Raw genomic sequence first — 54568 nt, 5'->3', positions numbered from 1 at the left:
ACCTCGACCAGACCGCGGGCAATCACCACATTGCCGACCACACCTTCGAGGATGCGGATGCTTTCCAGAATGGCGATGCCCGAGGAGTAGGTCAGCGCGAAGTAGGCGGCAAACCGCGCCAGCATGATTTTCTGGAGCACCGGTCCGATAAAGGGGACACGCAACTTGAGCCCATCGACCTTGTACTGGTATTCGGGGTCACTTTTGCGCCACAGCAGCCAGCCGCCGATGCCGACACCAATCAGGGTAAGGATGACCCACCAGTCGTTGACGATGAAGTCAGACAGCGCGATCAGCAGCCGCGTATTCCAGGGCAGTTCCTGCTGCATGCTCTGAATGAACTTGACCAGCTGCGGCACCAGCCATGCCAGCAGGAACACGACGACTCCGAGCACGACGGACCCGACAAAGGCCGGATACATCAACACTTTTTTGGTCTGCGCGGCCAACTCGTCCTGCCACTTGAGCGTATCGACCAGACTCAGCAGCACATCTGCCAGCTTGCCGGTTTCTTCGCCGGCCTGGATCAGGTTCACGAAGACTGGCGCAAAGACATTGGGGTGATTGCCCAGCGCCTGCGATAGCTGCAAGCCGCCCTCGATATCCTCAATGATCACGGCAAGGATCTCGCGGAATGCCGGATGCTCGATGGTGTCGCGCAGATCGGCCAGTCCGTCCAGCAGGGGGACGCCGGCACGGGTCATCTGCTCCATATGGAAGCAGAAGGTGATCAGGTCCTTGCGGGTGATGGCCTTCTGGGCAAACAGGCCCTTACCCGAGGCCACTGCCTTTTCGCTGATGAGGGTCAGTTCCAGCCGCGCAAGGCGTGTCTCCAGATCCGCCGTATTGCTGGCTTCGAGCTGACCGCGGACGGTACGGCCCTGGTTGTCGATGGCGCGGTACTTGAACTGCATGGTGTCGGATCCTGAGCAGGCGCTTAGATGCGATCAGTCAGATCGACCACACGGGAGATTTCATCGATCGAGGTCAGCCCCTCTGCGACACGGCGTACGGCGTCATCGGCCAGCGGGCGGAAACCTTTCTCGATAGCCAGTTTGCGGATTTCCCGTGCGGTGCCACGGCGCGCGATCAGCTCGTCGATCTCGCCGTCGAGCTTGAGGATCTCCAGCACCGAGATCCGGCCCTTGTAACCCTGGCCGTTGCAGCGCTCACAGCCCCTTGCGCGGTAAAGGGTCAGTTCACCGGGTGGCAGGCCGAGGATATGGCGCTCGAAATCATCAGGCTGGTATGGCTCCTTGCAGGCGCCGCACAGCTTGCGCACGAGCCGCTGCGCAATGATGCCGATGATGTTGCCCGCCATGATGTCGGGCAGCACGCCAATATCCAGCAGACGCGGCACGGCACCCACGGCCGAGTTGGTATGCAGGGTTGAATACACCTGGTGGCCGGTCATGGCGGCGCGGAAGGCCATCTCGGCCGTGTCCTTGTCGCGGATTTCACCGACCAGGATGATGTCCGGGTCTTGTCGCATCATCGAGCGGATACCCGAGCCGAAGTCGATCTTGTCGCTGACATTGGTCTGGCGAATCATCGGCAGCGGGTATTCGACCGGGTCTTCCAGGGTCATGATGTTGACCCCTTCGGAATTGATGTGACTAAGGATCGAATACAGCGTCGTCGTTTTGCCCGAGCCGGTGGGCCCGGTGACCAGGATGATGCCCTCGGGCCGCGCCAGCATCAGCTTGAGCAGGTTGAGGTTATCGTCGGGCAGGCCGAGCTGGTCCAGTGGCACCAGGCCTTTGTGGCGGTCCAGGATACGCAGTACCACGTTTTCACCGTAAACCGTGGGCTGTGCTGCGACCCGGAAATCGAGCTGGCGGCCAGAGATCGAGAGCGAGATACGCCCATCCTGCGGGGCGCGGGTCTCGGCGATGTTCATTGATGACATGACCTTGAGGCGCACGACCATGGCCGGCCAGTAGGTCTTGTGCAGGCTGCGGATCTGCCGCAGCACGCCATCGATCCGGTAGCGGATACGCACGAACTGGGGTTCGGGCTCGAAGTGGACGTCGGACGCGCCGTGGTGCACGGCATCGGCCAGCAGGGCATCGATCAACCGGACGACCGGTTGGCTGTACTCGGCGTCGCCGCTGGAGAGGCTGGCGTAGTCGATCTGACCGGTTTCGATCTCGTGCAGAATGCCGTCAATCGACAGCTCGAAACCATAGTACTGATCAATCGCGCGGATGATGTCGGCTTCGGCGGCCAGCCGGGCTTCGATCTCGTAGGCATTGCGCAGTAGCGCCCGGACCTGATCCTGTGCGACCAGATTGTTCGGGTTGGCCATGGCCACCGTGAACTTGCGTGCTTCGTCATCAACCGACAAGGGCAGCATCAGATTGCGCTTGGCAATGTCCTTGGGCAGCAGGGCGATGGCGGCATTGTTGGGCAGGATCTTGGCCAGATCGACGGATTCCTGCCCCAGGTTCTCCGACAGCGCCTCGCGCAGCGTGGCATCGGAAACGAAACCGAGCCGGACCAGTTCCTTGCCCAGCGGCGTACCAGTCTTGCGCTGCTCGGTCAGCGCGATGCGCAGCTGGTCGGGGCTGATGACGCCCTTGTGGACCAGCAGTTCACCGAGCGGAAGCTTCTTGCCTGCCGCCGCCACTACTCGCCCCCCAGCTTGGCCAGCCGGCGTTGCGCGGCATCAGCATCAAAGGAAGCGGGTTTGCGGGCAGCCATGTTCAGCGCCTTGCGGTAGTAGTCGGCCGCCAGCTTGCGTTCACCCAGCGCATCCAGCGCAATTGCCAGGTTGTAGGCGTAGTCGGGATCATCAGGCGCCGCTCCGTGTGCCTGGAAGTAGAACTCCTGGGCTTCACTCCAGCGCCCCTGGCGCGCCAGTAAATTGGCGAGCGCAGTGGCGGTTTCCGGCCGTGGCGACTGCTGCATCTGCGTACGCAGCTTGCCTTCGGCGGCGTCCGGATCGTTATTGGTCGATAGGCTGATCAGTGCCGCATTGGCCAGCTCGTCACGCGGGTTGTCGGCCAGCACACGACGGTACAGATTGCGTGCTTCGTCCAGCTGTTGCCGCTGCACCGCAACGGCGGCCAGCCCCAGCAGAGCATCACGGCTCTTGCTGTCCTGACGCAGATGCTGGCGGTACAGCTCGGCCGCGCGCGGGTAGTCGCCTTGCTGGAAGGCGTCGTAAGCCAGTTGCAGATTGCGGGGTATGGCGTTGTCCTGGGCATCGCGCACAAAACGCACATCCGGCGCAGCCACGTCATGCGGCACTTCAATGACTCGGGCGCGATCGCCGTCGCGGGGTTTTACCGGAGGAGCGGGCTGCGGCGGCGCTTGCGTTGTGTCGGCCGCCGGCGCGGGCGTGCTCGCCGTTACTGGCGTGCTTGGTGCCGGGGCGACGCTGCCGGCGCTGTCTGTGGGCGCCGGAAGAGCATTGCTGACTGCCTCGGCCACGGCCGCCTCTGTGAGGGGGGCGGCATCGGAGGCACTGGTTTGGCGGGTCGGCACGAGGGCAAGCGAGCCTTGCTGCGTGCCTTGCCACAGCCACCAGAGCCAGCCGCCGCCTGCGAAGACCAGCGCGAAACACAGTCCTATCAGCAAGGCTACCCTTCGACCTCGCGAGAGCCCTTGGCTCTGCGTGCGCTTGCTGTCGAACAGCTGACGGGTGGCTTCGGGAGATAGCTGCATCGGGCTATCGCGACGGGTCTCCAGCGCAATCGTTGCCGCCGGCGATGCCGGGGGGCTGGTCGGCGTGGTGCTGGATGCTGACGGAGGTGCGGCGACGGGATCGGGCTCGCGAGCCGTCGATACTGCTGCCGGCGGAGCGGCTTTTGCGATCTCCGCAACGGGTTCCGTTGCGGGTTGAGCTTTTGGCTCGGGCTGGGCTGCAACGGTCATCTCCGCCGCGGGTTCGACGTCCATCAGCGCGGGAATTTCCTTTGCAGTCGGCGTCGGCGTGGCTTCCATTTCATCCGGCCCAGCCATCTCCAGCGCGGGCAAGGCTGCCTCTTCGGGCGCCCCGCTGGTGAGCGCCAGGTCTTCGGTATGTGGCGCAACGGGTTCCAGCGTGAAGGTCAGCCCATCGGCGGCGGGTGAAGCGGTCGGCGCGACCGGCGCCGCCGGCTCGATGGCGTCTTGCAATGACAGTTCGGGCAATGCAGCCTGGCCGGCATCGGGCTGCCCCGGCACGGCGGCACTGGCAGCGGGTGCCGTCGTGAGTCCGGCCTCACGGCGTCGTTTGGCTTCTTCGGCTTTTTTCAGGGCGTCGAGCAGCAGGCTCATGGGTAGTCCTCAGCGCGCGGGCAGTCCGCTCTTGAAGACGGAAATTTCGTCCTGTTTGCGGTTGAAAAAATCTTCGGCAGGCAGGTACTGGCGATATTCGGACAGATCCCCGTTCAGGCTGGCATCGCGGATCACCACCGGGCGCAGGAAGATGACCAGCTCGGTTTTGGTGGCCACGTCGTCGCGGTAGCTGAACAGGTCGCCCGCGCCAAAGGGCAGGCGTGACAGGCCGGGAATGCCGCTGCGCTTGTTGTCGACCTGATCCTGGATCAAGCCGCCCAGAATGGCGACCTGGCCGCTGGCCAGCCGCAAGGTGGACTCCACTTCGCGCACCTGGATTTCCGGAATCAGGTTCTGCACCTTCTGGTCATTGGCGCCGAACTGCGATTGCGCCAGCGCCAATGCAGGATCAGCCTGGTAGCCGGTAATCCGGCTGATGGTGGGACGTACATTGAGCGAGACCGTGTCGCCATCGCTGACCTGAGGCGTCACGCTCATGACCATGCCCACCGGTACGGTGTGGATCTCGCTGGTCCAGGTGCGGCGCTCGGGTGAGTTCTGCGTGGCGGCCTCGATGTCCAGCGTGATGTTGAAGTAGACCTTCTCGTCCACCACCTTGAGCAGGGCGGTCTGGTTATTTAGCGCCATGATCTTGGGGCTGGACAGGACTTTGGCCTTGCCGAACTGTTCGAGCGCCTTCACGGTGGCTGTGAAATCCGCGCCGTTGAGCAGGCTGCTGGCCTTTTTGGTGTAGGTCAGCAGGGTGTAGGGCAGCTGACTGAGACTGTCGCCCAAGGCGTTCTGGGTGATGTTGGCGCGGTTATCCTGCAAGGAGCCATCGGTATTGGCCTTGAACGAGGCCCAGTTGATGCCGGTCTGGTATTGGTCGTTCAGGGATACCTCAACGATGGTGGCCTCGATCAGCACCTGCCGGCGTGCGCTGGCGGTGATGCGATCAAGAAACTCCTGGACTTTGGCATGTTCGCGGCTGGTTGCGTTGACGCTCAGGACGCCGGTTTCCGGGTGGATGAACACATCATCGCTCTTGGCGTCCGCGGCCTGCGGATTGGCCTGCTGGGCGTTGGGGCCCAGCACCATGGACAGCAACTGAGGCGCCCCGGTGCCCGCCTGCGCCACCATCTGGGCGGCACGCATGCGCTCCTCCTGTTTGCGCCGCTCGGCTTCGGCCTTCTGCTCGGCGACTTCTGCGTTGCGCGATTGCTCATCCTTGGCTTCCATCGCCTCGCGCTCCTGCTTCTCCTGCTGGGTAACGGCGCGGGTAGACTGGAGCAGGCTGCGAATATTGGTCTCGAGCCGCTCCCAGAACTTGTTATCGGAGGTGTTGCTGACCTCGGTGACCGAGCTGTTGGAACCGGCATTGCCCGTGCTGCCACCGGTGCCGCTGACCGAACCCCCTGCACTGGAGACGCTGGTGGAAATGGTGACCGTGCTCTTGGTGCTGCGAGTGATGTTGACGTAGTCGAGCGTGTAGGTCTTGAGGAATGGGCGATCGGGCACCACGGCCAGGACGCCGTTTTCCAGCGTGTAACGCATGTCGATCTGGCGGGCGATGCGATCCAGGATCTGCGGCAGGGTCTGGTTCAGGGCATTGAGCGTCACCGTGCCCTTGACCAGCGGGTGCACATCAACGTTGAGCTTGGCGTCGCGCGCCAGTGCAAACATCAGATCGCGCACCGGGACGTTGTTGACAACCACGCTATAGGTATCGGTCTTGGTCTGGGCGCCGGGCTTGGGCAGGAAGGCATGGCGCTCGACGGGCTGGGGCAGGTCGGCCGGACGTTCGGCTGGCGGGGTCACGTGGCGCTGCGGGTCAACCTGCACGGGCTGGGTCGCGCAACCGGCGGCAAACATCAGGGCGGAGAGAATCAGCGGGCGTCGCATGTGCAGTCGCAGAGTCGAGTTTGCTTCGAGTTTACACCTTTGCATGAATAATGCCGCCGAAATCATTGATTCATAAGTCTTTCGTTGTGGTGGGTTGCTCATTCCGATGGCATATCAGCGCGAACGCCCGCCACCGTCCGGAGTAGCGGATCGCGGCGCTGGAGATCGCTGGGTAAAGCGGCGAGCACGGCGGCGGCCTCTTGCTGGCTTGTGAATAAGCCGTAGAAGAGGGCGGTATATGCCTGGCCTTGCCGCTGGATAGGATGGAAGTACAGGTTGTCCACGGGCAGGCTACGGCCGGCCTGCACCAGCATCTGCATCAGTTGCCGCTCTTCGCTGGCGGGGCGTGAGGCGAGCTGGATGGTGAAGGTGTTGTCGCTGCTGCGTGCGAATGTCGCCATGCTGCGTTGCAGTCGCGCTGCATAGAGCGACGTTTCCTTGCCGGTTTCGGGGGGCGCGGGTGGTGTGCTCGGCGGCGCCGCCTTGGGTGCCGGCAGGGGGGGGCTTGGCTGTGAGGCGATGGCTGGCGCAGGTGTCATGGGCTGGTCGGGCAGCCAGCGGCTGGCGCCCGCCCCGAGCAGCAATCCCGCCACCAGCAGGCTGCCGCCGACCAGCATCCGGGTGGGCAGCCGTTTGCTCTGCTTGCGGAATCCGCTGTCACGTATCGCAGCCTTGGTTTCTGCGGTATCCACCTGGTGCCGACCCGCAGCAAAGGAAGCAATCAGCGCTTTGTCGGCCAGAATATTGATGCGCCGGGTCAGGCCTTCGGATTCGGCGGCGATCAGTTTGATGGCTTGCGGGCTGAACAGGTCCGGTCCTTTGTAGCCTGCTGCGCGTAGCCGGAACATCAGGTAATCGCCCACGTCGGTTTGGCGCAAGGGCACCAGCTCGAAGCTGTGGGTGATGCGTTCGCGCAACTGGCGCATATGGGTAGGGGCCAGCTTGGCATCCAGTTCGGGCTGGCCGAACAGGACGATCTGCATCAGCTTGTGGTGGCCGTGCTCCAGATTGGACAGCAGGCGGATTTCTTCCAGGCTCTCTTCCGGCATGGCGTGGGCCTCATCGATCAGCACCACTACCTGCCGGCCGGCCGCGTAACGGGCGATCAGCGCTTCCTGAAGGGCGCGGATGAGTACAGTGGCGCGCTGGTGATCGATATCCAGTCTCAGGTCATCTGCGATCGCACGCAGGATTTCTTCCTTGCTGAGGCTGGGATTGGCCAGATAAACGGTATCGATACCTTCGGGCAGACGCTCCATCAGCACGCGGCACAGCATGGTCTTGCCTGCGCCGACCTCACCGGTCACCTTGACCAGCCCCTCGCCATGGAGGATGGCGTATTGCAGCGCCTCCAGCGTGGCGCCGCGGTTGGCGCCCTGGTAAAAGAACTCGGTGTGCGGGGTGATGCGGAACGGCGGTTCGCTCAGTCCGTAATGCTCAAGGTACATGGCGGTCGGTGCCCGTGTATGCGGCGGTTCGTGTGTCTCTAGACATCAGAGTTGGTGGTCCTTGCCTGATTTAGCCTCAAGCCGGCTATACAGCGTTGTCCGGTTGATGCCGAGCAGCCGTGCGGCTTGACTCATATTGCCATCGGCAAGCTTGAGTGCGGCGGCGATGCATTGCTGCTCCCAGCTGGCCAGCCAGTTGTCCAGGTTGAAGTCGGCATGGTCGCGCAGCAGGCGGATGGCCGCATCCTCATCCACGCGGCCTGTATGGGCGGCAGGCGGAAGCGCCTCGCTGTCGAACTCGTCGGTCAGCATTGCGGCGTCAATCGTCTGGCCCGGGTACTTGGCCAAAAGACGGATGGCGATATTGCGCAGCTCGCGCACATTGCCGGGGAAGCCATAGCGCAGCCAGGCCTGTATGGCCGAAGAGTCCAGGGTGAACGGCGCCTGCCCCAGCTGTTGCGCATAGTGGCCCAGGAAGTGGGTCAATAGCAGCAGGCGATCATCGCCCAGCTCGCGCAGCGGTGGCGTCTCGATACTCAGCACCGATAGGCGGTGATAAAGGTCGGTACGAAAGGCACCACTGCGGGCCAGTGCGCGCAGATCGCGATTGGTGGCGGTGACCACGCGGGCGGCACTGGTCCGGGTCTGTGTTTCGCCCAGGCGCTGGTACTCACCATTCTCCAGTACACGCAGCAGCTTGGCTTGCAAAGGCAGGGGCAGCTCGCCGATCTCATCCAGAAACAGAGTGCCGCCAGCGGCTTCCTCGAAGTAACCTGCCCGGGCCACGGTGGCGCCGGTAAAGGCGCCTTTGGCGTGGCCGAACAGCGTTGCTTCGATCAGGCTTTCCGTCAGGGCTGCGCAATTGAGGGCGAGGCATGGGCCGTCGGCGCGTGGCGAGGCAACGTGCAGCGCTTTGGCCACGGCTTCCTTGCCCGAGCCGGATTCGCCCGTGATCAGTACCGGAAAAGGCGCTGCGGCGAATTGATGCACCTGTTTGCGCAGGCGTTCCATTGGCGCGCTGGCACCGATCAGGCCGGCGATTTCAAGCCGGGGCTGCAGGGTGTGCTCGGCTACCTGCCAGTTCAACGCCCGCGCCAGTGCCGCGCGGATCACATCGGGTCCGGCCGGCTTGGCAATGAAGTCCACGGCCCCCAGTGTGCGGGCATGGCGGGCATTGTGCTCATCGGTCTGGCCGGTCAGTGCAAGGATTTTCAAGGTTGGCAGCAGGGCGGCAAGCTCAACGATCAGCCGGAAGCCCTCATCGGGCTGATGGCTGCGCGGTGGCAGGCCCAGATCCACAAGTGCCAGTGCGGGGACGAAATCGACAGATGTAGCCAGCGCGATGGCTTCGGTGCGATTGGCAGCGCAGCGCACGGTGAACTGGTCACCTAGCACGAAGCTCAGGGTGTCGCGGATCAGCGGGTCGTCGTCAACCAGCAGCAGGCCGGCTTGGGCAGGATTCATGGGTCTGGCAGGTATCCGGATAAAAATTGTCACCCGGGTCTTGTGGACCCGCGGGGAGGCCCCATTTAGGACGGTGTTGCCAATCTACCGTCGAGAACTCGACATATCCTAGCACTGTGCCGCCGGGTGGCGCAGGTCTGCTTGCTTGTTGTTGCACTGCAACGAGAACTGGCCGTCCGAATTGTTGTCGGAGGGTCCCTGAACTAAAATTTCGAGTCCACATGCCGCCGAGCGCATCTCCTGTGTCTGCCGAACCGCTTGTCGTCGTCGACAATGTCACCTTTTCTTACGACCGCCGCACCATTCTCAAGGGTATCAGTCTGGATATCCCCAAGGGCAAGGTCGTGGCCATCATGGGCGGTTCCGGCTGCGGTAAGACCACACTGTTACGGCTGATCGGTGGTCAGGTCAAGCCATCCAAGGGCGAAGTCCGGGTGGGTGGCAAGGTGGTGCACGATCTGGACTCCGACGGCCTGTATCACCTGCGCCGCAAGATGGGCATGCTGTTCCAGTTCGGTGCCTTGTTCACCGATATGTCTGTTTTTGACAACGTCGCATTCCAGATGCGCGAGCACACCGATCTGCCCGAATCGATGATTCGCGATCTGGTGCTGATGAAGCTGCATGCGGTGGGCTTGCGCGGTGCCGCCAAGCTGATGCCGTCGGAACTCTCCGGCGGCATGGCACGCCGTGTTGCGCTGGCCCGTGCGATTGCGCTGGACCCGATGCTGGTGATGTACGACGAACCCTTTGCCGGCCTGGACCCGATCTCGCTGGGGATCGTCGGCAAGCTGATCCGCGAACTCAATGATGCGCTCGGCGCCACCTCGATACTGGTCACGCACGACGTCATCGAGTCCTTGCAGATCGTTGATTACATTTACTTTGTCTCTGATGGTCGCATCGTCGCACAGGGTACGCCGGAGGAGATTCGTGCCTCCGAGGAGCCCTTTGTGCGGCAGTTCGTGGGCGGCCTGCCCGATGGTCCGGTGCCTTTCCAGTACCCGGCGAAAGACTATTCGGCCGAACTGATGGGGGTGGGCCGTGTCTGAGTGGCTCGATAAACGCTTACGTAACCTTGGCGCACCGATTGTCGATGCGCTGATCAAGCTGGGTTTCGGCTTTCGCTTCTTCATGGCCTTGCTGTGGCATTCGGCCACGGCTTGGCGCCGGCCTGCGCTGGTCGTGCGCGAGGTGTATTTCTCTGGCGTGCTCTCGCTGGTGATCATTCTGGTGTCGGGCCTGTTCGTGGGCATGGTGCTGGGTCTCCAGGGGTACGACACGCTGGTGCGCTTTGGCGCATCCGAGGCCTTGGGTGTGCTGGTTTCGCTGAGTCTGCTGCGTGAACTGGGCCCGGTCGTTGCCGGTCTGCTGTTTGCCAGCCGTGCCGGCTCGGCCATCACGGCGGAAATCGGCCTGATGCGCGCCACCGAGCAGTTGGCGGCCATGGAAATGATGGCGGTCAATCCGATCGCCCGCGTGGTTGCGCCGCGCTTCTGGGGCGGCGTGATTGCAATGCCCATTCTGGCCGCGCTGTTTTCCACCATGGGCATTCTGGGTGGTTATGTGGTTGGCGTGATGCTGATCGGCGTGGATGCCGGATCGTTCTGGGCGCAGATGCAGTCACAGGTCGATCTGTACTACGACATCGGCAATGGCCTCATCAAGAGTGTGGCATTCGGTATCGCCGTCTCGGTGATTGCCGTATTCGAGGGTTTTGATGCACCGCCGACCGCCGAAGGGGTGTCGGGTGCCACCACGCGTACCGTGGTGACGTCCTCGCTGGTTATTCTGGGTCTGGACTTTGTCCTGACCGCGTTCATGTTTAGGGGTGTTTGATGAATCGCCGGGTGTATGACTTCTGGGTAGGCGTGTTTGTGATGCTGGGTCTCGCGGCCTTGGTGTTCCTGGCGTTGCGGGTCAGCAATGTCTCGTCAAGTGGCGGTAAACCCACCTACCGTGTAACGGCTGCTTTCGACAATATCGGTGGCCTGAAGGCGCGTGCGCCGATCAAGAGCGCCGGTGTGCTGGTAGGCCGAGTGGCCAGCATCCAGCTCGATCCGACAACCTACCGTGCCGTGGTGGCCATGGATATCGAACAGGAGTTCCAGTTCAGCCGCGACTCTTCGGCCGAGATCCTGACTTCGGGCATTCTGGGCGACCAATACATCGGTATCGAAGCCGGTGCCGAGGAGGCCATGCTCAAGTCCGGCGACAAGATCGCGCTGACCTCGTCGGCCGTGGTGCTGGAAAAACTGATCAGTCAGTTCATGTTCAGCAAGGCGGCGGAGAATCCGCCTTCAGATACCCCCGCTCAATAAGCCGGACCCATAACAAGGAACCCCCATGCGCAAGCTATTCGCCTTCTTCATGCTGCTGATCGGTCTGGGCGCCATGGCCGCTGCCGATGCGCCCGCGCCCGAGCAACTGGTTCGCACAACCAGCAAGGATGTGCTCGAAGCGATCAAGAAAGACAATCTGCAGCCCACCGATAAGCGCTTCCGCGATCTGGTCGAGGCCAAGGTCATGCCGAGTTTCGACTTCAACCGCCTGACCGCATCCGCCGTGGGCAAGTCTTGGCGTCAGGCTACGCCAGAGCAGCAGGCTGCACTGGTACGCGAGTTCCGCACCTTGCTGCTGCGCACTTACTCGACGGCAGTGGGCACCAACAAGCTGCAGGATATCGACGTCAAGCCGGTACGCATGAGCCCCACCGATACGGAAGTCACGGTACGTACCGAGGTCAAGATCACCGGCGGACAGCCTTTCCCCATCGATTACCGTCTGGCCAAGGCTGGTAATGACTGGAAAGTGTTCGATGTGGCGGTCGAGGGTGTGAGCCTCGTGACCAACTACCGCACCAGCTTCAACCAGACCGTGCAGAAAGATGGCATCAACGGTTTGATCAAGGCACTGGCTGACCGCAATGCGGCTCAACCTGCCAAGACAGGCAAGTAAGCCATGGCGGAAGTCGTAAAGCTGCGCGGTGCCCTGACGCTGGACTCGGTGTGCCGGGTCAGGGCCGAGATGGCGACGGCGCTGGATCAACCGGAGCTGGTCATCGATCTGGCCGAGGTCAGCGAGATCGATTCCACCGCCATCAGCCTTCTGCTGCACTGGCAGCGCGACGCGGCGGCCGCGGGCCGCAAGCTGAGCCTGCAGGCGCCGCCCGAGAATCTGCGCACCCTGTCCTCGCTTTACGGTGTGGAGCCGCTGCTGCCACCGGTTTGCTGACGGGATCTGGTCTATGCTGCAGCGAACCCGCTCCGGAACCCCGGTATGAAAAAAGCCCTGATTTCCCTGTCCTCGCTCACCCTGCTGAGCGCTTGTGCCACCCCGGCGAACCACTACGATCCGATCGAACCGATCAACCGCAAGGTCTATGCCTTCAACAGTGCGGTCGATAAGGCTGTGCTAAAGCCCGTCGCCAAGGGCTACCAGGCGGTAACCCCGGCGCCTGTGCGCACCGGAGTGTCCAACTTCTTCAGCAATCTGGAGGACGTCTACATCGGCGCCTCGAACCTGCTGCAAGGCAAGTGGCGCGAGGCCGCGAGCGACGTTGGCCGGGTTGTGTTCAACACCACGCTGGGTATCGGAGGCCTGATCGACATTGCCACACCCGCCGGCCTGCCCAAGCATGACGAAGATTTCGGCCAGGTGCTGGGCGCATGGGGTGTGGAGTCTGGTCCCTATCTGGTGTTACCGCTGATGGGCCCAAAAACCCTGCGTGATACGGCGGATACCGTCGGTTCGATGGCGATGGACCCCGTGCAGGCCATCAACGATGACGATGCAGTGACGGGCTTGTCTCTGCTGCGCGTCGTGGATCAGCGCACCAAGCTGTTTGCGGCCGAGTCACTGGTTGCGTCGGCGGGTTTTGGTGATGAATACGCCTTCGTACGCGACGCCTACCTGCAGCGTCGCTACAACCTGGTCTGGGATGGGAGTCCGCCCAAGCCACTGCCTTTGGGTGAGGACGAGGAGTATGACCCGGCCGATTCGGCAGCTGCGCCTTCCGCCGCCGAGCCGGCCGCTGCTGACGCATCATCCGTGCCCGCCCAGTAGCACCGTGCGCACTCGGTGCTACGGGCTTCTCGGGTAGAATGCGGCTTTTGCTGCATAGCCGTCGCTCATGTCCATTGCCATCCGCTTTTCAGCCGTCAGGAAGCGCTTCGGGGAAGTCGAGGCGCTTAAGGGCGTTGATCTCGATATCCATGAAGGTGAATTCTTCGCCCTGCTCGGCCCCAATGGCGCCGGCAAGACCACGCTGATCTCGGTGCTGGCGGGTCTGACCCGTCCGGATGGCGGCTCGGCCGAGGTGCTGGGCAGCGATGTACAGCGCGACTATCGCGCTGCCCGCCGCAAGGTCGGTATCGTGCCTCAGGAGCTCACGTTCGATCCCTTCTTCAGCGTCCGTGAGACCTTGCGGTTCCAGTCGGGCTACTTCGGCCTGCGCCGCAATGACGACTGGATTGACGAGCTGCTCCACAATCTGGGCCTGGCCAACAAAGCCGATGCCAATATGCGCTCCCTGTCCGGTGGCATGAAGCGCCGGGTGATGGTGGCGCAGGCCTTGGTGCACAAGCCGCCCGTGATCGTGCTGGATGAGCCGACGGCGGGCGTGGATGTGGAGCTGCGACAGACATTATGGGCGTTCATCCAGGGCCTCAATCAGGCCGGCCATACCATCGTGCTCACTACCCACTATCTGGAAGAGGCTGAAACCCTGTGTAACCGCATCGCCATGCTCAAGCAGGGAGAGCTGGTGGCGCTGGATGACAAGGCCACGCTGATGCAGAGCCATTCTGCCCGCACACTGGCGCTCAAGCTGTTTCCCGATGTCTTGCCCGCTGCCTTGCAGCCTTTGCTGGTGGGGCAGGGTGATGGCGTCTACAAGCTCAAGCTCGACGACTGCAGCACGCTGGAAGCCATGTTGGCCACGCTGCGTGATGCGGGCGTGGCCGTGCGCGATATCGAAATCCTCAAGCCCGATCTGGAGTCGGTCTTTCTTGACGTCATGGGCCGCAAGACGCCCGTGCGGGCGGAGTAAGCGCCATGCAAGGTTTTGCGACCCTGTTCTACAAGGAAATCCTGCGCTTCTGGAAGGTCAGCTTCCAGACGGTGGCCGCACCCGTGCTCACGGCCGTGCTGTACCTGCTGATCTTTTCGCATGTGCTGGAATCCCATATTGAAGCCTATCCCGGCGTGCGTTACACCGCCTTCCTGATCCCCGGTCTGGCGATGATGTCGGTATTGCAGAACGCCTTCGCCAATACATCCAGCAGCCTGATCCAGTCCAAGATCACGGGCAATATTGTCTTCATCCTGCTGCCACCCCTGTCACATCTGGAATTCTTCCTCGCCTACGTGCTGGCTGCCGTGGCGAGGGGGTTGGTTGTTGGGGCCGGCGTGCTGGTGGCCACCTTGATGTTTGCCATGCCCGCCTTCGTCTACCCGCTATGGATTCTGGTTTTTGCTTTGCTGGGGGCGGGGGTGATGGCGGTACTGGGGCTGATTGCCGGCATCTGGGCTGAGAAATTCGATCAGCTTGCCGCCTTCCAGAACTTCATCATCGTGCCGCTGACGTTTTTGTCGGGCGTTTTCTACTCGATACATTCCTTGCCGGCCTTCTGGCTGGGCGTATCGCATCTGAACCCGGTTTTCTATGCCATTGATGGTTTCCGTTACGGCTTCTTTGGCGTCAGCGATGTTTCGCCCTGGCTGAGCCTGGTGGTGGTGTCTGGCACCTTCATCGGCCTCATGGCATTCTCGCTGCATCTTTTGCGTACCGGCTACAAGCTCAAACACTGAAAGGCGGCCCTCGGGCCGCAGTGAAATCATGGTTACCCCTGAACAAGTCAAACAATACATCGCTGCCGGTCTGGCTTGCGAAGTGCTCGAAGTCGCTGGCGATGGTCATCACTTCGAAGCCACCATCGTGGCCAATGCCTTCAATGGCCTGCCGCGTGTACGCCAGCACCAGCTTGTGTATCAGGCGCTCGGTGAGCGCATGCGCGAGGAAATCCACGCGCTGTCGATGAAAACCTACAGCCCGCACGAATGGAAAAACCGCCCGTAGGGCCGCCACGGGATGAAAAGCCCAAGCCTAGCCGGCTGGGGCTTTTTCTTGTGAATCTGCCCTGGATTTTCGTGCTCATCGTGCTCTGGTGGGTCACCCGCTGACCCCGCTCTGAAAGAATTCCGCTCATGGATAAACTCAAGATCACCGGCAACGGCCCGCTCGCTGGCGAGATTGTCATCTCCGGCGCCAAGAACGCTGCCCTGCCCATCCTGTGCGCCAGCCTGCTGACGGCCGATACACTGCGCCTGACCAATGTCCCGCAGTTGCGCGATGTACTCACCACGCAAAAGCTGCTGCAAGGCATGGGCATGCGCGTGATGACCGATAACGTGCACGAATTCGAACTCACCGGCCGTAGCGTGGACAAGCTTGAAGCTCCTTATGAGCTGGTCAAGACCATGCGTGCGTCGATCCTGGTGCTGGGCCCCATGCTGGCGCGTTTTGGCGAGGCCCGCGTCTCGCTGCCCGGCGGCTGCGCCATCGGCAGCCGTCCGGTTGATCAGCACATCAAGGGCCTGCAGGCCATGGGTGCCGAGATCAATATCGAACATGGCTACATCCATGCCCGCGCCTCGCGCCTCAAGGGCGCGCGTTTTTCGTCCGACATGGTCACCGTGACCGGTACCGAGAACCTGCTGATGGCCGCCACGCTGGCGGATGGCATCACCGTACTGGAAAATGCGGCCCGCGAGCCCGAAGTGGTCGACCTGGCCGAGTGCCTGAACAAGATGGGCGCCAAGATCACGGGTCATGGTACCGACACGATCACGATCGAAGGCGTACAAGCCCTGCACGGCGCCGAACACGCCGTCATGCCTGATCGTATCGAGACCGGTACCTTCCTGTGCGCCGTTATGATTGCTGGCGGCAAGGTGGTGCTGCGTAATACTCGCGCCAACATCCTTGAGTCCGTGCTCGACAAGCTGCGCGAGGCGGGCGGCTACATTGAGGCCGGCGATGGCTGGATTGCGATTGAGATGCGCGGCCGCCCCAAGGCGGTCGATATCCGTACCTTGCCTTATCCGGCCTTCCCCACCGATATGCAGGCCCAGTTCATGGCCATGAACTGCACCGCCAGCGGCGCGGGCGTCATCACCGAGACCATTTTCGAGAATCGCTTCATGCACGTGTCCGAACTGGCGCGTATGGGTGCAGATATCCATATCGATGGTCACACGGCCGTGGTGCGCGGTGTCGACAAGCTCTCTGGCGCTACAGTAATGGCCACCGATCTGCGCGCCTCGGCGTCGCTCGTGATTGCCGGGCTGGCGGCGCAAGGCGAAACCATTGTGGATCGTATTTACCATCTGGATCGTGGTTACGAGCACATCGAGCAGAAGCTGGGTGGCGTGGGTGCCATGATCGAGCGTATCCAGTAAATCCCCGCCACCGCACAGGTGGCGGCACGGGAGCGGGACATGACGGCAGAGGCAGCACTGATCACGCGGTTCTACACCGCCTTTCAGCAAGGCGATTGGGCAACCATGGCAGCCTGCTATCACCCTGAGGCGCATTTCAGCGATCCGGCTTTCGATCTGCGTGGCAAGCAGCCTGCGGCCATGTGGCGCATGCTGATCGAGGGCGCAACAGCGCTGGAAATCCGCTTCAACCATGTGCAGGGCGACCGAGGGGAGGGCTCAGCCAGCTGGGAAGCCATCTATCCCTTCTCGCAGACCGGCCGTACCGTGCACAACCGTATCCAGGCGCGCTTCAGCTTCCGCGATGGCCTGATCCTGCGTCATGAAGATCAGTTCGACTTCTGGGCTTGGAGCCGTATGGCATTGGGTGCGCCCGGCTATTTGCTGGGCTGGTCGCCCTTGCTGCGCAACAAGGTGCGCAAGATGGCGGCACAGCGGCTCGGGCGGTTTACCGAAAAACACCCCGAGTATCGCTGACCCGCCGCGCTGTGCTGAATGCGCCCGACCCATGATTTGCCTAGACAACTTTGCGGGTGACTTGTCTAAGTAACTGATCCCCAAATAACTTTGTCTTATGTAGGCGATAGACAAGTAGTGCTCGCCAGCAAGTGTGCCAGCCCGGCATAATCCGGCCTCCACGCCATTTTGTGTCCGCATGATTACCATCGCCCTGTCCAAAGGCCGCATTTTTGAAGAGACCGTGCCGCTGCTTGCAGCCGCCGGCATTCAGCCGCTGGAAGACCCCGACAGCTCACGCAAGCTTATCCTCGCTACCAACCGCGACGATGTGCGGCTGGTCATCGTGCGTGCGACGGATGTACCTACCTATGTGCAATACGGTGCCGCCGATATCGGCATTGCCGGGTACGACGTGCTGCTGGAGCATGGTGGTGCGGGCTTGTATCAGCCCCTCGATCTGGACATTGCACGCTGCAAGCTGATGGTGGCTGTTGCTGAGGGCTTCGATTACTTTGGCGCGGTGCGCCAGGGTGCGCGGCTGCGTGTGGCGACCAAATATGTGGAATCGGCACGCCAGCACTTTGCCGGTAAGGGTGTGCATGTGGATCTCATCAAGCTGTATGGCTCCATGGAACTGGCCCCGCTGGTGGGGTTGGCTGATGCGATAGTCGATCTGGTCAGCACTGGCGGCACGCTCAAGGCCAACAAGCTGGTGGCCGTGGAGCATGTGCAGGATGTGAGCTCGCGGCTGGTGGTCAACCAGGCCGCCCTCAAGCTCAAGCGCAACCGTATTCAACCGATCATTGACGCCTTCTCCCGTGCGAGCGCACACCATCACGTCTGACGCGGACCGCTGATTCAGCTGTCTGCCCGACCCTGTACAACCACAGTCGGGCACAGCCCGACCAGCGAGTAAAACGATGAAACGCCTCTCTACCCGACAAGCCGATTTCGACACCCAGCTGGGCGCGCTGCTGGCTTTCGAGACTGCGCAGAACCCGGAAGTCGATGCCGCCGTAGCGCGCATTCTGGCCGATATCAAAACGCGCGGCGACGCCGCTGTCGTCGAGTACACCAATCGCTTCGACGGCCTCAGCGTTGCCAGCATGAGCGATCTGGAACTGCGCCGCGACGAACTTGAAGCCGCCTACCAGCGTTTGCCGTCCGCACAGCGGGATGCGCTCGAGGCCGCCGCCGCCCGCGTGCGCCGCTATCACGAAAAGCAGGTCCAACCGAGCTGGCAGTATGAGGATGAAGACGGCACCGTGCTCGGTCAGGCTGTCACCGCGCTGGATCGCGTGGGCATCTATGTACCCGGTGGCAAGGCCAGTTATCCGTCCTCGGTACTGATGAATGCGATTCCCGCCAAGGTGGCGGGAGTGGGCGAAATCATCATGGTGGTGCCCACACCGCGCGGCGAGCGTAATGATCTGGTGCTGGCCGCGGCCTACATTGCCGGCGTGGATCGCGCCTTTACGATCGGCGGCGCACAGGCCGTCGGTGCGCTGGCCTATGGCACGCAGACGATTCCGCAGGTGGACAAGGTGACCGGCCCCGGCAACCAGTACGTAGCCGCAGCCAAGCGCGCGGTATTCGGGGTGGTCGGTATTGATATGGTGGCGGGCCCGAGCGAAATCCTGGTGATCTGCGATGGCGAAACCGATCCGGACTGGATTGCCATGGACTTGTTCAGTCAGGCCGAGCACGACGAAATCGCCCAGAGCATCCTGCTGTGCCCTGATGCGGCTTACCTCGACAAGGTGGCGGCCAGCATCGAAAAGCTGCTGTCCACCATGCCGCGCCGCGACATCATTGCCGCGAGCTTGGGCAACCGTGGTGCGCTGATCGAAGTGCGTGATCTGGCCGAGGCCGCGACTATCGCCAACCGGATTGCGCCCGAACACTTGGAGCTCTCCGTGGCCGACCCCTGGGCCTTGCAGCAGCAGATTCGCCACGCCGGCGCGATCTTTCTGGGTCGCTACGCCTCCGAGTCGCTGGGCGACTACTGCGCCGGCCCCAACCATGTGCTACCCACTTCACGCACGGCGCGCTATGCCAGCCCGCTGGGTGTGTACGATTTCCAGAAGCGTTCCAGCCTGATCTTTGTCTCCGAAGCAGGCGCACAGACTTTGGGCCGCATTGCCAGCACCTTGGCCCATGGCGAGGGTCTGCCGGCACACGCGAAGTCTGCCGAGTATCGCCTGAAGGCATCGACATGAACGCGCGTGACTGGGTACGCCCGGAAATTGCTGCCTTGTCGGCCTACCATGTGGCCGATGCCAGCGGTCTGATCAAGCTCGATGCGATGGAGAACCCATTCCCCCTGCCGGCCGATTTGCAGGCCGAACTGGCGCAAAGACTGGCGGGTGCGGCACTGAACCGCTATCCCGATCCGCATGGCGGCGCGCTGCCGCAGCAGTTGCGCGAGGCGTTCGCGATTCCGGATGGCGCATCGCTGATCCTGGGCAATGGTTCGGACGAGCTGATTACGCTGATCTGCCAGGCGCTGGCCAAGCCCGGCGCAACCTTGCTGGCTGCTGAGCCCAGTTTTGTGATGTATCGCATGAATGCCGTGTTCAGCGGTCTGCGCTATGTGGGCGTACCGCTGACGGCAGACTTTGCGCTTGATCTGCCGGCCATGCTGGCCGCCGTCGAAGCCGAACAGCCTGCTGTGGTGTTTCTGGCCTACCCGAACAACCCCACCGGCCCGCGCTATGCACGCGCCGATATCGAGTCGATTCTGGCTGCGGCACCAGGCATGGTGGTGGTGGACGAGGCCTATACGGCCTTTGCGGACGACAGCTTCATGAACATGGCTGGCACCCATCCCAAGTTGCTGGTCATGCGTACGCTGTCCAAGCTGGGGCTGGCGGGCATCCGTCTCGGCTATATGGCTGGCCCGGCTGACTGGATAGGCGAGCTCGACAAGGTGCGGCCCCCATACAACGTCAACGTGCTCACCCAGACTGCGGCCCAGTTTGCGCTGGCACACCTGAGCGTGTTTACCGAACAGGCCGCTGTATTGCGCGCCGAGCGCGCACGCCTGAGCGCCGCCATGGCGGCTTTGCCGGGGGTGACGGTCTTTCCGTCCGAAGCCAATTTCGTGCTGGCCCGCGTGCCTGACGCACCGCGCACCTTTGCGGCGCTCAAGGCGGCTGGCATCCTGATCAAGAACCTGCACGGCGGCCATGCGCTGCTGGCAAACTGTTTGCGTTTCACCGTCGGCACGCCCGATGAAAACAGCCGCGTCCTGGCTGCCCTGCCCAACTGCCTGTGAACCCGACCATGCGCACCGTTACCGTTACCCGCAACACGCTGGAAACCCAGATCACCGTTACGCTCAACCTGGACGGCAGCGGCAAGAGCCGCTTTGATACCGGGGTGCCGTTTCTGGAGCACATGATGGATCAGATCGCCCGTCACGGGCTGATCGACCTCGATATCGTTGCCAAGGGTGACCTGCATATCGATGCGCACCACACCGTCGAGGATATCGGCATCACCCTGGGTCAGGCGCTGGCCAAGGCGCTGGGCGACAAGAAGGGCATCCGCCGCTACGGCCACGCCTACGTGCCGCTGGACGAAGCGCTGAGCCGCGTGGTCATCGATCTCAGTGGCCGGCCGGGGCTGGAGTATGGCGTCGAGTACACGCGCGCCAGCATCGGCCAGTTCGATGTGGACCTGTTCAGCGAGTTTTTCCATGGCTTTGTGAACCACGGCATGGTCACGCTGCATATCGATAACCTCAAGGGCAAGAATGCCCACCATCAGGCCGAGACCATCTTCAAGGCCTTTGGTCGTGCGCTGCGCATGGCGGTGGAGGTTGACGAGCGCGCCGCCGGGGCCATGCCCTCCACCAAGGGCACGCTGACCGCGTAAGGCGCCGGACTTCATCATGAATCAGACAATCGCCGTCATTGATTACGGCATGGGCAATCTACGCTCGGTCACCAAGGCGCTGGAACATGTGGCACCGGACCAGCGCGTGCTGCTGACCAGCAATGCGGCCGAGATAGCCGCCGCCGATAAAGTGGTGTTTCCCGGTCAGGGCGCGATGCGCGACTGCATGCGCGAGGTGGACGAACGCGGTTTGCGCATCGCCGTGCAGGAGGCTGCGGCCAGCAAGGCGTTCCTGGGTATCTGCGTGGGTGCACAACTGTTGTTTGAAGGCAGCGAAGAGGGCGCCACTGATGGTGGCCTGACCCCTGCCATCGGCATCTTCCCCGGCCAGGTGCGGCGTTTCCCTGCTGAGCGCATGGTGGGCGAGGAGGGCGCGCGGCTCAAGGTGCCGCACATGGGCTGGAACGAGGTACGCCAGCGTCGCGACCACCCGCTTTGGCACGGTATCGCCGATGGTGCGCGCTTCTACTTTGTGCACAGCTACTACATGCAAGCGGGGGATGAGGCGCTGATCGTCGGTGAAAGTGCCTATCCGTTTCCCTTCACCGTTGCCGTGGCACGGGATACTATTTTCGCTACCCAGTTCCACCCCGAGAAAAGTCACGAAGCCGGATTGCAGCTGCTGCGCAATTTTGCCGGCTGGAATGGCCAACGCTAAGCTGTTGTCTGCCCATAAACGTACTTACGATACCCCATCATGCTGATCATCCCCGCCATCGACCTCAAGGACGGACAATGCGTCCGTCTCAAGCAAGGTGAAATGGATTCCGCCGACATCTTCGGCGACCCTGCCGAGATGGCACAGCGCTGGCTGGACGCCGGCGCGCGCCGCCTGCATCTGGTTGACCTCAACGGCGCATTTGCCGGCAAGCCCAAGAATCTGGCGGCCGTAAAAGCGATTCTGGACGTGGTGGGCACCGATATTCCGGTCCAGCTTGGTGGGGGTATCCGTGATCTGGATACCATCGACAAATACCTGGAAGCCGGTTTGCGCTATGTGATCCTGGGGACCGCGGCGGTCAAGAACCCCGGCTTTCTGCACGAGGCCTGCGATGCCTTCCCCGGTTCGGTCATCGTTGGTCTCGATGCCAAGGACGGCAAGGTGGCCATTGATGGCTGGAGCAAGATCACCGGCCACGATGTCGTCGATCTGGCCAAGCGCTTCGAGGACTACGGCGTGGAATCGGTGATCTACACCGATATCGGCCGCGACGGCATGCTCAGCGGTATCAATATCGACGCCACCGTGCGGCTGGCGCAGGCACTGACAGTGCCGGTGATTGCCTCGGGCGGCCTGACCAATCTCGATGACGTGAAGCACTTGTGCGCGGTCGAAAGCGAAGGCGTGGCGGGTGTGATTGCCGGACGCTCGATTTACGAGGGCACGCTGGATTTTGCGGCGGCCCAGACGCTGGCAGACGAACTCGGCGCTTGAGCGCCAATCTTAGGGTGCAATGCGCTGCGCTTATTGCACCCTACTCACTGCATTCTTTACTGCCGTTAGCCACTCATGCTCGCCAAACGCATCATCCCTTGTCTCGACGTGACTGACGGCCGTGTGGTCAAAGGCGTCAATTTTGTCGGCCTGCGTGATGCGGGCGATCCGGTCGAGATTGCACGCCGTTACGACCTGCAAGGTGCGGACGAGCTGACCTTTCTGGATATCACGGCCAGTTCGGATAACCGCGATTTGATCCTTCACATCATCGAGGCCGTGGCCGAGCAGGTGTTCATTCCACTCACCGTCGGTGGCGGGGTACGCAAGGTCGAGGATGTGCGCCGCTTGCTTAACGCCGGTGCCGACAAGGTCGGGATCAACACCACCGCCGTGACCAACCCGCAGGTGGTTGAGGACGCTGCCGGTTATTTCGGCTCGCAGGCCATCGTGGTGGCGATCGATGCCAAGCGCGTGTCCGCACCGGATGAGACGCCTCGCTGGGAAGTGTTCACCCATGGCGGGCGCAATGCGACCGGGCTAGATGCGGTGGCGTGGGCGCTGACCATGCAGCGCCGCGGTGCCGGCGAAATCCTGCTGACCAGCATGGACAAGGACGGCACGCGCTCGGGTTTTGATCTGGCGCTGACACGGGCCGTCAGCGATGCGGTGAGCATCCCGGTGATTGCTTCAGGTGGTGTGGGCAAGCTCCAGGATCTGGCTGATGGCATCAAACTGGGTCATGCCGATGCCGTGTTGGCTGCCAGCATCTTCCATTTTGGCGATCACACCGTAGGTGAGGCCAAACAGCTGATGCGCGAGCAGGGTATCGAGGTGCGGCTGTGAGTTGGCTCGACGAGGTCCGCTGGGACGACAAAGGCCTGGTCACCGCCATTGCGCAGGATGCCCAGACCCAGCGCGTGCTAATGGTGGCCTGGATGAACCGCGAATCACTGCAGCTTACGGCCGATACCGGCATTGCCCACTACTGGTCGCGTTCGCGCCAGAAGCTGTGGAAAAAAGGTGAGGAGTCGGGCCATACGCAAACCGTGCACGAGCTGCGGCTTGATTGTGATGGCGATGTGATCGTGCTGCAGATTGACCAAGCGGGCGGCATGGCCTGCCATACGGGGCGTGAGAGCTGCCTGTACCGGCGTCTCGAACAGGGCGAGTGGGTGGTGACCGACCCAGTGCTCAAAGACCCGGCCAGCATCTACGCTAATGGCACCGGGCACTGATCAGCCTGCGCTTGGGGCAACACCGCTGCGCGACTTGTCACCCAACTGTCTTACTCCCCGCCTATAATCGCCCGTCTTCCGGGGGTCTATCTTCATGGTCAATGCCGACATCCTGTACCGTATCGCCGATACGCTCGAAGCCCGCAAGGGGAGCGATCCGGCCAGTTCGTACACCGCCAAGCTAATGCACAAGGGGTTGGACAGCATCCTCAAGAAGGTGGGCGAAGAGGCTGTCGAGACCGTGATGGCTGCCAAGGATGGTGACAAGCTTCATCTGGTCTACGAGGTGGCCGACCTGTGGTTCCACACGCTGGTGCTGCTGTCCCACCAAGGCCTGGGGCCCGATGATGTGCTGGCCGAACTGGCCCGCCGCGAAGGGATCTCCGGGATCGATGAGAAAAACGCGCGCACGGAGACGCCATGAGCGACAACTGCCTGTTCTGCAAGATCGCGGCGGGACAGATCCCGTCGAACAAGGTTTATGAAGACGACGCGGTGATCGCCTTCCACGACATCAACCCGGTTGCCAAGGTGCACTTCCTGATCGTGCCCAAGCACCATGTCCGCTCCTTGCTGGAAACCACGGCCGACGATGCAGCCATGCTGGGCAAGTTGCTGGCACTGGCGCCCAAGCTGGCGCGTGAGCAGGGTTTGACGGAAGGATTCCGTACCATGATCAATACGGGCGAGCAGGGTGGCCAGTCGGTTTTCCACCTGCACCTGCATGTATTCGGTGGCGGCGGCAAGGCCGAGACCATGATGGCGCAACTCATACAGTAACGGGCTGACTAACAAGTGCGGCGCACACTGTGTCGTCGGCAACAACACAACGGATTATCGAGAGGGTAAGTAAATGGGTTCGTTCAGCATCTGGCATTGGCTGGTGGTTCTGGTGATTGTGGTGCTGGTATTCGGCACCAAGAAGCTCGGCAATGTGGGCAAGGACCTGGGCTCGGCCGTCAAGGGCTTCAAAGATGGCATGAAGGGCGAGGACGAAACGCCCAAGGTCACCGAGAAGCCGGTTGATGGCGCACGTGTGTTCGATAACGAGAAGGCCGACAAGCAGTAATTGCGCAAGCGGACCTGATTCGTGTTCGATTTCAGTTTTGGTGAGCTGCTGGTCGTTGGCGCCGTTGCCTTGGTCGTCATCGGGCCCGAGCGCCTGCCCAAGGTGGCGCGGACGCTGGGGGCGATGGTTGCCCGGCTCAAGCGCTATGTGGCCGGTGTGCAGGCCGATATCCAGCGCGAGATCGATATCGACAATCTGCGCCAGTTCGAGGCGGAAATGAAAGCCACGGGAAGGCAGTTGCACAGCGAGCTGAGCCAGCAACTGGATCCGGTGGAGCAGGATCTGCGCAACAGCCTGCAGGATGCGGATGAGGCGCTATCTGCCCCTGCGCCGGAAACAGCCAGCCCAGCAACGGAGGCACCGCCAGTGGCGGATCAGCCGCAGTTCGACCTGTTTGCCGGCCCGGCCTCGCCGCACAAACCCCGCCCCGCCCGCGATCGCCGATAGGCCGCCATGCAAGAAGAGCTGCAACCCCTGATTGAACACCTGATCGAGCTGCGCACGCGCCTGGTGCGTGCGGCCGTGTTGCTGCTGCTGGCTTTTCTGGTCCTGTTTCACTGGTCTGGTGATCTGTACCACCTGCTGGCCCTGCCCATGCTCAATGCCATGAAGGCAGGCAGCCAGATGATCGCCACCGATGTGACCTCGACGTTTTTCGTGCCGCTCAAAGTCACGGCCATGACGGCCTTCCTGATTACCCTGCCGCATACGCTGTATCAGGCGTGGGCCTTTGTGGCGCCGGGCCTTTACCAGCACGAGAAGCGTCTCGTCCTGCCGCTGGTAGCATCCAGTTTCGTGCTGTTCCTCGTGGGTATGGCCTTTGCCTACCTGCTCGTCTTTCCTGTGGTATTCGGTTTCATGTCGGCCGCCACACCAGAGGGCGTGGCGATGATGACCGATATCGACAAATACCTGAGCTTCGTACTCGGCATGTTCCTCGCGTTCGGTCTGACCTTCGAGACCCCGGTCATCGTGATGGTGCTGGTGCGCATGGGTCTGGTTACCGTCGCCAAGCTGCGCGAGATCCGCCCCTATGTGATTGTGGGGGCGTTCGTAATCGCCGCTATTGTGACCCCGCCCGATGTGCTCTCGCAGATCATGCTGGCGGTGCCCCTGTGGCTGCTTTACGAGCTGGGCGTGGTAATGGCGGCCTGGCTGATCGTGCCCAAGCCGGCACAAGCCGCGCAAGAATAGATGACGCCCCAATGAAAACGCCGCGGAGATCGCGGCGTTTTCATTGGGGCGTCCCTTGTCCTTGCAAATCAAGGCGACCTTTCTGAGCGTCCTATTCTTCCTGCTCGGCGGCCTCAAAGTAAGGCCGCTTGCCGATCCTGACCTTCACATCCACGGCTTTGCCGCTACGCATGACCTGGACCACGGCTTCCTGCCCTGGTTTTTGCGCGGCAATCAGGTTCAGCATCGTTGCGAAATCGGCGACCGCTTGCTGGTTGATAGCAACCAGCACATCGCCAGGCTGTATGCCCCCCTTGTCGGCTGGGCCACCACGTACCACGCCCCCGATCAGGACGCCGGCCGTGCTCTTGAGGCCGAAGCTTTCTGCCAGCTCGGGTGTCAGCTCCTGGGTGTCGACGCCGATCCAGCCGCGGGTGACGGCGCCATCGCGAATGATCTGCTCCATCACGCTTTTGACGGTGCTGGCGGGAATGGCAAAACCGATTCCCATGCTGCCGCCTGATTGCGAGTAGATCGCGCTGTTGATCCCCACGAGGTTACCCAGGGCATCTACCAGGGCGCCACCCGAGTTACCGGGGTTGATGGCAGCATCCGTCTGGATGAAATTCTCGAAAGCATTCAGCCCCAGGCCACTGCGGCCCAGCGCCGAGACAATACCCATGGTGACGGTCTGGCCCACGCCGAAGGGGTTGCCGATCGCAAGCACTACGTCCCCGACATTGAGCTTTTCAACCTGGCCAAAGGTAACGGCAGGCAGTTTGTCGAGTTCGATCTTGATGACCGCCAGATCGGTTTCCGGATCAGTGCCGACCACGGTGGCTTCGGCGCTGCGCCCATCCGCCAGCGCCACTTCGATCTCGTCGGCCGAGGCCACGACATGGTTGTTGGTGATGATGTAACCCTGCGCCGAAACGATCACGCCCGAACCCAGGCTGGCAGCACGCTGGCCATCGGCACCACTATCGAGCCGGTCACCGAAGAAGCGCCGGAACAGGGGGTCATCCAGCAAGGGGTGGCGTTTGCGGCGGATCTGCTTGCTGGTGTAGATGTTCACCACGCTGGGCATGGCGTGGCGCACGGCATCGCGGTAGCTGCCCGCATTGCCCGCCACGGGTTGGGTGACGACAGGGACGGCTTGATTGAAGGTGACGACCTCCTGCACCTGCTTGGGTAGCCAGGCAGGTTTGAGCAGGGTCAGCAGGAACCACAGGGCCAGGCCTGCCGTGGTGGTTTGTGCGAAAATCAGCCAGAGTTTTTTCATCCGCCCTACCTTGATCCTGTCTTGGTGCCTGTTCACGACGTCTTCGCTGCCGCATTCGCGACATTTCCGGCCTGCGTAGCGGTGCAGCAGAGGGTGGACAACCCTTGAGAAGCCGCTGCCATGTCATTGCAAGAACTGGAAAAGTATACCGGACAACTCCTGCAGGTTGACCGGTACAAAGACTATGCCCCCAATGGCGTGCAGGTTGAAGGCCGGGCCGAGGTGCGCAGGCTGTTGTGCGGGGTGACCGCGAGCGAGGCATTGATCGATGCGGCCATCGCCTGGCAGGCCGACGCGATTCTCGTGCATCACGGCTATTTCTGGCGCAATGAAGATGCCCGCGTGGTGGGACGCAAGAAGCGTCGCCTTGCCAAGCTGCTGGCGCACGATATCAGCCTGCTTGCCTACCATCTGCCGCTGGATGCTCATCCGGACCTAGGTAATAACGCCCAGCTGGGTTTGCGCCTGGGCTTGCAGGCTGAGGGCCGTTTTGGCGAGCAGGATATGGGTTGGACCGGTAGCCTGCCTGCGCCCATGACGCTGGCTGAGTTTGGCGTGCGTGTCGGTGCGCAGCTGGGGCGGGATCCGATGTTGCTGGGACGGCCCGATCAGCCGGTTCACAAGGTGGCATGGTGCACCGGGGGAGCGCAGGGCTATTTTGATGCGGCAGTGGCAGCCGGTTGCGATGTTTATCTGACCGGAGAAGTATCCGAGCACAACTACCACGCCGCACTGGAGCAAGGCGTCGGTTTTGTGGCTGCCGGTCACCATGCCACCGAGCGTTATGGCGTGCAGGCACTGGCGGCGCATCTGGCCGGGCAGTTTGATCTTGTCTGGCATTACCAAGAGCTGGACAACCCGGTTTAGGGGGTGTCGGCGGGCAATAAGTCGAAAAAAAGTGCGTGTGACAGGGGTGGAATCGTCGCGACTGCGCTTCAACAGCTTATCCAAGCTGGGGGAATCGGTTAAAATCGGCTAGTTTTGGTGCTAGTGGCCGCTGCTTTGCACGGGTCGGTGGCGCCACGGGGTTTCACCTCATCCTCAAAAAGTCAGAAAGTCAGGGACTGGGTATGACGAATCAAGTGGACAACAGCAAGCGGCGCTTCCTGACGCTTGCAACCGGCGCCGTGGGTGGTGTCGCGGTGGTCGGGGGCGCAGTGCCCTTCATTGCCAGCTTCTTCCCTTCGGAGCGGGCCAAGGCGGCCGGCGCGCCGGTGGAAGCAGATATCAGCAAGCTCGAACCGGGTCAGAAGATCGACGTCGAGTGGCGCGGCAAGCCGGTGTGGATTGTTAACCGCACCAAGGAGCAGATGGACAATCTGGCGAAGCTGGAAGGCCAGCTGGTCGATGTGTCCTCGGACAAGAGCATCCAGCCCGACTACGCCAAGAACAAGACCCGCTCGCGCGAAGACCACGCCAGCATTCTGGTCACCGAAGGCGTTTGTACCCATCTGGGCTGCTCGCCGACCTTCCGGCCGGACCTGGCACCTGCCGATCTGGGCGCTGACTGGCTGGGCGGTTTCTACTGCCCGTGCCACGGCTCCAAGTTCGATCTGGCCGGCCGCGTCTACTCCGGCGTACCGGCACCGTCGAACCTGCCGGTTCCCCCGTTCAAGTTCATCAGCGCGAACCTCGTGCTGATCGGCGACGACAAGTAAAAGAGGGAAGCATCCATGAGCAAACTGCAAGCCCTGACAAACTCAGTAATGGGTTGGGTCGATGATCGCTTCCCGGCGACGAAGATGTACAAGGAGCACCTCTCCGAGTACTACGCGCCCAAGAACTTCAACTTCTGGTACTTCTTCGGTTCGCTGGCCCTGCTGGTGCTGGTGATCCAGATCGTCACCGGTATTTTCCTGACGATGAACTACAAGCCGGACGGTTCGCTGATCCCCGGTACGAATGTCTCCGTCGCCTTCTCCTCGGTCGAATACATCATGCGTGATGTGGCTGGTGGCTGGATCATCCGCTACATGCATTCGACGGGCGCCTCGATGTTCTTCGTGGTCGTTTATCTGCACATGTTCCGCGGTCTCGTGTACGGCTCCTACAAGCAGCCGCGCGAACTGATCTGGATCTTCGGCATGCTGATCTTCCTGTGCCTGATGGCCGAAGCCTTCTTGGGCTATCTGCTGCCATGGGGCCAGATGTCGTTCTGGGGTGCGCAGGTGATCGTGAACCTGTTTGCCTCGATCCCCGTGATCGGCCCGGACCTGTCGGTGTGGATCCGCGGTGACTTCGTGGTGTCCGATGCTACGCTGAACCGCTTCTTCGCCCTGCACGTGATTGCCGTGCCGCTGGTGCTGCTGGCCCTGGTTGTGGCGCACATCGTTGCCCTGCACGAAGTCGGTTCGAACAACCCGGATGGCGTCGAGATCAAGAAGAACAAGGACCCCAAGACCGGTCACCCGGTGGATGGCATCCCGTTCCATCCTTACTACACCGTCAAGGACATCCTGGGCGTGTCGGTTTTCCTGGTCGTATTCAGCTATGTGGTGTTCTTTGCGCCGGAAATGGGCGGCTTCTTCCTTGAACACCCGAACTTCGACCCGGCTGATCCGCTGAAGACCCCGGCGCACATTGCCCCGGTCTGGTACTTCACCCCGTTCTACGCCATCCTGCGCGCGATTCCGTCCTTCCTGGGTACGCAGGTCTGGGGTGTGATCGGCATGGGCGCCGCCGTGGTGATCATCGCCTTCCTGCCTTGGCTGGATCGCAGCCCGGTGAAGTCGATCCGCTACCGTGGCCGTAACTTCAAGATCGCGCTGGTGCTGTTCATCATCTCGTTCATCGGTCTCGGCATCCTCGGCGCCAAGGCACCGACGGGCCTGCGCACCATCCTGTCGCAGATCTTCACCTTCATCTACTTCGCCTTCTTTATTGCGATGCCGTTCTACACCCGTAACGATGTCGGCACCACGCCGGTACCGTCACGTACGACCGACACCAATACCGAACGCCAGGTTGCGTTTGCCGGCTACGTCGCACTGACGCTGATTGGCGCCTTCGTGTTCGCCAAGCTGGTCTGATCAAGGGAGACGGATAAGATGAAAAACAAGATTGCTCAGCTGCTTGCCGCGTGCGCACTGCTGTTCCCGATGACTGCTCAGGCAGCGGGCGGCGGCGTGGCGCTCGACCATGCACCGATCGACGTGCAGAACGCCGAATCGCTGCAACGGGGCGCCAAGCTCTTCGTGAACTACTGCCTGTCGTGTCACGGCGCGGCCTCCATGCGTTACAACCGCCTGATGGATCTGGGCCTGTCCGAACAGCAGATCAAGGACAACCTGATGCTCGCCGGTGAAAAAGTGGGCGACACCATGCGTGTCTCCATGACCGCCAAGGACGGCAAGGTGTGGTTCGGCGCGACGCCTCCTGACCTGACCGTGATTGCCCGTTCGCGCGGCGCAGACTGGCTGTACACCTATCTGCGCGGCTTCTACCGCGACGAGAGCCGCCCCACGGGCTGGAACAATGTGGTGTTCGACAAGGTCGGCATGCCGCACGTACTGTGGGAGCTGCAAGGCGAACAACAGTTGCGCGTGGTTGACGGCAAGGCCCCTGCCAATGGTGCGGTCACACGTTCCTGGGAAGTGGTCGAGCATGTGGATGGCAAGGACAAGGTCACCACGCATCAACTGGTGCTGACCAGCAGTGGCAAGGCCACCCAGTTGCTCAGCGATGGCAATGCCAACACGCTGGACTACGACAACCAGATGACTGACCTGACCAACTACCTGGTGTGGATGGGTGAGCCGGCACAGGTGACGCGTGAGCGCGTGGGTTACGGCGTGCTGCTGTTCCTGCTGTTCGTGCTGATCCCGATCAGCTACCTGCTCAAGAAAGAGTACTGGCGCGATATCCACTGATATTGTCGCTAAAGTACTCAGAAAACGGGAGGCGAGTCCTCCCGTTTTTCTTTTTTAAATCATTGAGTTATGCAATTAGTTTGGATTTTGCCATAGGCAAACTGGTAAAATCCTCCCGTTACGAATCCCGCAGTCGATGGAGATACCCTGCTTATGATGACGCTCTACTCCGGCACCTCGTGCCCTTTCAGCCACCGCTGCCGTATTGTCCTGTTTGAAAAGGGCATGGATTTCCAGATTGTGGACGTGGATATCCACAACAAGCCCGAAGATCTCGCGGTGATGAATCCGTATAACGAAGTGCCTGTGCTGGTCGAACGCGACCTCTGCCTGTACGAGTCGAACATCATCAATGAATACATCGACGAGCGTTTCCCGCATCCACAACTGATGCCCGCCGATCCGATCATGCGTGGCCGCGCCCGCCTGATGCTGTTCAACTTCGAGCGCGAACTGTTCGTGCATGTGAAGACGCTGGAAAGCGGTACCTCCAGCAAGAAAGATCTGGAGAAGGCGCGCGCCACCATCCGTGACAATCTCGGCCAGATTGCCGTGATCTTCACCAAGCAGAAGTTCATGCTGGGTGATGAGTTCTCGATGCTGGATGTGGCGATTGCCCCCTTGCTCTGGCGTCTGGAGCACTACGGTGTGGAAGTGTCCAAGCCGATGGCACCTCTGCTCAAGTATGCAGAGCGTCTCTTTGGTCGTCAGGCGTTCATCGATTCGATGACGCCGAACGAAAAGGCCATGCGCAAGTAAGATGATGCGTAATGCGTAGTGAAGGGCAAGGCACTCTGCCTTGCCCTTCGCCGCCAGCCTGCTGCCGCCATTCCCAATCATTCCTCCGACCGCGAACTGCATGAAACCCACACCGATCAAGCCCTACCTGATGCGCGCCATACACGAGTGGTGCTCGGATCACGGCTATACGCCCTACTTGGTGGTGGCCGTGCGTGGCAAGCTGCAGGTGCCGATGGAGTTCGTGAAGAATGGCGAGATCACGCTCAACGTGAGTTACAACGCGACGCGCAATCTGCAGCTTGGCGATGACTTCGTGCACTTTTCGGCTCGCTTCAATGGCGTCTCTCGGGACATCGTGGTGCCGATTGGTGCTGTGGTGTCGCTGTTTGCACGCGAAACCGGCGAGGGCATGGCTTGGGAGCCCGAGTTCGCGGAAGAGGGTACGGAAGAAAGCGAGCGTGTCTCTTCGCTGCGCCCGGTGAGTGCGGCCCCTGAGGCCCTGTCGGCTAGTGAGCCTGATGTGGCTAGCGGTGATGACACCGAGCCCGACGATACGCCACCGCCCGCACCACCGGCGGGGCGTGGTCATTTGCGTGTAGTGAAGTAGGCGGCAGCGTGAAGCCGACAAAAAAGGGCACGGTCACTACCGTGCCTTTTTTGTTGGCCCTTGCACTCAGGGTGCAGGCGGCCGACGCTGAGGCGCCGGCTTGGTCATCGCTGACTCAGGCGACACGGGTCAGCACTGCGGCGAAGAAGCCATCGCAGCCGTGTGCGGCCGGGTTCAGCTGCAAATACGGACCCGTATCCAGCCCGATTTTCTGCTCGGCGAGCACCTCGTTGGCGGGCACCAGCGCAAAGCCGGGATGGGCCTGCAAGAAGGCGTCCACAATGCCCTGATTCTCGCGCGGCAGGATCGAACAGGTGGCGTAGACCAGCCTGCCACCCACTTTCACCATGCGTGCCGCCGAGGCGAGGATTGATGCCTGCTTGGCATTAAGCTCATCCACGGACTGCGCACTCTGGCGGAATTTGAGATCCGGGTTGCGGCGCAGCGTGCCCATGCCCGAGCAAGGCGCGTCAACAAGTACGCGGTCGAGCTTGCCAGCCAGCCGCTTGATCCGGCTGTCGTTCTCGCTTTCGATCCGCTGTGGCTGCACGTTCGACAGCCCCGAGCGGGCCAGTCTGGGTTTGAGGTTGGCAAGACGCTTTTCGGCAACGTCAAATGCATAGAGCCTGCCGGTGGAGGCCATCAACATCCCCAGCAACAGTGTCTTGCCGCCCGCGCCGGCACAGAAATCGGCCACCATCTCGCCGCGCTTGGGGCCAACCAGCAAACCCAGCAGCTGGCTGCCTTCGTCCTGGACCTCAATAGCGCCGGCCGTAAACAGCCCCAGACGATTCACCGCCGGCTTGCCTTGCGCGCGTAACCCGAAAGGAGAGTACGGCGTGGGCTCGGCATGGATGCCATGAGCTGCCAGCTCCACCTGCACGGATTCCCGTTTCATCTTGCCCACGTTCACACGCAGGTCCAGCGGCGCAGCTTGCGAGAGCGACTGCCCCAGGGTCACGATGTCGGCGTCTGGCATGCCGGCGGCCTGCAGCTCGTCAGCCACCCAGTCCGGCAGCTCGGCGCGCTCCGCGAGGCTGAGCTGATCGAGCGAAAAGCCTTTGACCGAGCCGACAAACGCGCGCTCGTCGTCGCGTGTGACCACCGCCTCGAACTCACGCAGATTGCGCCCCGAACGGGCCAGCCAGGCCAGCAGGAGGCGGCGTGGATTGCTATCGGGGGCACAGACGCGATCAAGCAGGCGTTTCTTGCGCAGCACCCCGAACACCGCCTCGGCCACGAATTGGCGATCGTGGCTGCCCAGGTTCGGATTTTCGCGGAAGAAGCGCGACAACACGGCATCCGCCGGGGCGCTGAAAGAAATGGCCGCACGCAGGGCGGTCAGGGACGCCGCGAACAGTTCGGGCTTGATGGATGACATGCTTACTCCTGTTGAAACTCGATGGTCTGCGCGATCAGTTGCAGTTCGCCCTTGTCATCCTGGCGAAGAATGCGGACCGGCAGGTTGGCATGGCCGGGGGCCAGCCAGAATTCGGTACGGTCGTCACCGGATTCGCTGCGCCATACGCGCGCATCGACTTGCTGACCTTTCAGGCTGACTGTCTGCATGCCGGCCTGGGTGAAGCGATCGTTGCGCAACTTGCGGCCTGTGGCGACCTGCACATGGGCCGTGCGTGCCGCACCGAGAAAAGCCAGATGAAATGGCAGGGCATTGAGCTCCTGCGCGCCGGTATCGAGCTTGTGTTGTTGCAATCGGTCGGGCGCGCCCTGCACCACCAGCTTGCGTGCCCACTCGAATCGCGCCAGATGGCGAGGGGTTTCGTCACGATTCCGGTACTCGGCGTAGTCCTGCGGCTTGAGCCCGGCATCGGTAAGCAGCCCCTGGCTCTCGTAGCGGATACGCGGGCCGATGATGGGGTTGAGCTCGGTGGTAAGGCGGTAACGCCCCTCGCTGACGCGCCACGATTGTACCGCTTCGCCCACGGTCAGTCCGGACAGCTTGGCGGAATAGACGATGCGCGCCTGCGCTGGCAGGGTATCCGCGCGGACGGGCGCAACCAGCAACACGCAGAGCAAGGCAATCAAGCGAAGTAGGGGCATGAAAGGTCTTTCAAAAAAGGGCACGCGACAGGATCGCCTGTGCTGCCTGACCCAAGGCTGAATTATCGCTCGCGTTTCGCTGGCTTGCTGCGTTCAAGTACGGTCTTGCCATCAATGCGGATATCCACCGCCATCAATTCATGCACCGTCTCGCCGTCCTGATAGCGGATACGTACCGGCAGGTTGTGCCATTCCGGCGCCAGAAAGAACGCAAACTGGCGCTGCTCATACGCGCCGGCCATGACGAGCGTGGTGATCTTGCGTCCCGATAGCACCAGCTCCGCCTCGCCCCGCAGCGAGAAGGTGACCTGATAGGCGTTGCGACCGGTAATCACCTGCAGGTCCAGACGTGGTTGCTGCTCACCCAGCAGGGCAAATTGGTAGGCAGCGGAAAAAACATCTTGCGCACCGGCAAGCAAGGGCAGGGTCTTGCGCTTGGCGGGCTCACCTACCGTGACCAGGCCCGCAGCCCAGTCGAATTCCACGGCATAGCGCGGTTCGGGCTTGTCGTCGCGGTAGCCGACGAAGCGCAGGGGCTTGAGGCCCGCGGCCCCGATTTCGCCCTCGCTGTGCATGGCGAAGGAGTTGCCAAGCAGGCTACCGCGCGTGTCGATCTGATAGCGACCCTGTTCGGCCTGCCAGCGATGCTCTGCCACGACCAGACCCTTCACCATGTAAGCGATTTCGATCTTGCGGGGAAACGGGCCGATGACCGGCGCTGGCGGTGCAGGTGGCGGCGGTACGGCTCGCGCACTGCCTGTGGGTGGCGGGGCCTGGGTATCGGCGACGACGCTTGTGGGCAGGGCGGGTAGCTCGGGCGTGGCCAAGGCGACGGGCACGGCAGGTAGCGCCGGCGCCGGCTCTGTGCGGGCTTGCGCTGTCGGCTTGGGTGACGGTGCCGGCTGGTCTCTGGGCGGCGGGGCTGCCGGCACGGCAGGAGGGGGCATGGCGGCAGGTGGCGCTGCCGGGATAAGGTCGGCGCGACCCAGCTGCACGATGAATTCGTCCACGGGATGGCTGGGCAGGGCGCTGCGCTCGTTGGCCAGTTGCTGGCGCTGCAGAGTGCGCCCGGTCTTGCGCACTATGGGTTCGCTGCTATCGGCCGCGTGCATCAGGTAGTGCCAGGCGGTCTCGCCGAACATGCCGATCAAGTGCACGAGCAGCGAAACCAGCAGCGCAATCAAGCAGCGTGGCGCCAGCCAGGCCCGCATGATTCAGCGCTGCTCGCGAACCCGCAGGCCGTCGATCTGCAGGCGGCCTTCAACAAAGGCGCGTACCGCGGCTGGATAAAGCTTGTGTTCCTCGAGCAGCACGCGGGCCGAGACGGTGTCCTCGGTATCGTCATCGAGAATGGGTACCGCGGCTTGCGACACGATGGGGCCATGGTCGAGTTCGGCGGTCACAAAGTGCACGGTGCAACCCGCCAGCTTGCAACCGGACTCGATGGCGCGTTGGTGCGTGTACAGACCGGGAAACGCCGGCAGCAGGGAGGGATGGATATTGAGCATCCGGCCCTCGTAGCGCTGGGTGAAGGCTGGCGTGAGGATGCGCATGAAGCCGGCCAGCACGACCAGATCGGCCGCGTGGGCATCGATGGCGTGCGCCAGTGCCTCGTCAAACGCCTCGCGGCTCGGGTACTGCTTGTGATCGAGTGCGACCGTGGCAATGCCACGCTCGGCGGCCCAGGCCAGCCCGGCCGCAGCAGGACGGTTGCTGATGACAGCAGCGATGCGCGCACCGGGGATGCCGGCATCGACAATGGCTTGCATATTCGAGCCACGGCCGGAAATCAGGATGACGATGTTTTTCATGTCGGCTAAGTCTGTCTGGGTTGCCGGCTCAATCGCCTCGGCCAAGGTAGGCGCGAATGGCGGTAATTTGGCCTGCGGCATTGAAGCGGAGGATATCGACCACGTACAGCTGCTCCGTGCCATTCACCACGATGTGCAGCTCTGCAGCGACGGTGTCGCCTGCCTCATGCATAGCCAGCGGTGTGATGGTGATCTGCTCGGCAGCGGCAAAGTTCTTGCGGCTCTCGTCCAGCGCCGCCGCCTTGCCCTGCACGGCGATCTTCCAGTCGCGCAAGGTGATGTCGTCGGCAAACAGGCTATCGAGCGCGGCCAGATCCTTATGGGCGTAGCGGTCCAGGTAGTGCAGGCAGCGTTCGCTGAGGGTCATGGTGCGCATCGGCTCTGTGGGTTAGGCATCGCTTCGCAACGGTTCGAGCGTATGCGAGGCTCCCTTGCGGTGGTGGCGGCGAGAGTGGGATCAAACAGGACGAGCAGCTGGTTGATTTGCCACTGCCTGCAAGCGCCCGGGTTTCCCGGGCGTCTTGCGACCTCGTCCGCCATCTGCCATTCAATAGGCTTGCGAGGCGATCAAGCGACTTGCGTCTGATGCTCGTCGCCGTTACGGGCACGCACGGTGCCGATGCGGTAAACGGTTTCACCTTCGCCAGCCAGCAGCATCTCGGCATCGTCAGCGTGCTCGGCAGCGACAATCACCACCATGCCGATACCGCAATTGAAGGTGCGATACATCTCCTGCTGCGCGACATTGCCCTGGACTTGCAGCCACTGGAACAGCTTGGGCATTTGCCAGCTCTTGGCGTCAATTTGCGCCACTACATTGGCCGGCAGCACGCGCGGTACGTTTTCGGTGATGCCGCCGCCAGTGATGTGGGCCATGCCTTTCACGGTCAGCTTTTCCATCAGCTTGAGGATGGGCTTGACGTAAAGGCGTGTCGGGGCCATCACCACATCAGCCAGGGTGCGGCCGTTGTCGAAGGGCGCGTTGTAGTCGGCTTCGGTCAGATGCAGGATCTTGCGGACCAGCGAGTAGCCGTTCGAGTGCGCGCCGTTGGACGCCAGACCGAGCACCACATCACCGGGCCGGATGGTTTCACCGGTGATGATCTTGCTCTTCTCGACCACGCCCACCGCAAAGCCGGCCAGATCGTACTCGCCAGCCGGGTACATGCCCGGCATTTCGGCGGTTTCGCCGCCGATCAGCGCGCAGCCGCTTTGCTCGCAGCCGCTGGCAATGCCCTTGATGACTTCGGTGGCGCTGGTGACATCGAGCTTGCCGCAGGCGAAGTAATCGAGGAAGAACAGCGGCTCGGCGCCTTGTACGAGGATGTCGTTGACGCTCATGGCGACCAGATCGACGCCCACTGTGTCGTGACGGTTCAACTCGAACGCGAGCTTGAGTTTGGTGCCCACACCATCGGTGCCCGATACCAGTACCGGCTCCTTGTATTTCTTGCTGATCTCGACCAGGCCGCCAAAGCCGCCAATGCCGCTGAGGACCTCGGGGCGCATCGTGCGCTTGGCAAAGGGTTTGATGTTCTCGACCAACTGATCGCCTGCGTCGATATCGACACCGGCATCGCGGTAGGAAAGGCTGGGCTTGTCTTGGCTCATGGCGAGTCTCGGGAAACGGTGGGGCGGATTCAAGCGAAACCGGCACGGTGGCGCCGGTAGTGCGGTTACAATGCGGCGCAATATGGTCTGGCGTAGGCCTGCGTGGCTCCGCCTTCTGCTAAGCACCGGAATTGACGCGCATTTTACTTCAAATGAGACCCGCCCGCCGCTCCCGTTCCCTGCTCGCCCGTTACGCCCCTGTGGCTATCGCTGCGGTGGTCGCTGTCGTCCTCTATCTGCTCGCCCCGGTATTGGCACCCTTCCTGACGGCAGGCGTGCTCGCTTACATCCTGGCCCCGCTGGTGGACAGGCTGTCCGGGCGCGGGATTTCCCGTGCGCTCGCGGTCAGTATGGTCATGGTGGTCGGCCTGCTGCTGTTGGTAGCGCTGGTGCTGGTGATCGTGCCGCTGTTCGTTCGCCAGCTCAGCGAACTGTACGGCTACCTGCCCCAGGCACTGGTCTGGGCGCGCGAGACGCTGGCCCCTTGGCTGCAACAGCGCCTTGGGGTGGATGCCGCGCTGGATCTCGACAGCATCAAGGCCTGGCTGGCCGCCCACACCAGTGAGGCCGGACAGTTGCTGCGGGCCATGCTGCCGTCGATCACCACGGGCAGCCTCGCGCTGGTCGGGCTGTTTGCCAATCTGGTGCTGATTCCTGTTGTGCTGTTTTATTTCCTGCGCGACTGGCCGCAACTGCTGCGCGATGCGGACGACCTGCTGCCACGCCGCTGGCATGCCAAGTTCCACGAACTGGCCGGCGAGGTGGATGCCGTGCTGGGCGAATTCCTGCGCGGGCAGGTGGCAGTCATGCTGATCATGTCGATGTTCTACAGCGCCGCATTGTGGCTGGCCGGCTTGCAGTCGGCCCTGCCGATCGGTGTGATTGCCGGTCTGCTGGTGTTTGTTCCCTATCTGGGCCTGATCGTCGGGGCGTTGCTGGCTACCCTGGCGGCTGCCTTGCAGTTCCAGTCGCTGCTGGGTTTGGTGCCGGTTTGGGGTGTGTTCCTGCTCGGCCAGTTGATCGAGGGGTTTGTGGTTACCCCCAAGCTGGTGGGCGAGCGCATCGGCCTGCATCCGGTGGCGGTGATTTTTGCCCTGATGGCGTTCGGCCAGCTGTTCGGTTTCGTCGGCATCCTGCTGGCCTTGCCGCTGGCGGCGGTATTGCTGGTGGGTTTGCGCCATGTCCGCAGCTATTACATGGCGAGCACGCTGTACCGCAAATGAAGCAGCTGCCGCTCGACCTGCAATTACCCGACCCGACGGGCTTCGATGATTTCCTGATCGGCCCCAATCTGGAGGCGTTTCTGGCGCTCAAGGCGCTGGCAGATGGCGAGTCGCCCGAATCATGCGTTTACTTGTGGGGGCAGGCCGGTGCGGGCAAATCGCATCTGCTGCGCGCTACCGTGGCTCGCGCCGGCGATGCGGGCCTCGACGCCCTGTATCTGGATGCGCGTACGGTGGCGCCGGGGGAATCGGCCCATGGTCACGCGCTCCTGGCCGTGGATCATGTCGATGCGCTCGATCCGGCAGGTCAGATTGCCCTGTTCGGTCTGATCAACGCCCAGCGTGAGTGCGGTTTTGCAATCGTTACGGCCGGGCAGCAGGCACCGGCGCATATGCCATTGCGCGATGACCTGCGCACGCGCCTGGGTTGGGGGCTGGTATTCGAAATTGCCGAACCGGCAGATGAAGACAAGGCCGCCCTGTTACGACACCGCGCCCGCGCCCGCGGGTGTGAGGTGGACGAATCGGTCTGCCGCTGGCTGGTCAGTCACCAGCGCCGCGATATCGGCGGCTTGGTCAGCCTGCTTGATGCACTCGACCGAGCGGCGCTGGCGGCGCAGCGGCCGCTGACTTTGCCACTGGTGCGGGATTTCCTCCGCGACGCAGAGGCTGGTAACTAAGCCGACCGCTGTTCAGAACAGATCGCCCTGATACGCCACCCGTTCGAAATCGGCGCCGCGTTCCAGCAGCTCATCCAGTCGCGCCCGCTTGATCTGGCCATCAACATAGACTTCAACGATACGCCCCGGCTTGAACCAGGTTGGCGGCAACAGCAAGCTGGCATTGGCCTTGAGTGCGGGCATGGCAGGCAGTGCCAGCGCCTGGGTGAAACGGTTCGAGAAGGTGTTCAGCCCGGTTGCCCGGACGGCGATGGCGCGGGGAATGCCGGGCAGGGCGCGTATGCCCATATCGATGCCCCCGGTATCGAGCTCATGCAGCCAGCGTACCGTGCCTACCATGAAGGGTTGGCCGGCACGGGGCTGTACGGCCACCAGCTGGCTATGCGTCAGCCGCCCACCTGATTCCCCCCGTTCGAGCCGGAAGCCCAGCGCACTTTCATTCAGTACCCGCCATTGCTCCAGCTTGGCGCCACCCTCCGCAGCCTTTGGCTGGTTGGGGTTCAGCAGGTGCTGGGCTTGGCCGCCAAACAACTGGAAGTCGGCAATGGCGCGGCCGCGCACTTCTGCGTGCTCGGCGGGCTCGGCAAAATGCTCGCCGGCCACGCCCAGATGCGCACCTGCCAGGCCAAGGCCGACTTCGGCATGGTGCGTTTCGTCGCGCATCATGTGACGGGGCATGCCGCGTTCCACCTGGGGTTCGCACCACTCCTGATAGAGACTGGCCAGATATTGCTCCGCCGTGGCCGCGGCATATTCCTCACCCAGCCCCAATTTGGCAGGGGATTCACCGGCACGCAGGTATTTGATGCGCTTTTTCAGGCTTTTGGCGACCGAGTCGATCTCCAGATAGCGCCAGCCTTCGCCCTCCTGCGCGGCGTCGTATCGACGCAGCGGGCCGGGGTTGGCCAGATCCACCGCCAGCAGCCCGCCCTCCAGCCGCTCGGGTGGCGTCTCCGTCACGTTGGCGCGGTTGGCCCAGCGGTCAAGCAAGCGATCAGCCCAAGCGAGCTGGCGCACCGTCATGGCACTCGGGTTGGCCGCAGCCAGGAGCAGCGCCTGCACAAAGCAGCTTTGTCCGGTGGAGAGTTCGGAGTGGCGGTTGAGGCTGTCCTTGACCACCTTGTTCGCGTGGCCGGCATCGACCGCGAGCTTGTAAAGACCGAACAGATCATTCCAGCGTGCTGTCGGCACCGTGCGATAAGCCTGGTGATGTTCGCGAATCGCCAGCGCGGCGTAACGCAGGGCACGTTGGCCGGTCAGGGCCTTATGGTCAGCCACGGAGACATCATCCTGCATGGCAGCGCGCCAGCAATGGCGATAGCCCATGCTCATCTCGCGCCACAGCTGGACATTCGCCTTCCAGATGACGTTTTCTGCATCGCTAAGGGGCAAAGCCTTGCCGGTATAGCGCTTGGCATTCTCCTCCTGCAGCAACATCACCGGTTCGCGCAGCAGCTCCAGCATTTTCAGGCGCTCGATGGGCAGGACCGGGTTCTGGTTCAGGCGGTTGAGCACATCGAGGATTTCGGCGTGTGCCTGACGGACGTTGATCATCGGCACCAGCTTGAGCCAGTCCTTGAAGCCGCGGGCATCAGCAAAGGCCAAGGGCAGGCTTGCATCAATGGTGGGTAAATCAAGCGCGTGCATGGGGTATCCCTATTTCATCGATTCCAGCAACAGCAGGCGCGAGGCCAGGCTGGCCTTGAGTGCCGTGAGATCCACGTTGCGGGGGGGGCTGTCGCGCTGGGTGGTCGCCCAGATGGGTGAGGGGAAGTGAGCGTCGTCATGCCAGCGCGGTATCACATGCCAGTGCAGGTGCGGCACGACATTACCCAGGCTGGCGAGATTGATCTTGTCGGGGTGTACGGCATCGCGCAGCACGGATTCCACGGTCCACACCGCTTGCATCAGCGTGTCGCGCTCTGCGGCGGGCAGATCTGTCATCTCGGCAGCGTGGCGGTTGAGAATCACGCGGCAAAAGCCTGGATAGGCGGCATCGTCAACGAGGACCACGCGGTAAAGGGCCGATTGCCAGACCAGCTCGCCGCCATGACTGTTGCACAAGGGACAAGTGTCCGCGCTCATGATCCTCTACCCGTTTTCATGTCATTGGAATTAGTACATTGGCATTCTGCGACGATGCCCAGCCGAACTCAAGCGATGACGGTCGCTTTCAGACGACGGGTACCCTGGCGCTGACCCATGGCCTTAACGCTGGCGCGCTTCGAGCTGTTGCAACCGTTTGTCGAGCCGCGCGGTATCGTCACGCAGTCGGTCGACATCGGCAATGAACTTTGCCACGGCTGGGCCGGTGGCCAGCAAGCGGGCTTCTTCCTGCAGGTATTCGGCACTGGTTTCAGCGAGGTTGCGGGCGATCTGGCGCGGGTCACCGATCAGATCGCGTGCCATGCTGGCCAGCCGGTGTGCCGGGATATCGCCGATCAATCGCGCCAGATCGGCCTCGGCATCCCAGTCGAGTGCCTGCAGCACCCGGCCGACGCTGGCCGCCAGCAGCATGTCGCCGCTGATCTGCATGCCGCGCTCGGCCGCCGGATCGTGCAGCGCCAGCCGGGGCAGCAGCGAGGGCGGGATGTCGATGCTGGCATCGGGGGGCAAATGGCTGCTGATCACGCTGCCATCGGCTTCGATCATGAAGCCCAGCTGTAGCGGCGCGATGCGCAGCAACACAACCTTGCCCGCCTGTCCGGCCAATTCGCCGCGTAGGTCGGCACGCTGGGCCAGCAGATGATTGAAGATGGCGAGGCGGATCATGTCATGTTGACCAAGGCAGATGGAAATCGATGGCAGCGAGTTGGCGCTGCCTTTCTCGGGGTAAGCGGTCGCCAGCACCACTGCCCCGCAAGCGCCCCCGCGGCGGCGGGGGAGTCCATCAGGCGGGTGTCGCTGTGCACGTGCCGGCTGATGCCTGCGCCGTACTGATCGGCGCGCGCTCGCTTGTGTTTGAAACAGTATCTCAGACCGGCTGCTCTTCGTTATAGCGCTCGCCTTCACGCCACCGATCCACCAGGCGCAGACGGCTTTTGACCGGTTCGGCGTCCACTTCGATGATGCGTCGGGCATACGGGCGCAGCACATCGGCAATGCTGTTGAGTGAGCCTATCAGGTATAGGTCGACGTTTTCGTATTCGACCAGATTCTGCACGGGCTCGTGGAAATCGCCATCACCGGCAAACAGCACCAGTTTGCTCCATTTGCGCTTATGGAAGGAGCGGGTCATGTGATAGACGAGGCCCACATCCACGGCTTTTTGCGTGGTGATCTCGTAGTTGATATGCGGTTGTTCGGGGTGCGTTACCGGGCCGCCACCAAGATGATTGGGCCAGTAAAGCTGCTTTTTCTGCACCCAGTAATTCTTTACCCGCAGGCCTGGCCCCTTGGGGTAGGGAAAGGAGAGCGCGTTATGCAGTTTGGATGACATGGCCTGATTGTCATCGGCGTTGAAGAAGTAGCCCTCATCCACCGTGTCAGCAAGGTCTTCCTCGATCAGTTTGCGTAGTTCGAGGTAGTTGATCTTTTCGCGGCCGAACGCCTTGTAAGCGTATGCGCCATCGATGAACAATCCGATGCTCATGGTTATTCCTTAAATATCAATCATTTAAATTATCTTATTATTGTCGACCCTGTTCCTGCCTCCGGGTCGTGTACCGCAAAATCAGAGCGTGTCCTGCGCGATAGATTCAATCGAGCAAACGCAGTATCAATCCGAGCCCATCGACAACCAGCTCGGTCAGATCAACGGCGCCGTGCAGCGAAGAGGTTTCCTGCGCGGCCGGTTTGCCGTGGTGACGCGGCGGGGGCACTGGCGTACTGGTGGCGGCAGCTGGGCGACGATAATGCGCCAAAGCCGCCTTGACGGCGTCGGGGTCGAGCACCGCCAGCGGTGTGCCGCAGTAGCTGCAGGCGCTGTCTCGCGCCACATCCACGCCGCCGCCACAGCTTTGGCAGCGGAACTGTTTGATGGTTGCAGCCAATGTGCCGCGTTGTGCGGCGGTCAGATCGCGGACAAACTGTTTCTCGCGCAGGAACTGCCAAAAACCGATCAGCCGGCCGTGGTCCTCGCAGCGATGGTAGACAAAGCGCGTGGCCTTGACCTGATCATGTACGTGCCGCATCGGCTTCTTGCAGCGCACGCAGCCCGGCGCGGCGGTAGCGTGCGGTGTCAGGGTGTCGTTGGCGTGCTCATGCAAGACTTCAAACAGATCGACAATCGCCGCTGGTGCCAGCGTGACGCTCTCATGCTGATCGAACCAGATATGCCGGCATGCAAAGCAGAAGTCGAGTTCGATCTGGCCGCCGTACTTGCTGGCGTAATGGGCGACCTGCATCTCGCCATGGCATTGCGGGCAAGCTGCTGCCATCAGACTTTGAAGCCCTTGTGCAGGGCGACCACGCCAGCGGTGAGATTGTGGAAATCCACCTTGGCAAAGCCCACGTCACGCATCATCTGCGCCAGCTCTTCCTGGCCCGGATGCATGCGGATCGATTCGGCCAGATACTGGTAGCTGGCGGCATCCTGCGCGATCAGTTCGCCCATCTTGGGCAGCAGCTTGAACGAGTAAAAGTCATAAACCGGGGCCAGCGGCTTGGCGACCTTGGAGAATTCGAGCACCAGCAGGCGGCCACCCGGCTTGAGTACCCGCAGCATCTCGGCCAGTGCGGCATCCTTGTGCGTCATGTTGCGCAGGCCGAAGGCGACGGTGATGCAATCGAAGTAGTTGCTCGGGAAGGGCAGTTTCTCGGCATCGCACTGCGCGACCGGGTTCAGGAAGCCGGCATCGACCAGACGGTCGCGGCCCACGGTGAGCATGGAGCTGTTGATATCGGTGAGCCAGACCTGGCCGGTCTTGCCCACACGCTTGAGGAAAGCCAGCGAGAGGTCGCCTGTGCCGCCGGCAATATCGAGCACACGGCTACCTTCGCGCACGCCGCTCTGGGCAATGGTGAAGATTTTCCACAGCCGGTGCAGACCGCCTGACATGACATCGTTCATCACATCGTATTTGCGTGCGACCGAGTGGAACACCTCGGCCACTTTCTGGGCTTTTTGCGATTCGGCAACGGTCTGGTAGCCGAAATGGGTCTGTGCATCGCTTGCGCGGGAGGATTGTTCGCTCATGCTTCTCTCGTCAGGCCGGCGGCGGCCAGGCGGTTAAGGTAGTCCTGCCAGTTGACGGCCTGATCGCGGCCCAGCTCGTACAAGGTATCCCAGCCGTACAGGCCGCTGTCGTGACCGTCGTCGAATACCAGCTTGACCGCATAGTGGCCGACGGGTTCGATGGCCCGGATATTGACGGCCAGCTTGCCCGGCACCAGTTGCAGCGGCCCGCCGCCATGGCCGCGGACTTCGGCAGACGGGCTGAACACGCGCAGGTATTCGCAAGGCAGCCGGAATTGCGCGCCATCATCGAAATGCACTTCCAGCACGCGGCTTTGAGCGTGCAGGATCAGCTCGGTGGGCAGGGGGCTATCGGGGCGCAGGCCGGCCATGTGTGCGGGGCTGTCAGTCAAAGACGCAATGATACCTTGGCGGGCGCACGGATGGTCGGCACGGATGATTTGCGGACTTGTAATATTTCAGTCACGTACAGTACTTAAGCTCGCAACAAATTTGACGGAAAACCCCAAGGGACCGAGCGACTTATGCCTGCCAATATCCTTCTCGTTGAAGACGAGCCCGCGATCCAGGAACTGATCGCCTTCAATCTCCAGCAAGCCGGCCATCATGTGCTGCGTGCTGACTCGGCCGAAGTCGGTTTGTCCATCGTGCGCAATGCCCTGCCCGATCTGATCTTGCTCGACTGGATGCTGCCGGGCATGAGCGGCATCGAGTTTGCCAAGAAGATCCGCGCCGATGAACGTACCCGGCAGATTCCGGTGATCATGCTGACGGCGCGTTCGGAAGAAACCGACAAGATCCAGGGCCTGGAAACCGGCGCGGATGACTACATCACCAAACCGTTCAGCCCGCGCGAACTGCAGGCCCGCATCAAGGCTGTGCTGCGCCGCCGCGCACCGCAGATGACGGACGATGTGGTCGAGGTCAAAGGCCTCGCGCTGGATCCGGGTACGCACCGCGTATCGGGTAACGGTGCTGGCATCGACCTGGGGCCGACGGAATTCCGCCTGCTGCACTTTTTCATGACCCACCCCGAGCGCGTACACTCGCGGGCGCAGCTGCTGGATCATGTGTGGGGCGATCATGTCTTCGTGGAAGAGCGCACGGTGGATGTGCACATCCGCCGCTTGCGCTCGGCGCTCGAAGCCACGGGCCACGACGCGCTGATCCAGACCGTACGCGGTACGGGCTATCGCCTGTCTGCACTGTAAGCAGCCATGGATCTGGCTGCTGATTGATTCGATCGAGACGAGAGTGTTCATGTTCTGGTGGCGTACTGCCCTGCTGCTGTTTGCCTTTGCGCTGCTGGCGCTGATCCTGCAACCCCTGCTGGGGACGGTGGGCAGCCTGTGGTTGATGGTGCTGGCCATGGGTGGCCTGCTTGTCTTCCATCTGAGCAATCTGAACCGTTTGGGCAAGTGGCTCAACGACCCGTCCCCGGATACCGTGCCCGAGAGCAGCGGGGCCTGGGAGGCCGCCTACCGCCGCCTTTACAAGATGGTCCGTGCACAGGGCAAGAGCCAGCGCATGCTCACGGCCGCGCTGGATCGCTTTGTCGCAGCCGGCGAAGCCATGCCCGAGGGCGTGGTGGTGCTCGATACCAATGACCGCATCGAATGGTGCAACCCGCGCTCGATGGCGCATCTGGGACTGGATCGCGCCAAGGATATCGGCCAGCACATTGCTTACCTGGTGCGGGTGCCCGCCTTCCAGCGTTACCTGACCGCCCAGGATTACAGCCAGCCTGTGGTGCTGCGGGATATTCACGGTGGCGATGTGGTGCTCAGCGTGCAGCTGGTCCCTTTCGACAGCACGCGCAAGCTACTGCTGACGCGCGATATCACCCAGCTTGAACGGGTGCAGACCGTGCACCGCGATTTTGTCGCCAATGTCTCGCACGAGTTGCGCACGCCGCTCACGGTGGTGGGGGGCTTTCTCGAAACCTTGCTCGACATGCCCGATATGGACGCGCAGACGCGCCAGTCGCAATTGACGATGATGTTCGAGCAGACCAGCCGCATGCAGCGGCTCGTCGAAGACCTGCTGACCCTGTCGCGACTGGAGAATGGGGCCGAAGGCCGCGATGCGCGCGTGGATGTGCCGGCACTGGCCCGTCTGCTGGTGACCGAGGCCGAGGGTTTGTCCAAGGGGCGCCACACGTTCCGGCTGGAGCTGGGTTCCGATGCCGCGCTGCGCGGCAACTACGACGAACTGCACAGTGCTTTCGGCAATCTGGTCAGCAATGCCGTGCGCTACACGCCGGATCAAGGCGAGATTCGCATCCTCTGGAAGGTGGAAGACGGCGTGGCCAGCTTTGCGGTCAAGGACACCGGCATCGGTATCGAAGCGCAGCATATTCCCCGTCTGACCGAGCGTTTCTACCGCGTGGATCGTGGCCGCTCGCGGGCGACCGGCGGCACGGGCCTCGGCCTTGCCATCGTCAAGCATATTGCCCAGCGCCATCAGGCCAGACTGGAGATCAGCAGCGAGATGGGCAAGGGCAGCTGCTTTGCAATCCGCTTCCCGGCAAACCGTCTGCTGAGCACCGAAGACGCAGGTTTGGGTGTGTAGTCCGGGTGTAGTCGGCATCGTCCGACTACGAGCGTTGCCCGGCCTGTCGGGCTCGCCTACCATGCGTTTCTTTGCCCGCTCGAATCAGGAAACGCACCATGACCACGCCCGCCACGAACCCGCTCGTTCTCGCCAAGACATTTGGCCAGCGCCTCTGGCTGGATAACCTCTCGCGTGAGCTGCTGGCCGGCCCGCTGCAAAAGCTGATCGCCGAGGACGGCCTCTCGGGCGTGACCTCCAACCCGGCCATCTTCCAGAAATCGATTTCCGCCGGCGCCGGCTATGCCGACGATCTGGCCGCCCTCAAGGCCCAGAGCCTGAGCGCCGAACAGCGCTTCGAAGCCCTGGCTGTGCCCGATGTACAGGGTGCCTGTGATCTGTTTGCCAGCGTGTATCGCGAGTCGAACGGGCTCGATGGCTATGTCAGCCTCGAAGTCTCGCCCTATCTGGCACGCGATGGCGCCGGTACCGAAGCCGCTGCCAAGCGCCTGTGGGCCGCGATCCAGCGCCCCAATGCCATGATCAAGATTCCCGCCACCGCCGAGAGCCTGCCGGCCTTTACCGCCGCCATCGCCGCGGGCATCAACGTCAACGTCACCCTGATGTTCGGCCAGCGCGATTGCGATGCGGTGTTCGATGCCTATGTGGCCGGCCTGCGCCAGCGCCTTGCGGCCGGCGGTGATGTGCGCCATGTACGCTCGGTCGCCAGCCTGTTCCTGTCGCGCGTGGATACGCTGATCGACGGCAAGCTCGATGCGCTGGGCGGCGCGGCCGTCGCACTCAAGGGCAAGGCCGCACTGGCTATGGTGAAGGTGGCGTATGCACGCTGGATGGCCCGCTGGAACAGCGCCGAATGCGCCGATCTACGCGCCGCCGGTGCGAATATCCAGCGCCTGCTGTGGGCCAGTACGGGCACCAAGAACCCGGCCTACCCCGATACCCTGTACGTGGACAACCTGATCGGCCCCGATACGGTCAACACGCTGCCCGATGCCACACTGGCGGCCTTCCGTGACCACGGCAAGGCGTCGGCCAGCCTGAGCGTGGGCGTGGCGGAGGCCGAAGCTACGCTGAAGGCATTGGCGGATGCGGGTATCGATATGGATGCCGTGGCGGTGCAGCTGCAGGTCGATGGCCTGAAGCTGTTCGATGAGGCATTCGACAAGCTGCTGGCCTTGCTGGCTTGAGCGACACCGCGGGGTGCAATGGGCTGCACTAATTCCACCCTGCGGCTACGAAAACAACGCCGCGGCCAAACAAAAAGCCGGATCATGTGATCCGGCTTTTTTGCGTCTGCTGATGCACGGGGCTTACATCTCGACCTGCGTCCCCATCTCCACCACCCGGTTGGCGGGAATCTTGAAGAAGTCGGTCGGACGCTGGGCGTTGCGCTGCATCCAGGTGAACACCTTGATCTGCGCCCAGGACATATCGTCGCGCTCCGCCGTGCGGGCGCCGCAGATGATGGTCTCGCGCGAGAGGAAGTACGAGGTGGTCATCTCGTCGCAAACGAGACCATGGTCGCGCTCGGCGGCGGCGAGGATCTCGGGTACCGAGGGTTCCTCAACGAAACCGTAGGTGGCCTCGATCTGCCAGAACGAGGGGCTCAGACGCGTGACCTTGAGTTTCTGTTTGTCGGGCACACGCGGGATGTCGGTGGCGCTGATGGTGAGGAACACCACCTGCTCGTGCAAGACCTTGTTGTGCTTGAGGTTGTGCAGCAAGGCATGCGGCGTGGTGTTGGCGCTGCCGGTCATGAAGATCGCCGTGCCCTCGACGCGATGCGGCGGGTTGGCCTCGATGCTTTGCACGAACAGCTCCAGCGGCAGTTCGCCATCATGGATGCGATGGAACAGCTGCCGGCGGCCGCGCTTCCAGGTGAACATCATGCCCAGCATGATCAGGCCGATCGCCAGCGGGAACCAGCCGCCCGTGGGGATCTTGGGCACATTGGCCGCCAGCAGGGCGATATCCACGATGATGAAGCAGACCAGCAAGCCTCGGATCAGACGGGTGCGGCCGGGGTTATTGGGCTGCTTGAGCGCCACGAACGCGGTAGCGGTGGTCATGATCATGATGCCGCAGATGGCAAAGCCGTAAGCCGGCAGGATGGCGGCCGAGGTCTTGAAGCTGAAGACCAGCAGCAGCACGGCGATGCACAGGGCCCAGTTTACGAAAGGAATGTAGATCTGGCCGATTTCGCGCTCGGAGGTGTGGTCGATCTCCATGCGCGGCATGTAACCGAGCTGGATCGCCTGGCGCGTGATCGAGAACACGCCCGAGATCAGGGCCTGCGAAGCAATCGCGGTGGCGGCGGTAGCCAGGATCACCAGTGGCAGCACCAGCACCTTGGGCGCCAGAAGGAAGAAAGCCTGGCTGACGTTGGCATGATCGTGCAGCACCAGCGCGCCCTGACCATAGTAATTGAGTAGCAAGCCTGGCAGCACCAGGCCGAACCAGCCGATCTGGATCGGCAGGCGGCCGAAGTGGCCCATGTCGGCATAGATGGCTTCACCGCCGGTGACCACCAGCACCACCGCACCCAGCGACAGGAAGGCCAGCATGGGCTGGGCGGCAAAGAATTCATAGGCATACACGGGCGACAGCGCCTTGAGTACGGTCGGATCACGCAGGATGCCGCCGATGCCGAGCACGGCGAGGCTGAGGAACCACAGCACGACAATGGGGCCGAAGAACTTGCCCACGCCGCCAGTGCCGTGCCGCTGCACCGCAAATAGCCCGATGATGATGATGACGGTCAGCGGCAGCACGAAGCGCTCGAAGGCCGGATCGAGCACCTTGAGGCCCTCCACCGCGGAGAGCACCGACACCGCGGGGGTCAGCACTCCGTCGCCATAGAACAGTGCCGCGCCGGCAATGCCCAGCAGGATGAAGATCGAGAACTGGCCGCGCTTGCGCTGACTGTTGCGCAGGGCCAGTGCCATCAGCGCAAGGATGCCGCCCTCACCGTTGTTATCGGCGCGCAGCATGAACAGCACGTATTTGAAGCTGATGACGAAGAGCAGGGCCCAGGTGATCAGCGACAGGATGCCCAGTACATTGGCGGGCGTGGGTGTCAGACCGTGGTGCGGGCTGAAGCATTCGGCAAACGCATACAGCGGACTGGTACCGATGTCGCCATAAACGACGCCGAGTGCGGCCAGGGTAAGGCCTGCGATTTTTTTGGGGTCTTGCTGGCTGTGTTGGGCGCTCATGACGCTTCCTGAAAACCAGAACGGGGTGGCGGCGGATTATAGGCTTGCCGAATCATTATGGTGCACCGCAATATAAGTTCGCTGCCAAATGGTGCAATCTACACCACAGCCTGTCTCAATCCTTGCCTTTGAAGTCGCATAAGTCACGCACCACACAGTGGCCGCAGTCGGGCTTGCGCGCCTTACACACATAGCGGCCATGCAGGATCAGCCAGTGGTGTGCATCGAGACGGAATTCGGCGGGCACAACCTTGAGCAGTTTGTCCTCGACAGCACGCACATCCTTGCCCGGCGCCAACCCGGTGCGATTGGCGACACGGAAGATATGCGTATCCACGGCGATAGTGGGCTGGCCGAACGCGGTGTTGAGCACCACATTGGCGGTTTTGCGCCCGACGCCGGGCAGTGCTTCGAGCGCCTCGCGCGTTTGCGGCACCTCGCCATCGTGCAGCTCCATCAGCATGCGGCATAGTTCAATCACATGCTTGGCCTTGCTGCGATACAGGCCGATGGTCTTGATGTACTCCTCCAGCCCGGCCTGGCCCAGCGCATGGATCGCGGCGGGGGTGTTGGCTACCGGGAACAGCCGTGCCGTGGCTTTGTTGACGCCCACATCGGTCGCTTGTGCCGACAGCACGACCGCCACCAGCAGCTCGAACGGGGTGCTGTAGTCGAGTTCGGTACGGGGCGCGGAGTTACCCTCGCGCAGGCGTTCAAAAAAAAGGCGGCGGGAGGCGGGGTTCATGATGCCTGGGCAGGTGGGTCGGACTGGGTGGCGTTGAGGTGATCGACAAAGGCGTCGATCAGTTCGGATGTGGCGCGTGGATCGGATACAAAGTCGATGAAGGCCAGTCCCAGATGGTAGCGCCCCGGTGTTTCGGTTGGCCGGCAACCGGCAATCCGGCAGCGCGCCTGGACGATGTGTTCGGTGCCATAAAGCGGCAGCATGAAGTACACATGGCACTCGATATCGGTGGCCATGGGCTGGTCATGCTCCAAGCCCAGCCCGGCAGTCGAGATGTCCTCGATGTGGCTGAGCAGGCCTGCGCCAGCCTTGGGGATCACCCGCACCCAGGTCTGGTAGCGGATGCGGCCATGCAGGCGGGTGTTGAGTTTCATGGCAAACGGCTGCGGATCAGCCCTGCGGCCCGCGCGACGCCGGTTGCTCTGGTTTGCGGGGCATCACGATGGTCACATCACTGTTTTCCCATTGCCGTGCCTCCCGCTCGCGGGCTTCGGCCAGCATGCGGCGGATTTGCCAGATGCCTAGGACGAATATGCCGCCCAGTACCAGCAGGGCCGGGGTCATGCGGCTGGTAGCCACAAAATAGAAAAACAGGATCAGGGCAAGTACATAGATGGCGCGGATCGGGGTCATGGTTACTCCTTGCTGGCCTTGTCCAGCCGTGCGGCGGCGCGGGCCATGATCTCATCAAGCTTGGCGCGCCTTGCAGCGGCCGGGTCTGTATTGATGGTAGCCGCTGGCGTGGTTTCCTGCGCATTGCGCGCGAGTGCGGCGCGGATGCTGGCCTGCTGCTCGGCGCCGGCAAAGTGAGGGTCGTTGAGCTTGTCGAGGGCCTTGGCGGCCAGGCGGGCGCTGCGCTCCTGCTTTTCGCGCACCAAGCGGGCGGCCCGCTGTTGATGGCGCAGTCGCCAGTGATGGGCTTGCGCCTGCTGCGCCTCAGCCTCGGCCGGACGACTGGCCGGTACCATGCTGATGCAGTCGACCGGGCAAGGCGCAATGCACAGCTCGCAACCTGTGCACTCCTGCGCGATCACCGTGTGCATCAGTTTGGCAGCACCCAGAATGGCATCCACGGGGCAAGCCTGGATGCACAGCGTACAACCGATGCAATGGGTCTCATCGATCAATGCCAGCGCAAACGGCTTGGTCTCGCCATGAACCGGGTTCAGTGGCACTACGGGCCGGCCAGTCAGCGCGGCAAGCTGGTGGATGCCCGCCTCACCGCCGGGCGGGCATTGATTGATACCGGCCTCGCCGGCTGCAATGGCTTCCGCATAGCGGCGGCAGTCCGGGTAGCCGCACTGGGTGCATTGTGTCTGGGGCAGGATCGCGTCGATGCGATCAGCCAGATTGATCATGGGATTCAGGCGCCGCGCTCGTTGGTGGCGGCGACGCATTCGCCCACCAGTGCCGGACCACGATAGATGAGCCCGCTATAAACCTGCACCAGCGAGGCGCCGGCATCGAGCTTCTCGACGGCATGCTCGCCGCTGAGGATGCCCCCCACCCCGATGATGGGCACCCGCCCATGCAGTGCCGACGCCAAGGCGCGCAGCACGGCCGTGGCCCGCATCCGCACCGGCGCACCCGACAGGCCGCCGGCTTCATTGCCGTGCGTCAAGCCTTCCACACCCACGCGGGACAGCGTGGTGTTGGTGGCGATCACACCATCGAAACGGTACTCGACCAGAAGGCGGGCGATTTCCATGATCTGTTCGGTTTCCAGATCCGGTGCGATCTTCAGTGCCAGTGGCACATAGCGGCCATGCCGTACGGTGAGCCGCGCCTGTTCATCCTTGAGTGCTGACAGCAGTCGCTCCAGCTCGCTCGATTGCTGCAACTGGCGCAGGTTTTTGGTATTGGGCGAGGAGATGTTGACCGTGATGTAGCTCGCGTAGGGGTATACACGCGTCAGGCAGGCCAGATAATCATCGTTGGCGCTCTCGATCGGCGTATCGAAGTTCTTGCCGATATTGATGCCGAGTATGCCGCGGTACTGGCTGGCTTCCACATTGGCGACCAGCGCGTCGAGCCCGCCGTTGTTGAAGCCGAGCCGGTTGATGATGCCCTGCGCAGCCGGCAGGCGAAACATGCGCGGTTGCGGATTGCCCGGTTGCGGGCGTGGCGTCACCGTGCCGATCTCGATGAAGCCGAAGCCCAGGTCGGCAAGGGCATCGATGTGGTCGCCATTCTTGTCGAGACCTGCCGCCAGCCCGACGCGGTTCGGAAACGTCAGCCCCATGACCTCTATGGGTCGGGCTTGCTCGCGACTACCCAGTACCGAGGCAAAGCCCAGCGAGTGCAGGGTTTCCAGCCCGGCAAAGGTGAGCTTGTGGGCGGTTTCGGGTTCCAAGGCAAACAGCAGGGGGCGCAGCAGCGGGTAGAGCATCGGGTATCTCGGCAGGTGGGGGCGGGCGGCTCAGGGGTGCAGGGCGTTGCAGGCGTCCAGCGTGTTCTTCATCAGCATCGCGATCGTCATCGGGCCCACACCGCCGGGCACCGGGGTGATCCAGCTGGCCCGCTCGCGAGCCACATCAAACTCCACATCGCCGCAGAGCTTGCCGTTATCGAGCCGGTTGATGCCCACATCGATGACGATGGCGCCGGGCTTGATCCATTCGCCCTTCACGAAATTGGGGATGCCCACGCCCGCGACGACCACATCGGCTGCGGCGATCTTGCTGGCCAGATCCTTCGTCTTGCTATGGCACACCGTGACGGTCGCGCGAGCCAGCAGCAGCTCCAGCGCAGCTGGGCGGCCAACAATATTGGACGCGCCCACTACCACGGCATCCTTGCCGGCCAGGTCCACGCCGGTTTTCTCCAGCATCACCATCACGCCATGCGGGGTGCAGGGGCGCAGCAGCGGCATCTTCAGGGCAAGGCGGCCGAAATTGTAGGGGTGAAAGCCATCCACATCCTTGTTCGGATTGATGGTTTCGATGACCTTGTCGGCATCGATATGCTTGGGCAGCGGCAGCTGCACGAGGATGCCATCGACCTCGACATCCTCATTGAGCTTGCGCACCAGATCCAGCAACTCGGCTTCGGTCAGTGTGGCGGGGTACTCGAAGGAGAGCGAGCGAAAGCCGGCACGCTCACAGGCTTTTTTCTTGTTGTTCACGTACACGGCCGAGGCCGGATCGTCTCCGACGAGCACCACC

62 protein-coding genes (2 of these 62 cut by a window edge) are annotated in these 54568 nt (G+C 62.3%); 35 read left to right on the top strand and 27 right to left on the bottom strand.

The features are described from left to right. From O9X62_RS14490 to O9X62_RS14465, 6 genes are all read right to left on the bottom strand, one after another. Window positions 1-914, bottom strand: partial view of a type II secretion system F family protein gene (locus tag O9X62_RS14490; RefSeq protein WP_269533641.1) — the 5' portion only. It extends 289 nt beyond the left edge of the window; the window shows 914 of its 1203 coding nt (coding positions 1-914); the start codon lies at window positions 912-914; its stop codon lies off the left edge, out of view. A gap of 23 nt (window positions 915-937) precedes the next feature. Then, entirely contained in the window at window positions 938-2629 is a 1692-nt protein-coding gene (locus tag O9X62_RS14485; protein WP_269533640.1) for a GspE/PulE family protein, read from the bottom strand. After that, the gene (locus O9X62_RS14480) at window positions 2629-4263 is read right to left on the bottom strand and encodes a tetratricopeptide repeat protein (protein WP_269533639.1); all 1635 of its coding nucleotides are present in this window, start codon (window positions 4261-4263) and stop codon (window positions 2629-2631) included. Before O9X62_RS14480 ends, O9X62_RS14485 begins: the two co-directional genes overlap by 1 nt. Window positions 4264-4272: 9 nt before the next feature. After that, on the bottom strand, window positions 4273-6165 hold the full coding sequence (mshL, locus tag O9X62_RS14475) for a pilus (MSHA type) biogenesis protein MshL (RefSeq protein ID WP_269533638.1): 1893 nt from the start codon (window positions 6163-6165) through the stop codon (window positions 4273-4275). A 98-nt stretch (window positions 6166-6263) separates the two neighbouring features. Continuing rightward, a complete protein-coding gene (locus O9X62_RS14470) occupies window positions 6264-7613 on the bottom strand; it encodes an ExeA family protein (protein WP_269533637.1) in 1350 nt (449 codons plus the stop codon). Between the two features lie 45 nt (window positions 7614-7658). Continuing rightward, the gene (locus O9X62_RS14465; protein WP_269533636.1) at window positions 7659-9077 is read right to left on the bottom strand and encodes a sigma-54 dependent transcriptional regulator; all 1419 of its coding nucleotides are present in this window, start codon (window positions 9075-9077) and stop codon (window positions 7659-7661) included. A 242-nt stretch (window positions 9078-9319) separates the two neighbouring features. On the opposite strand from O9X62_RS14465, the gene O9X62_RS14460 reads away from it, so the two are divergent. From O9X62_RS14460 to tatC, 24 genes are all read left to right on the top strand, one after another. Continuing rightward, the gene (locus O9X62_RS14460) at window positions 9320-10129 is read left to right on the top strand and encodes an ABC transporter ATP-binding protein (protein WP_308446493.1); all 810 of its coding nucleotides are present in this window, start codon (window positions 9320-9322) and stop codon (window positions 10127-10129) included. After that, complete coding sequence (gene mlaE, locus O9X62_RS14455) at window positions 10122-10916, top strand: lipid asymmetry maintenance ABC transporter permease subunit MlaE (RefSeq protein ID WP_269533634.1); 795 nt, start codon at window positions 10122-10124, stop codon at window positions 10914-10916. The genes O9X62_RS14460 and mlaE overlap by 8 nt, the downstream gene beginning before the upstream one ends. After that, the gene (gene mlaD, locus O9X62_RS14450; protein WP_269533633.1) at window positions 10916-11398 is read left to right on the top strand and encodes an outer membrane lipid asymmetry maintenance protein MlaD; all 483 of its coding nucleotides are present in this window, start codon (window positions 10916-10918) and stop codon (window positions 11396-11398) included. Before mlaE ends, mlaD begins: the two co-directional genes overlap by 1 nt. A gap of 25 nt (window positions 11399-11423) precedes the next feature. Next, a complete protein-coding gene (locus tag O9X62_RS14445; protein ID WP_269533632.1) occupies window positions 11424-12035 on the top strand; it encodes a phospholipid-binding protein MlaC in 612 nt (203 codons plus the stop codon). A 3-nt stretch (window positions 12036-12038) separates the two neighbouring features. Further along, a complete protein-coding gene (locus tag O9X62_RS14440; RefSeq protein WP_269533631.1) occupies window positions 12039-12311 on the top strand; it encodes a lipid asymmetry maintenance protein MlaB in 273 nt (90 codons plus the stop codon). Window positions 12312-12356: 45 nt separating this feature from the next. Beyond that, on the top strand, window positions 12357-13142 hold the full coding sequence (locus O9X62_RS14435) for a VacJ family lipoprotein (protein WP_269533630.1): 786 nt from the start codon (window positions 12357-12359) through the stop codon (window positions 13140-13142). A gap of 67 nt (window positions 13143-13209) precedes the next feature. Next, window positions 13210-14127, top strand: coding sequence for an ABC transporter ATP-binding protein (locus O9X62_RS14430; RefSeq protein ID WP_269533629.1), 918 nt, complete (start codon window positions 13210-13212; stop codon window positions 14125-14127). A 5-nt stretch (window positions 14128-14132) separates the two neighbouring features. Beyond that, complete coding sequence (locus O9X62_RS14425) at window positions 14133-14888, top strand: ABC transporter permease (protein WP_269533628.1); 756 nt, start codon at window positions 14133-14135, stop codon at window positions 14886-14888. Between the two features lie 28 nt (window positions 14889-14916). Beyond that, window positions 14917-15156 carry a BolA family protein gene (locus tag O9X62_RS14420; protein WP_308446486.1) on the top strand — a complete coding sequence of 80 codons (240 nt, stop codon included), beginning with the start codon at window positions 14917-14919 and terminating at the stop codon, window positions 15154-15156. A gap of 128 nt (window positions 15157-15284) precedes the next feature. Further along, window positions 15285-16538, top strand: a complete 1254-nt coding sequence (murA, locus tag O9X62_RS14415) for a UDP-N-acetylglucosamine 1-carboxyvinyltransferase (RefSeq protein ID WP_269533627.1) — start codon at window positions 15285-15287, stop codon at window positions 16536-16538. 39 nt (window positions 16539-16577) lie between these two features. After that, on the top strand, window positions 16578-17054 hold the full coding sequence (locus O9X62_RS14410) for a nuclear transport factor 2 family protein (RefSeq protein ID WP_269533626.1): 477 nt from the start codon (window positions 16578-16580) through the stop codon (window positions 17052-17054). Between the two features lie 178 nt (window positions 17055-17232). Next, window positions 17233-17880, top strand: coding sequence for an ATP phosphoribosyltransferase (gene hisG / locus O9X62_RS14405; protein WP_269533625.1), 648 nt, complete (start codon window positions 17233-17235; stop codon window positions 17878-17880). A gap of 76 nt (window positions 17881-17956) precedes the next feature. Continuing rightward, a complete protein-coding gene (hisD, locus tag O9X62_RS14400; protein ID WP_269533624.1) occupies window positions 17957-19255 on the top strand; it encodes a histidinol dehydrogenase in 1299 nt (432 codons plus the stop codon). After that, window positions 19252-20313, top strand: a complete 1062-nt coding sequence (gene hisC, locus O9X62_RS14395; RefSeq protein WP_269533623.1) for a histidinol-phosphate transaminase — start codon at window positions 19252-19254, stop codon at window positions 20311-20313. Before hisD ends, hisC begins: the two co-directional genes overlap by 4 nt. Before the next feature lie 8 nt (window positions 20314-20321). Next, window positions 20322-20915 (top strand): imidazoleglycerol-phosphate dehydratase HisB, encoded by a 594-nt coding sequence (hisB, locus tag O9X62_RS14390; RefSeq protein ID WP_269533622.1) that lies wholly within the window; start codon window positions 20322-20324, stop codon window positions 20913-20915. A gap of 16 nt (window positions 20916-20931) precedes the next feature. Further along, entirely contained in the window at window positions 20932-21594 is a 663-nt protein-coding gene (hisH, locus tag O9X62_RS14385) for an imidazole glycerol phosphate synthase subunit HisH (RefSeq protein WP_269533621.1), read from the top strand. 39 nt (window positions 21595-21633) lie between these two features. Beyond that, window positions 21634-22371 carry a 1-(5-phosphoribosyl)-5-[(5-phosphoribosylamino)methylideneamino]imidazole-4-carboxamide isomerase gene (hisA, locus tag O9X62_RS14380; protein WP_269533620.1) on the top strand — a complete coding sequence of 246 codons (738 nt, stop codon included), beginning with the start codon at window positions 21634-21636 and terminating at the stop codon, window positions 22369-22371. A 75-nt stretch (window positions 22372-22446) separates the two neighbouring features. Further along, the gene (gene hisF / locus O9X62_RS14375) at window positions 22447-23217 is read left to right on the top strand and encodes an imidazole glycerol phosphate synthase subunit HisF (protein ID WP_269533618.1); all 771 of its coding nucleotides are present in this window, start codon (window positions 22447-22449) and stop codon (window positions 23215-23217) included. Next, complete coding sequence (gene hisI / locus O9X62_RS14370) at window positions 23214-23609, top strand: phosphoribosyl-AMP cyclohydrolase (protein WP_269533617.1); 396 nt, start codon at window positions 23214-23216, stop codon at window positions 23607-23609. Before hisF ends, hisI begins: the two co-directional genes overlap by 4 nt. Before the next feature lie 94 nt (window positions 23610-23703). Then, on the top strand, window positions 23704-24033 hold the full coding sequence (locus O9X62_RS14365) for a phosphoribosyl-ATP diphosphatase (RefSeq protein ID WP_269533616.1): 330 nt from the start codon (window positions 23704-23706) through the stop codon (window positions 24031-24033). Then, the gene (locus O9X62_RS14360; RefSeq protein ID WP_269533615.1) at window positions 24030-24389 is read left to right on the top strand and encodes a histidine triad nucleotide-binding protein; all 360 of its coding nucleotides are present in this window, start codon (window positions 24030-24032) and stop codon (window positions 24387-24389) included. Before O9X62_RS14365 ends, O9X62_RS14360 begins: the two co-directional genes overlap by 4 nt. A 73-nt stretch (window positions 24390-24462) precedes the next feature. Continuing rightward, window positions 24463-24678, top strand: a complete 216-nt coding sequence (gene tatA, locus O9X62_RS14355) for a Sec-independent protein translocase subunit TatA (protein WP_269533614.1) — start codon at window positions 24463-24465, stop codon at window positions 24676-24678. A gap of 21 nt (window positions 24679-24699) precedes the next feature. Continuing rightward, window positions 24700-25125: a Sec-independent protein translocase protein TatB gene (tatB, locus tag O9X62_RS14350; RefSeq protein WP_269533613.1), complete on the top strand. Its 426-nt coding sequence runs from the start codon at window positions 24700-24702 to the stop codon at window positions 25123-25125. 6 nt (window positions 25126-25131) lie between these two features. Then, complete coding sequence (tatC, locus tag O9X62_RS14345; RefSeq protein ID WP_269533612.1) at window positions 25132-25872, top strand: twin-arginine translocase subunit TatC; 741 nt, start codon at window positions 25132-25134, stop codon at window positions 25870-25872. Between the two features lie 91 nt (window positions 25873-25963). Here tatC and O9X62_RS14340 read toward each other — a convergent pair whose 3' ends face one another. Next, window positions 25964-27133, bottom strand: coding sequence for a Do family serine endopeptidase (locus O9X62_RS14340; RefSeq protein ID WP_269533611.1), 1170 nt, complete (start codon window positions 27131-27133; stop codon window positions 25964-25966). 120 nt (window positions 27134-27253) lie between these two features. Here O9X62_RS14340 and O9X62_RS14335 point away from each other — a divergent pair, with 120 nt between their 5' ends. From O9X62_RS14335 to O9X62_RS14310, 6 genes are all read left to right on the top strand, one after another. Next, entirely contained in the window at window positions 27254-28000 is a 747-nt protein-coding gene (locus O9X62_RS14335) for a Nif3-like dinuclear metal center hexameric protein (protein WP_269533610.1), read from the top strand. A 203-nt stretch (window positions 28001-28203) separates the two neighbouring features. Beyond that, window positions 28204-28791, top strand: coding sequence for a ubiquinol-cytochrome c reductase iron-sulfur subunit (petA, locus tag O9X62_RS14330; RefSeq protein WP_269533609.1), 588 nt, complete (start codon window positions 28204-28206; stop codon window positions 28789-28791). A 15-nt stretch (window positions 28792-28806) separates the two neighbouring features. Continuing rightward, the gene (locus tag O9X62_RS14325; protein ID WP_269533608.1) at window positions 28807-30162 is read left to right on the top strand and encodes a cytochrome bc complex cytochrome b subunit; all 1356 of its coding nucleotides are present in this window, start codon (window positions 28807-28809) and stop codon (window positions 30160-30162) included. Between the two features lie 18 nt (window positions 30163-30180). Further along, window positions 30181-31002, top strand: a complete 822-nt coding sequence (locus tag O9X62_RS14320) for a cytochrome c1 (protein WP_269533607.1) — start codon at window positions 30181-30183, stop codon at window positions 31000-31002. Window positions 31003-31155: 153 nt separating this feature from the next. After that, window positions 31156-31761, top strand: coding sequence for a glutathione S-transferase N-terminal domain-containing protein (locus O9X62_RS14315; RefSeq protein ID WP_269533606.1), 606 nt, complete (start codon window positions 31156-31158; stop codon window positions 31759-31761). Window positions 31762-31861: 100 nt separating this feature from the next. After that, on the top strand, window positions 31862-32350 hold the full coding sequence (locus O9X62_RS14310; protein ID WP_269533605.1) for a ClpXP protease specificity-enhancing factor: 489 nt from the start codon (window positions 31862-31864) through the stop codon (window positions 32348-32350). Between the two features lie 115 nt (window positions 32351-32465). On the opposite strand, the gene O9X62_RS14305 is transcribed toward O9X62_RS14310, so the two are convergent. From O9X62_RS14305 to purM, 6 genes are all read right to left on the bottom strand, one after another. Continuing rightward, window positions 32466-33731 carry an RsmB/NOP family class I SAM-dependent RNA methyltransferase gene (locus O9X62_RS14305; RefSeq protein ID WP_269533604.1) on the bottom strand — a complete coding sequence of 422 codons (1266 nt, stop codon included), beginning with the start codon at window positions 33729-33731 and terminating at the stop codon, window positions 32466-32468. 2 nt (window positions 33732-33733) lie between these two features. After that, on the bottom strand, window positions 33734-34411 hold the full coding sequence (locus tag O9X62_RS14300) for a DUF3108 domain-containing protein (protein WP_269533603.1): 678 nt from the start codon (window positions 34409-34411) through the stop codon (window positions 33734-33736). A gap of 62 nt (window positions 34412-34473) precedes the next feature. Then, the gene (locus tag O9X62_RS14295; protein WP_269533602.1) at window positions 34474-35622 is read right to left on the bottom strand and encodes a DUF3108 domain-containing protein; all 1149 of its coding nucleotides are present in this window, start codon (window positions 35620-35622) and stop codon (window positions 34474-34476) included. A 3-nt stretch (window positions 35623-35625) separates the two neighbouring features. After that, window positions 35626-36222, bottom strand: a complete 597-nt coding sequence (gene purN / locus O9X62_RS14290) for a phosphoribosylglycinamide formyltransferase (RefSeq protein ID WP_269533600.1) — start codon at window positions 36220-36222, stop codon at window positions 35626-35628. 28 nt (window positions 36223-36250) lie between these two features. Beyond that, the gene (locus tag O9X62_RS14285) at window positions 36251-36589 is read right to left on the bottom strand and encodes a nuclear transport factor 2 family protein (protein WP_269533599.1); all 339 of its coding nucleotides are present in this window, start codon (window positions 36587-36589) and stop codon (window positions 36251-36253) included. 200 nt (window positions 36590-36789) lie between these two features. After that, complete coding sequence (gene purM, locus O9X62_RS14280; RefSeq protein ID WP_269533598.1) at window positions 36790-37833, bottom strand: phosphoribosylformylglycinamidine cyclo-ligase; 1044 nt, start codon at window positions 37831-37833, stop codon at window positions 36790-36792. A gap of 152 nt (window positions 37834-37985) precedes the next feature. Here purM and O9X62_RS14275 point away from each other — a divergent pair, with 152 nt between their 5' ends. Then, a complete protein-coding gene (locus O9X62_RS14275) occupies window positions 37986-39056 on the top strand; it encodes an AI-2E family transporter (RefSeq protein WP_269533597.1) in 1071 nt (356 codons plus the stop codon). Beyond that, the gene (gene hda / locus O9X62_RS14270) at window positions 39053-39736 is read left to right on the top strand and encodes a DnaA regulatory inactivator Hda (protein WP_269533596.1); all 684 of its coding nucleotides are present in this window, start codon (window positions 39053-39055) and stop codon (window positions 39734-39736) included. The genes O9X62_RS14275 and hda overlap by 4 nt, the downstream gene beginning before the upstream one ends. A gap of 12 nt (window positions 39737-39748) precedes the next feature. Here the strand turns inward: hda and O9X62_RS14265 are convergent, their stop codons facing one another. The 7 genes from O9X62_RS14265 to O9X62_RS14235 form a co-directional block, all read right to left on the bottom strand. Further along, window positions 39749-41383 carry a hypothetical protein gene (locus O9X62_RS14265; protein ID WP_269533595.1) on the bottom strand — a complete coding sequence of 545 codons (1635 nt, stop codon included), beginning with the start codon at window positions 41381-41383 and terminating at the stop codon, window positions 39749-39751. A gap of 9 nt (window positions 41384-41392) precedes the next feature. Next, complete coding sequence (locus tag O9X62_RS14260; RefSeq protein ID WP_269533593.1) at window positions 41393-41821, bottom strand: HIT family protein; 429 nt, start codon at window positions 41819-41821, stop codon at window positions 41393-41395. A gap of 123 nt (window positions 41822-41944) precedes the next feature. Then, complete coding sequence (locus O9X62_RS14255; protein WP_269533591.1) at window positions 41945-42508, bottom strand: SCP2 domain-containing protein; 564 nt, start codon at window positions 42506-42508, stop codon at window positions 41945-41947. A 202-nt stretch (window positions 42509-42710) separates the two neighbouring features. Further along, complete coding sequence (locus O9X62_RS14250; RefSeq protein WP_269533589.1) at window positions 42711-43328, bottom strand: NYN domain-containing protein; 618 nt, start codon at window positions 43326-43328, stop codon at window positions 42711-42713. Between the two features lie 106 nt (window positions 43329-43434). Continuing rightward, the gene (locus O9X62_RS14245) at window positions 43435-44115 is read right to left on the bottom strand and encodes a zf-TFIIB domain-containing protein (RefSeq protein WP_269533588.1); all 681 of its coding nucleotides are present in this window, start codon (window positions 44113-44115) and stop codon (window positions 43435-43437) included. Next, entirely contained in the window at window positions 44115-44873 is a 759-nt protein-coding gene (gene ubiE, locus O9X62_RS14240; protein WP_269533587.1) for a bifunctional demethylmenaquinone methyltransferase/2-methoxy-6-polyprenyl-1,4-benzoquinol methylase UbiE, read from the bottom strand. The genes O9X62_RS14245 and ubiE overlap by 1 nt, the downstream gene beginning before the upstream one ends. Further along, entirely contained in the window at window positions 44870-45244 is a 375-nt protein-coding gene (locus O9X62_RS14235; RefSeq protein WP_269533746.1) for a DUF971 domain-containing protein, read from the bottom strand. The genes ubiE and O9X62_RS14235 overlap by 4 nt, the downstream gene beginning before the upstream one ends. A gap of 153 nt (window positions 45245-45397) precedes the next feature. Between O9X62_RS14235 and phoB the strand changes: the two genes are divergently transcribed. From phoB to tal, 3 genes are all read left to right on the top strand, one after another. Further along, the gene (gene phoB / locus O9X62_RS14230; RefSeq protein WP_269533586.1) at window positions 45398-46084 is read left to right on the top strand and encodes a phosphate regulon transcriptional regulator PhoB; all 687 of its coding nucleotides are present in this window, start codon (window positions 45398-45400) and stop codon (window positions 46082-46084) included. A 49-nt stretch (window positions 46085-46133) separates the two neighbouring features. Then, a complete protein-coding gene (phoR, locus tag O9X62_RS14225) occupies window positions 46134-47444 on the top strand; it encodes a phosphate regulon sensor histidine kinase PhoR (protein WP_269533585.1) in 1311 nt (436 codons plus the stop codon). 98 nt (window positions 47445-47542) lie between these two features. After that, window positions 47543-48631 (top strand): transaldolase, encoded by a 1089-nt coding sequence (tal, locus tag O9X62_RS14220; protein ID WP_269533584.1) that lies wholly within the window; start codon window positions 47543-47545, stop codon window positions 48629-48631. A gap of 123 nt (window positions 48632-48754) precedes the next feature. Here the strand turns inward: tal and O9X62_RS14215 are convergent, their stop codons facing one another. From O9X62_RS14215 to folD, 7 genes are all read right to left on the bottom strand, one after another. Beyond that, a complete protein-coding gene (locus O9X62_RS14215) occupies window positions 48755-50659 on the bottom strand; it encodes a potassium transporter Kup (RefSeq protein ID WP_269533583.1) in 1905 nt (634 codons plus the stop codon). A gap of 115 nt (window positions 50660-50774) precedes the next feature. Further along, on the bottom strand, window positions 50775-51404 hold the full coding sequence (gene nth / locus O9X62_RS14210) for an endonuclease III (RefSeq protein WP_269533582.1): 630 nt from the start codon (window positions 51402-51404) through the stop codon (window positions 50775-50777). Further along, window positions 51401-51778 carry a PilZ domain-containing protein gene (locus O9X62_RS14205; protein ID WP_269533581.1) on the bottom strand — a complete coding sequence of 126 codons (378 nt, stop codon included), beginning with the start codon at window positions 51776-51778 and terminating at the stop codon, window positions 51401-51403. Before O9X62_RS14205 ends, nth begins: the two co-directional genes overlap by 4 nt. Before the next feature lie 16 nt (window positions 51779-51794). Beyond that, window positions 51795-52037: a hypothetical protein gene (locus O9X62_RS14200; RefSeq protein ID WP_269533580.1), complete on the bottom strand. Its 243-nt coding sequence runs from the start codon at window positions 52035-52037 to the stop codon at window positions 51795-51797. A gap of 2 nt (window positions 52038-52039) precedes the next feature. Then, on the bottom strand, window positions 52040-52801 hold the full coding sequence (gene rsxB / locus O9X62_RS14195; RefSeq protein ID WP_269533579.1) for an electron transport complex subunit RsxB: 762 nt from the start codon (window positions 52799-52801) through the stop codon (window positions 52040-52042). Then, window positions 52768-53793: a quinone-dependent dihydroorotate dehydrogenase gene (locus O9X62_RS14190; RefSeq protein ID WP_269533578.1), complete on the bottom strand. Its 1026-nt coding sequence runs from the start codon at window positions 53791-53793 to the stop codon at window positions 52768-52770. Before O9X62_RS14190 ends, rsxB begins: the two co-directional genes overlap by 34 nt. A gap of 30 nt (window positions 53794-53823) precedes the next feature. Further along, window positions 53824-54568 carry the 3' portion of a bifunctional methylenetetrahydrofolate dehydrogenase/methenyltetrahydrofolate cyclohydrolase FolD gene (folD, locus tag O9X62_RS14185; RefSeq protein ID WP_269533577.1) on the bottom strand. The gene runs 110 nt beyond the window's last position, so only the last 745 of its 855 coding nucleotides appear in the window; its start codon lies off the right edge, out of view; the stop codon is at window positions 53824-53826.

The organism is Chitinimonas sp. BJYL2 (assembly GCF_027257935.1).
GTDB lineage: Bacteria > Pseudomonadota > Gammaproteobacteria > Burkholderiales > Chitinimonadaceae > Chitinimonas.
The sequence above is the reverse complement of the archived record's forward strand: the minus strand, read 5'-3'. Positions and strand labels throughout refer to the sequence as shown.

Excerpts from the sequence above, each read along its gene's own strand:
- O9X62_RS14480 (WP_269533639.1), bottom strand. The coding sequence starts at position 4,263 with ATGAGCCTGCTGCTCGACGCCCTGAAAAAAGCCGAAGAAGCCAAACGA.
- mshL (WP_269533638.1), bottom strand. The coding sequence starts at position 6,165 with ATGCGACGCCCGCTGATTCTCTCCGCCCTGATGTTTGCCGCCGGTTGC.
- O9X62_RS14470 (WP_269533637.1), bottom strand. The coding sequence starts at position 7,613 with ATGTACCTTGAGCATTACGGACTGAGCGAACCGCCGTTCCGCATCACC.
- O9X62_RS14465 (WP_269533636.1), bottom strand. The coding sequence starts at position 9,077 with ATGAATCCTGCCCAAGCCGGCCTGCTGCTGGTTGACGACGACCCGCTG.
- mlaD (WP_269533633.1), top strand. The coding sequence starts at position 10,916 with ATGAATCGCCGGGTGTATGACTTCTGGGTAGGCGTGTTTGTGATGCTG.
- O9X62_RS14445 (WP_269533632.1), top strand. The coding sequence starts at position 11,424 with ATGCGCAAGCTATTCGCCTTCTTCATGCTGCTGATCGGTCTGGGCGCC.
- O9X62_RS14440 (WP_269533631.1), top strand. The coding sequence starts at position 12,039 with ATGGCGGAAGTCGTAAAGCTGCGCGGTGCCCTGACGCTGGACTCGGTG.
- O9X62_RS14435 (WP_269533630.1), top strand. The coding sequence starts at position 12,357 with ATGAAAAAAGCCCTGATTTCCCTGTCCTCGCTCACCCTGCTGAGCGCT.
- O9X62_RS14430 (WP_269533629.1), top strand. The coding sequence starts at position 13,210 with ATGTCCATTGCCATCCGCTTTTCAGCCGTCAGGAAGCGCTTCGGGGAA.
- O9X62_RS14425 (WP_269533628.1), top strand. The coding sequence starts at position 14,133 with ATGCAAGGTTTTGCGACCCTGTTCTACAAGGAAATCCTGCGCTTCTGG.
- O9X62_RS14420 (WP_308446486.1), top strand. The coding sequence starts at position 14,917 with ATGGTTACCCCTGAACAAGTCAAACAATACATCGCTGCCGGTCTGGCT.
- murA (WP_269533627.1), top strand. The coding sequence starts at position 15,285 with ATGGATAAACTCAAGATCACCGGCAACGGCCCGCTCGCTGGCGAGATT.
- O9X62_RS14410 (WP_269533626.1), top strand. The coding sequence starts at position 16,578 with ATGACGGCAGAGGCAGCACTGATCACGCGGTTCTACACCGCCTTTCAG.
- hisG (WP_269533625.1), top strand. The coding sequence starts at position 17,233 with ATGATTACCATCGCCCTGTCCAAAGGCCGCATTTTTGAAGAGACCGTG.
- hisD (WP_269533624.1), top strand. The coding sequence starts at position 17,957 with ATGAAACGCCTCTCTACCCGACAAGCCGATTTCGACACCCAGCTGGGC.
- hisC (WP_269533623.1), top strand. The coding sequence starts at position 19,252 with ATGAACGCGCGTGACTGGGTACGCCCGGAAATTGCTGCCTTGTCGGCC.
- hisB (WP_269533622.1), top strand. The coding sequence starts at position 20,322 with ATGCGCACCGTTACCGTTACCCGCAACACGCTGGAAACCCAGATCACC.
- hisH (WP_269533621.1), top strand. The coding sequence starts at position 20,932 with ATGAATCAGACAATCGCCGTCATTGATTACGGCATGGGCAATCTACGC.
- hisA (WP_269533620.1), top strand. The coding sequence starts at position 21,634 with ATGCTGATCATCCCCGCCATCGACCTCAAGGACGGACAATGCGTCCGT.
- hisF (WP_269533618.1), top strand. The coding sequence starts at position 22,447 with ATGCTCGCCAAACGCATCATCCCTTGTCTCGACGTGACTGACGGCCGT.
- O9X62_RS14365 (WP_269533616.1), top strand. The coding sequence starts at position 23,704 with ATGGTCAATGCCGACATCCTGTACCGTATCGCCGATACGCTCGAAGCC.
- O9X62_RS14360 (WP_269533615.1), top strand. The coding sequence starts at position 24,030 with ATGAGCGACAACTGCCTGTTCTGCAAGATCGCGGCGGGACAGATCCCG.
- tatA (WP_269533614.1), top strand. The coding sequence starts at position 24,463 with ATGGGTTCGTTCAGCATCTGGCATTGGCTGGTGGTTCTGGTGATTGTG.
- tatC (WP_269533612.1), top strand. The coding sequence starts at position 25,132 with ATGCAAGAAGAGCTGCAACCCCTGATTGAACACCTGATCGAGCTGCGC.
- O9X62_RS14340 (WP_269533611.1), bottom strand. The coding sequence starts at position 27,133 with ATGAAAAAACTCTGGCTGATTTTCGCACAAACCACCACGGCAGGCCTG.
- O9X62_RS14335 (WP_269533610.1), top strand. The coding sequence starts at position 27,254 with ATGTCATTGCAAGAACTGGAAAAGTATACCGGACAACTCCTGCAGGTT.
- petA (WP_269533609.1), top strand. The coding sequence starts at position 28,204 with ATGACGAATCAAGTGGACAACAGCAAGCGGCGCTTCCTGACGCTTGCA.
- O9X62_RS14325 (WP_269533608.1), top strand. The coding sequence starts at position 28,807 with ATGAGCAAACTGCAAGCCCTGACAAACTCAGTAATGGGTTGGGTCGAT.
- O9X62_RS14320 (WP_269533607.1), top strand. The coding sequence starts at position 30,181 with ATGAAAAACAAGATTGCTCAGCTGCTTGCCGCGTGCGCACTGCTGTTC.
- O9X62_RS14315 (WP_269533606.1), top strand. The coding sequence starts at position 31,156 with ATGATGACGCTCTACTCCGGCACCTCGTGCCCTTTCAGCCACCGCTGC.
- O9X62_RS14310 (WP_269533605.1), top strand. The coding sequence starts at position 31,862 with ATGAAACCCACACCGATCAAGCCCTACCTGATGCGCGCCATACACGAG.
- O9X62_RS14305 (WP_269533604.1), bottom strand. The coding sequence starts at position 33,731 with ATGTCATCCATCAAGCCCGAACTGTTCGCGGCGTCCCTGACCGCCCTG.
- O9X62_RS14300 (WP_269533603.1), bottom strand. The coding sequence starts at position 34,411 with ATGCCCCTACTTCGCTTGATTGCCTTGCTCTGCGTGTTGCTGGTTGCG.
- O9X62_RS14295 (WP_269533602.1), bottom strand. The coding sequence starts at position 35,622 with ATGCGGGCCTGGCTGGCGCCACGCTGCTTGATTGCGCTGCTGGTTTCG.
- purN (WP_269533600.1), bottom strand. The coding sequence starts at position 36,222 with ATGAAAAACATCGTCATCCTGATTTCCGGCCGTGGCTCGAATATGCAA.
- O9X62_RS14285 (WP_269533599.1), bottom strand. The coding sequence starts at position 36,589 with ATGACCCTCAGCGAACGCTGCCTGCACTACCTGGACCGCTACGCCCAT.
- purM (WP_269533598.1), bottom strand. The coding sequence starts at position 37,833 with ATGAGCCAAGACAAGCCCAGCCTTTCCTACCGCGATGCCGGTGTCGAT.
- O9X62_RS14275 (WP_269533597.1), top strand. The coding sequence starts at position 37,986 with ATGAGACCCGCCCGCCGCTCCCGTTCCCTGCTCGCCCGTTACGCCCCT.
- hda (WP_269533596.1), top strand. The coding sequence starts at position 39,053 with ATGAAGCAGCTGCCGCTCGACCTGCAATTACCCGACCCGACGGGCTTC.
- O9X62_RS14265 (WP_269533595.1), bottom strand. The coding sequence starts at position 41,383 with ATGCACGCGCTTGATTTACCCACCATTGATGCAAGCCTGCCCTTGGCC.
- O9X62_RS14260 (WP_269533593.1), bottom strand. The coding sequence starts at position 41,821 with ATGAGCGCGGACACTTGTCCCTTGTGCAACAGTCATGGCGGCGAGCTG.
- O9X62_RS14255 (WP_269533591.1), bottom strand. The coding sequence starts at position 42,508 with ATGATCCGCCTCGCCATCTTCAATCATCTGCTGGCCCAGCGTGCCGAC.
- O9X62_RS14250 (WP_269533589.1), bottom strand. The coding sequence starts at position 43,328 with ATGAGCATCGGATTGTTCATCGATGGCGCATACGCTTACAAGGCGTTC.
- O9X62_RS14245 (WP_269533588.1), bottom strand. The coding sequence starts at position 44,115 with ATGGCAGCAGCTTGCCCGCAATGCCATGGCGAGATGCAGGTCGCCCAT.
- ubiE (WP_269533587.1), bottom strand. The coding sequence starts at position 44,873 with ATGAGCGAACAATCCTCCCGCGCAAGCGATGCACAGACCCATTTCGGC.
- O9X62_RS14235 (WP_269533746.1), bottom strand. The coding sequence starts at position 45,244 with ATGGCCGGCCTGCGCCCCGATAGCCCCCTGCCCACCGAGCTGATCCTG.
- phoB (WP_269533586.1), top strand. The coding sequence starts at position 45,398 with ATGCCTGCCAATATCCTTCTCGTTGAAGACGAGCCCGCGATCCAGGAA.
- phoR (WP_269533585.1), top strand. The coding sequence starts at position 46,134 with ATGTTCTGGTGGCGTACTGCCCTGCTGCTGTTTGCCTTTGCGCTGCTG.
- tal (WP_269533584.1), top strand. The coding sequence starts at position 47,543 with ATGACCACGCCCGCCACGAACCCGCTCGTTCTCGCCAAGACATTTGGC.
- O9X62_RS14215 (WP_269533583.1), bottom strand. The coding sequence starts at position 50,659 with ATGAGCGCCCAACACAGCCAGCAAGACCCCAAAAAAATCGCAGGCCTT.
- nth (WP_269533582.1), bottom strand. The coding sequence starts at position 51,404 with ATGAACCCCGCCTCCCGCCGCCTTTTTTTTGAACGCCTGCGCGAGGGT.
- O9X62_RS14205 (WP_269533581.1), bottom strand. The coding sequence starts at position 51,778 with ATGAAACTCAACACCCGCCTGCATGGCCGCATCCGCTACCAGACCTGG.
- O9X62_RS14200 (WP_269533580.1), bottom strand. The coding sequence starts at position 52,037 with ATGACCCCGATCCGCGCCATCTATGTACTTGCCCTGATCCTGTTTTTC.
- rsxB (WP_269533579.1), bottom strand. The coding sequence starts at position 52,801 with ATGCGTCGCCGCCACCAACGAGCGCGGCGCCTGAATCCCATGATCAAT.
- O9X62_RS14190 (WP_269533578.1), bottom strand. The coding sequence starts at position 53,793 with ATGCTCTACCCGCTGCTGCGCCCCCTGCTGTTTGCCTTGGAACCCGAA.